Source organism: Paenibacillus sp. OAE614, from assembly GCF_040546645.1.
In the GTDB taxonomy this organism is placed as follows: Bacteria; Bacillota; Bacilli; order Paenibacillales; family Paenibacillaceae; genus Paenibacillus_AQ; species Paenibacillus_AQ favisporus.
This window is the reverse complement of record NZ_JBEPOD010000001.1, coordinates 3,126,750-3,184,420: the sequence shown is the minus strand read 5'-3', so window position 1 is coordinate 3,184,420 and position 57,671 is coordinate 3,126,750. Positions and strand designations below refer to the sequence as shown.

Sequence of the window (57,671 nt, the reverse complement as noted above, 5' to 3'; positions counted from 1 at the left end):
ACATGGTTCCGGCTTGAGCCAAATAGGACAGATACGTAATCAGCGGGGCAGGCGCAGCGTAGTTCCAGAGCGGGAACGCGATGACCACCTTGTCGGAGGCGAGAAATTGATCGATATGAACGCGTACCAAATCGGCGATATTCGTCTCCTCTGGCGTCAATTCCTGTCCCTGGCTGCGCTTGAAGAGAGCGGTAAGTGCCGTGTTCCCATAATTCGGCAGGTTCAAGGCGAACAAATCCAGCTCGGTAACCACGTCATCCGGATGGGTGTCCCGGTACGTTTTGACGAACGTTTCATACATTTGAACCGTAACCGATTGCTCTAACGGACGGTCATTCGCTTTTATCATTAACACATTGGACATGTTGTTGTGTGGCCTCCCATTAACAATATAGGTTTCAAAATAATTAAGCGCATGAGTTCGGAGATGAATACATTGCGGACTTGATTAGGTTTCCGCTTTTCGCAATTTTTTATGAATGGATTCACTCAAACACTACCTAAATCGTTGTTTTTTATTATTGAGGGGGAGGCTTAATTGGTTTATCGTTGTGTTAAACGATACTAATTATTACTAAATATTGATTTTTTATGTATTTTCTTGATTAAAAATCGACATCCATATTCCGATATAAGCTCGCCTGCCGAGTTTATATAACCAACATTCCGAAAGCTGACCGATCACAAGGTCGGCCCTGGCCAAGCAAGTTGAATGAATTTTCTTATAAGGGGGTGGGACGGCCAAAGCGGTATCTGCAGCCAGAATGACACATGTTGTGTTCATATTCGGATTAGAGGAGGAAATTTGGATGACTACGATTCGGTTACGACAGCATGGAGTGCTTAAATGGCTGTTCGCAGGCAGTTTAGCTTTGATCACGCTGCTGTGCACGTTGATGATCGTGGAGCGTGCTTCCGCGCATGGTTATGTCCAGTCCCCCGGCAGCCGCGCTTACTTATGCAAAACGGGTGCCAACACCAATTGCGGCCCGATTGTCTATGAGCCTCAAAGCTTGGAAGCTCCGAAGGGCTTTCCTGCCGCAGGCCCGGCAGACGGTAAAATCAGCAGCGCCAACGGAGCTTTTCCAACGCTGGATGAACAATCTCAGGCCCGCTGGAGCAAAGTTAACCTCTCTCCAGGCACAAATACCTTCAGCTGGACTCTGACGGCGAGACATGCCACGACCAGCTGGAAATATTACATCACGAAGCAGAACTGGAATCCCAATGCGCCGCTCACAAGAGATTCTTTTGACCTGACGCCATTCTGTTCGGAAAATTATAACGGTGTGCAGCCTGGAGCAACTTATACCAGCACCTGTAATGTCCCCAGCCGCACCGGATATCAGGTGATCCTCGCCGTTTGGGAAATCGCGGACACCGCCAACGCCTTCTACAATGTCATCGATGTGGACTTCGGCGGCGGCAGCGGCACTCCGGATACCACGGCACCCTCGGCGCCTTCCAGCTTGAAGGCATCTGCCATTACGTCAACAGGCGCAACGCTGACCTGGGGGGCTTCGAGCGATACTGTCGGCGTGACAAGCTACAAGGTCTACAACGGAGGCACGCTTGTTGCAACAACGGGAGGTTCTGTTCTCAGTTATCAGGTCACCGGACTTTTACCCAATACATCCTATACGTTTACGGTTCGGGCTGTAGACGCTGCGGGTAATACTTCGGATGCCAGCAGTGCCGTAACATTCACCACATCTGGCTCAAATCCACCGGACACCCAGGCACCTTCCGCTCCAACCGGTCTGCAGGTTGACGGTACACCAACTTCGGGAACGGTTAAATTGAAATGGGCGGCTTCGACAGATAACGTTGGCGTAACCGGCTACCGGGTCTACAATGGAAGTACGCTGGCAGGCACCGTATCCGGCACAACGCTGACCTACACCGCCAGCGGACTCGCGGCCGACACGTCTTATACATTTACCGTTCGCGCCGTGGATGCGGCGGGAAATGAATCGTCCGCCAGCAATGCGGTAACCGCTAAGACGGCTTCGTCCTCATCCGCAGCGGCATGGGCACCCAATGTTGCCTACACACCAGGCACGCTCGTTACCTATAACGGAGCGACCTATGAATGCCGGCAGGCCCATACCTCGCTGACAGGCTGGGAACCGCCGAACGTTCCGGCGCTCTGGCTGTTGAAATAACGAAAAAACGGCTTTCTCCCCGAAACTTGGCGGAAAGAAAGCCGTTTTATTTTGTGGCTGTTTTGGCCCGATTACCTTAGTCTACTGGTCTTTTACCAGGATCCATCCCGGAATCAGATACCGTCATCACAGGTTTGACCGTCAGGTCGTTATGTACCCGAATTTGGCAGGACAGACGGACATTCGGCTCGTGAATCCCTTTGGTGGTAAGAATGGCTGCTTCGGCTTCTCCGATAGGGCCAGCATCGCCTTCCAACACTTCCACCCGGCAAGTAGTGCATCTGGCATTTCCTCCGCAGCGGTGCAAAATATCCACCCCGTTGTCCTCCAGGGCCAGGACTAGCTTCTGCCCTTCCTCTGCTCTAATCGCTTCTCTGCCTTCCACTTGAATCGTTGGCATACGATCAACTCCTTTTATGATTTGGATCTAATTAACTGGCATTGCTAGATGACAGCTCCAGCCTTTTATTATTTCTTATTTTAAGTCCGAATACAATGAGAACTTTGTCCCGGGTGCATCCTTCACGTTTCATTACCCCAAGGAAGAACTACAGAAGCGTCGCATACCATTGCCGGACATCTTTTTCCAATCGCTGCGCAATCTCCGGGAACTCGTCCTTCAGATTGACCCGCTCGCCCGGGTCCGCCTCCAAATCCGACAAATGAACGTCGTCCGGCTGCGTGCGGTCAAAGTCGAGCTTGCCGCCAAGCACAAGCTTCCATTTGCCCTCCCGAACCGCAAGCTGACTGCCGTACTCCCAGCATATTTGCTGATGTGGAGTGCCTGCCCCTTGCGTCAGCATCGGCACAATGCTGCTTCCGTCGATCTCTTCCGCCGCGGGGACGGGGAGACCGGCGAGATCCAGCACGGTCGGCACGATATCGGCCATCATGCCGGCATCTTCCTTCGTCTGCCCTTGAGCGATTATGGATGGATATACGAGGATGGCCGGTTCCCGAATCCCGCCTTCGAACAGGCTGCCCTTATGCCCGCGGAAGATTCCGGCGCTTCCGCCATAGTACACATCCTCCGTTCCGTCCAGGTAATTGCGCGACTCCGAAGACGGCCCATTGTCGCTCGAGAAGAAAATAATGGTGTTTTCGTACGCCCCCAACCGTTTAAGTGCTGCCACAATATCGCCGACTCCGTCATCAACAGCCGAGATCATGGCGGCCATCAGCTGACGGTCCCTTGGGAGGTGACTGTAGCGCTTCATGTATTTTTCCGGCGCATGCATCGGGTAATGAGGCGCATTATAAGCGGCATATAGGAAAAACGGCTTGTCGGCAGCCCGGCTTGCCTCGATAAAATCGACGGATTTGTCGGTGATCAGATGCGTCAGATACTCGCCGTCCCGCCAGACCTCTTCGCCGTTGCTCCATAAATCGTGCACAGGATTCACACTCGGCATTCCCCAGTAAAAAATGTGGGAATAATAGTCCACGCAACCGGCCTGGAAGCCGAAATATTCATCAAATCCTTTGGCATTAGGCTTGGTGTCCGCTGCGGATCCAAGATGCCATTTCCCGAATAAAGCCGTTCGGTAGCCATGTTCTTTGAGGCGCTGTGCAAGGCTTTTGGTGTCGGCCTTTAATCCGCCCGTCCCCCTCTTTCCTCCTAAAATATGGCTGACACCTGTTTTTGCGGGATACTTTCCCGTCAGCAAGGCCGCCCGGGAAGGTGAACATACCGGCGAGTTCGAGTACCAGTTGGTGAAACGCGCTCCATCTTGTGCAAGCGCATCCAAGTGCGGTGTGCGAATCGCATCGGAGCCGTAGCAGCCCAAGTCACCGTATCCCAAATCGTCACAATAAATCACGATCACGTTCGGTTTCGTCAAAGTTGAGTCACACCTTTTATGTGGTTTTAGGTTCCATTTCGCTCCTTCTTACTCCTTCGCCACAGAATGTGAGATCCCTTGCCTAAGCATGATTTTTAAGCTTTTTTGGTGACAAATCTCACGTACAACTATATTTATAACGAAATCTATGAGTATCTATTTTCTTTACAGAAATGGGGACTTCGTATGAAGAGAAAAAAAGGACGCAGAACAAACACTGCGCCCTCTTGTTATACTAACCGACTGGATCATATCGATCTTGTTACCTTTGCGAGCTTTGGCGTCATCCTCCCCACTCCGTGAATCGGCCGTCGGGGGAATCATAAGCTTGTGCCCAGTAGTACCCGGGCGCCAGGATTCTGCGGGCGGCAAAGCCGGCTTTACCCGCGGCCGCATTGATCGCTTCGGATGAAGCGGTGTACGTACCTGTCGCTGTCGTGGCGCCACCGACATATTTTCCGCCCATAGAGGTAAACCGGCCGTAAACCGTTGCCTGAAGCCCGGCTCCCGTCTCTTTGTCGACGACCTGCAGGAATACGGTCGCCTTGGTCCCGTCGTAAGTGACCTGCATTTGCCCCACGATCATCGGCTTCAGATCGGTATGCCCCGTCGTTGCGGTGAACGGCTGGCTTGCAGGCCCTTCATTACCGGAGGAATCGACGGCCGTTACCTTATAGACATATGTCGTATCCGGCAGCAGCCCGACGTCGCGGAAGTTCAGTTTGTTAGATATACCGGCAAGGTGAGCTGGATCCGGTTCAAACTGCGCATCCGTTCCGCGATAAATGCGGTACTCTTTCACGGTGGCATTGTCGGACGCCGGCCCGTAGGTAATATCGACCCGCTGATAATCAAAGGCGGCTGCCTGCGGAGTGCCCGTAACAGCTGAAGGCGCTTCGCTGTCCTGCGGCGGCTGCCAGAACACGCCACCCGGTCCCCATGCAGACGGGAAAATTCTCAGGTTGCCGTAATGATGGAGCGCGATCCCTCCGAAGGCTGGATCTCCTTCAAAAGCGGCGTACACTTTGTTCAGTTCCGACTCCATGTACGTGCGGCCTTCCTCATAGAAGCTGATGGCCTCCGGATCGCCCCCGTCGGCGACATCGATCGTTTCTACGCCAATGACGACCGAATTCGGCTTGCCGATCTGATTGGCATAGTCGATTTCTCCGCGTGCTTGTTCAATGATCCCTGCACTGCCGTCCGCCTGATCCCGGTAGTCCATAATCGAAATGTAATCGAGAGTATCCTGAACGTGCTGGGACATCCATTTGACGGAGCCGTTCCACGAGATGCTGCTGGCGTCCACCGATGTGTCGAACCAGCGCGGGATGGCGGCCCCGACCTGCAGGTCCAGGCCGGAAGCCTGCTTGCGGTCCATCAATGCCTTGAGCATGTCAAGGTACTGTACCTGAACCGAAGGTTTGGCACTTTTAAAATCACCGAGGCTGTAAGGCTCCGTATCAATGTTTACACCGTCGAATCTCTCCCTTGGATCCGAGGATAAATTGTAATTCAGGATACCTTCGAACTCGGCCACCGCCTGGGTCCGGTAACGGGCATAGGCCCCGAAATAGGGCGGCGTCGTACCGCCGGCGATCAAAGCCTGCACCTGGTAGCCCTTATCATGAGCCCAGCCGACGAAATCCCTGACCTCCGGCCGTTTGTCCTCCAGCATTCGCATGCCGAAATAGGGTCCGACCGCCAGGTACAGCGTCCGGATCGGTCTCTGTCCGAACGTCGACGTGTCGGATGCCATAGCATCCAGCACATTACGGGAACCCGGGTTCATGATCAGGGGGTACGATTCATTTTCCCAGATCCACATGGCCCGATCCTGGCTGTACACCTGCTGGGTAACGGTCGTCGGACTGGATGTGGAACCAGAATCTGCTTTCATTTGCATCCCCTCATCCGGATTCACTTCATTAACTGTATCTTTCGAGGGAGGGGCCGTCATCTCATCTTGTGCCTTGGTGACATCTTGAGCTGTTGGGGCATCTTGTGCAGTTTCGTTATTTTGCAGCGCTTTGACATCTTGATCGATTTGAGCACTCTGGTCGTTCTGGACATTCAGTTCCGCTTCGGCATTCTGTTGGATATTTTGATCTGCTTGAACATCTTGATCATTTTGGGCATCCTGCTCTGTCCAGCCCTCTTGCTCCTGCTGATCCTCCTGCAGCATTGCTTGGCTGTATACGTTCGCGACTTTCACATATTTTGCGCTGCTGTATCCTGTATTTCCGTTTGAATCCACGGCTTTCGCTTCTAGACTATTAACCCGTCCGGCATAAGCCTCCGTCTTCCACTTGTATTGGTATCCTGAGCCTTTGGGTGGCGCATCCTTCCACTCTCCGCCGTTAATCCGTATTTGCACGTTGCTGACCGGGTTTTTACCCCCTGCTTGAATGAAGACATTGACACTCCCCTTCACGGGACTCGTTTCGCCTGGGCTTGTAATCTGCACTTGTGGGAGCGCGGCCCCCGGATTATCTACCTCCACCGACATATAGGGAGACCAGGCCACATAGCGGGTCACACTGTCTTTTCCCCTAGCCGCCAGTTCTACCGGACCGTCGTATTTGGAGAAGTCGACGTCGGCATACCAGTTTCCGCTGCCGTCCGCTTCCGGATCGTCCATATGGGCACTGACGAGCGAATCACCGCCTACGGCGAGCTCTACATCATACACACCTGAAAACGTTCCGGAAATCCGGGACACACCCGGCCCCAAGGGGCCTGAAGGCTGGTCTATCGCGATGAGAGGCGCAGCAAAGACAGGCAATGGAGGAATTCCAAACACCGAAAGAACGACCGTGAGGATCAGACAAATTCCGACGTGACGAACAGCTCGCGGGTTTTGGGCACGTCTTTGGGCATGCCCCTGCTTAATTGCCATAAGTCTCTTCACTTCCTTTACATAATGTGTGAATGACCTTGACATCGCAACGGGAAAAAGGGCTAGGAGGAAGGGTACAAGCTGAGGAATGTTAGTTTGAAGCGTTTACTTCTTCTTATTATGGCGAACGTGCGCTTAGAACCACATGTGACAAAAATGTGAACAATAAAAAGGGTTTCAGCAATTTTCCGCGGTTTTTCTACCCGAATTTTATCATCCCGCCGGGTACCGCGATGTCCCCTGTACCTGGATAAACCTTCAGTGAACAGCCGCACGTACGCCGATGGTAGATGAAACTTATAACATCGAATCAGTGCCCTTTCCCCACATAGCAAAGGCTGCTCTATACACCGCTTTCCCGTTCCGATATAGTGGAAGTTAAGCAGTATGAATTCTTTTCCAGCACATATTTTGGGAGGAATCGGAAATGGAACCTTTTGCGCAGAACTTGTTACAGGACAAAGTGGTGTTGATTACCGGGGGAGCAACGGGTCTGGGCCGGGCCATGGGTGAAAAGTTCGTGCGGCTTGGTGCCAAACTGGCGATCGCAGGGCGCCGGGAAGAAGTGCTGAAGCAGACAGCCGAACAATTTTTTGATAGCGGTTACAAAATATTCTATGCTCCTTGCGACGTTCGGGAACCGGCACAGATTGCGGAGTTGGCGGATGCCGTTGAACGGCATTTCGGCCGGATTGACATTCTCGTCAACAATGCCGCCGGCAATTTCATCAGTCCCACTGAAAGGTTGTCCCCTCGAGCCGTAGACGCGGTGCTGAACATCGTGCTGCACGGCACGTTCTATGCGACCCTGGAGATCGGCAAACGCTGGATCGACCGCGGCCAGGGAGGCACCATGCTCAATATTGTGACGACCTATGCTGCCACCGGATCGGCTTTTGTCGTTCCATCCGCTGCGGCCAAAGCCGGCGTGCTGGCACTGACCCGTTCCCTTGCGGTGGAATGGGCACGTTACGGGATCCGCCAGGTGGCGATCGCCCCCGGCCCCTTTCCAACTGAAGGCGCATGGTCCCGCCTCTCTCCCACGCCGGAGCTGGAGCAGCAGATGATCGATCGCGTCCCTTTGCGCCGGGTCGGGAACAAAGAAGAGCTGGCGAACTTGGCTGCCTACCTGGTTTCTGATTATGCGGGATATATTAATGGGGAAGTGGTCACCATTGACGGTGGAGAATGGCTGCAGGGGGCGGGCGAATTCAATGACCTTCGCTCCGTCACTGAGGAACAATGGGATGCTCTCGCTAAATTAACCCGTAGGGGGAAATAAGAAAAACGTCTATCGAAGCAATTCCTAAGAAGCCAGACCGCATTTAGCGGAAGTTTTTCTTGCGATATAAGGAAGCCCAATCTCCGAAGCTGAAGCTTTCTTATATCTAAAAGAAAGAAACGTCTATCGGCGCACCTTCTAAGAAGCCAGACCGCATTTAGCGGAAGTTTTTCTTGCGATATAAGGAAGCCCAATCTCCGAAGCTTATCCTTTCTTATATCTAAAATAACAGCACAAATAGGCTGCTCTGCATAAGGCAGCCTATATTTTTGCATTCATCGATGTCGTAAACCAGGTATTCAAACCTGATACTGCTTCAGAATTTCCTGAAGCTTCAGAGCCAGGCCAAGACGGCCGTCGATCCGGAGCGATCCGGTCATGTACGCCATCGTCGTGTTCAAGTCGTTCCGCAGTAGTTTTCGAAGATGGCTCTCTGACATCGTCAGCGTGCAATCGGCATCGCCCGAAGCGTCCTCAACAACACGCACGGTACCGTCATTGAAATACACCTGCAAATGTTTCCCCGTATCTTTTATATGAAAATGGTAGGAGGCGTGCAGCCCATCCAGCGCCCCCGGCTGTTCGTTCATTTTTCCGGCCATCGCTTCAAGTTCTTGTACCACGCTCATCCATCGTCCCCCTTTTATCGCTCTCTGTTTGCGCTTCAGGGACATGCCTTTCCAGCACCCGGAAGGTGCCGGTGCCGAAGGCAAGCAGATCCCCGTTCTCTTTGCGCGCATAGGCCTGCGCTGTTATCAGCTTGCGCGAGCTGTGGATAATTTCAGCCGTCACGATGACGCGCCCTTCACCCGTGGAAGCCACGTAGTTCATGTTCAAATTCACCGTCACCACATTGGCTTCCGGCCTGGCCAGCATAATGAGTATGCCCATGGCGGAGTCGATGGCTGAAGCATGCATGCCGCCGTGAACGATCCCGATAAGATTGAGATGATGGGGCAAAATATCAAAGGCTACCACGACCTGATCGCCTTTAAGCTCAACCAGTTCGCATCCGATAAAATCCCAAAAGGTATGCTTCGCGGCGTTTTCCAGCTGCTTCAGCTTCAGGTTCATACTCAGGCTGTCCGTCGTTTCCGGATTCATGTTCTTGCCCTCCTTCTCATTCGGCGTCGCCGTGTCATCTCTTAGAGGTCGACCTTCGATTGATTGACCAGCTTCTCATTCTCTTCTTCGATCAGTTTACGGCGAAGCACCTTGCCCACCAGCGTCTTGGGCAGCGACTCGCGAAACTCGTAGATCTTGGGCACTTTATACACAGCCAGCCGTTCCTTGCACCACTGCTTCAGCTCCTGCTCGGTAACAGACGAGCCTTTCCGGAGCACAATGTAAGCCTTTACATTTTCACCGCGGTAAGGGTCGTTCACACCGGCCACGACGGCTTCCTCCACATCCGGATGCTCGAACAGCACCTCCTCGATTTCCCGCGGGTAGATGTTATAACCGCCGGCTATAATCAGATCTTTGCGCCGGTCCAAAATGTAAAAAAAGCCCTCTTCATCCATCCTCGCCAGATCCCCGGTGTACAGCCAGCCATCCCGGAGCGTGCGCTCCGTATCTTCCGGCCGGTTCCAATACCCCTTCATGACCTGTGGGCCGCGAACGACCAGCTCGCCGATTTCGCCAAGCGGCAGCTCTTCACCCGTATCGGGATGCACAACACGGGCTTCGGTATCCGGTAAAGGAATGCCGATCGAGCCGTTTTTGCGTTTCTCCCATATGTTGTTGGCATGCGTAACCGGGGACGCTTCGGTCAATCCGTAACCTTCGATCAGCTTGCCGCGCGTGACCTCCTCGAACCGCTCCTGTACCTCCAGTGGCAGCGGAGCCGCTCCGCTGATACATATATTTATGGAAGAAAGGTCGTACTTGTGCACTTCAGGATGGTGAATCACCGCAATATACATGGTCGGCGCCCCGGGAAACACCGTCGGCTTCCGCCGGTCAATGATCTTCAGCACCTGATTGATTTCAAAACGTGGAACCAAGATGAGCGTTCCGGCATTATAAACTGCCTGATTAAGCAGCACCGTAAGCCCGAATACATGAAAAAAAGGCAGCGCAGCCAAGTATTTTTCCTGGCCGATCCGTGCCCGGTAAAACCACAGCTGCGATTGAATCGTATTGGCTACCAGGTTCATATGCGTCAACATGACGCCTTTGGCGAAACCGGTCGTTCCTCCGGTATACTGGATGAGCGCCAGGTCCTGTTCCACATCGATGTCTACCTTGACCGGGTCGCTGCTTGATTGTTTCATGAGGCGGGTAAAGGATACGATACGATCGTCATACGTGACGGAGACATTTGTTCCGTCTTTTTTGGCGGCAAGAGGGTATAGGATGTTTTTCGGAAAAGGCAAATAGTCTTTGACCGACGTGACGATCAGCTTGCTGAGCGGCCTGTGGGTCATCGCCTGTTCCACGCGCTGCACCAGCGCATCCAACGTCACGATGATACGGACGTCGGCGTCGGATAACTGATGCTGAATTTCCCGCGGCACGTACAGCGGGTTAGTCATGACTACCACGCCGCCCGCAAGGAGCGCACCGTAATACGCAATGACCTCCTGCGGGCAGTTTGGCAGCATGATGGCGACCCGGTCCCCTTTGCGGACACCCAGCCGGAGCAGGGCGTTCGCAAACCGGTTTACCGAAACCAGCAGGGATCGGAATGTCATTTTCTTCCCCATGAAATCCAGAGCAATATGCTCTGGATATCGGGAAGCCGAATCCACTAGAAATTGCGCAACGTTTTGCTTGGGATACTCGTAACTGTGCGGGACCTCACTAGGATACTGATTTAACCAAGGTTTACTCGACATCCAGGCCACCCCATCTCACGAATTGTTACAGCACGTATTTTTCCGCGGTAATGACCTTTTCAGCGATTTCACGCTTCAATCCCAGCGTATTGACAGGCGACTTTCTCGTCAGCTTTTTCAGAACGGACAGCTGCGTCCGGAGCGTGTCGCCCGATTCCATCGCAGCGAGCACTTCCTTCGCCCACGTTTCGATTTTATTGAATTCGTCATGAACGAATACGGTCGTCATCAGGATCGGCAGGCGAGCCTTGTCTTCGCCGGAGCGGTCGATGATTTTTTGCGTACGCAGCAGCGCACTTTCCATCGCATAGACGGAAATCATCATATCGGACAGATGGCTCAGAATCTCCTGTTCGTCCTCTAGCTTCAATTGATATTTCTGTACGGCCTGGGCGCCGGCCATCAGGAAAATTTTCTTTGCCATCTTGATCAGATGGGCTTCCTGGTCAAGCGTACCCTCGAAGGTTTGCGGAGGAATCGGCTCCAGAAGCTCGGCCTGCAGCGCCACGGCTTTTTGCATCAGCGGCAGTTGGCCCTTCATGGCCCGTTTCACCAAAGTGCCCGGAATGAGCAGACGGTTGATTTCGTTTGTGCCTTCGAATATGCGGTTGATCCGCGAATCCCGATAATTCCGCTCCACCCGGTACTCTTGAATAAAGCCGTATCCGCCATGGATTTGCACGCCTTCGTCGACGACGAAATCCAGCGTTTCGGAACCGAACACCTTGTTGATCGAGCATTCGAGCTGATATTCGGCAATGGCTTTGGCCGATTGATAGCCCACTTCTGGACTGCTGTGATCCACTTCGGCAAGGCCAACATCGAACAGACCTGCCGTGCGGTAAACCATGCTCTCGAGCGCGTACGTTTTCGTATTCATATCCGCCAGCTTTTTGCCGATCAGCGGGAAGGTGGAGATTTTCCGGCCAAACTGCGCACGCTCGTTCGCGTACTTGGCAGCCAGCTCAATCGTATCTTTGGAGGCGCCTACACAACCGGCGGCCAGCTTGAAGCGTCCGATGTTCAGGATGTTGAAGGCGATCAAATGCCCCTTGCCTACTTCCCATAACAGATTCTCTACAGGCACTTTCACATCCTCCAGGATGAGCGGACAAGTGGACGATCCTTTTATTCCCATTTTTTTCTCTTCCGGTCCAATGCTGACGCCTTCCATCGTGCGCTCCACGATAAAAGTGCTGAAGTCCTTGCCGTCCACTTTGGCGTACACGATGAATAGGTCGGCGAAACCGGCATTCGTGATAAACTGCTTGCTGCCGTTCAATACATAATATTCACCGTCCTCGGATAAGGTGGCTGTCGTTTTCGCCCCCAGCGCATCCGAACCGGAGGAAGGCTCCGTTAAGCAGTAGGCGGCGATCTTCTCGCCGGTTGCCAGAGCAGGCAGGTATTTTTGTTTTTGCTCCTCAGTGCCGAAATAGACGATCGGCAGCGTGCCGATGCCGACATGGGCCCCGATCGACAAAGCGAATGCGGATGCCTTGGTCAGCCGCTCGCTAATCAGCGTCGAACTGACCTTATCCAGACCAAGCCCGCCGTAGGCCTCCGGCACGTCGGCGCCCAGCAATCCCAGTTCACCGGCTTTGCGCATCTTCTCCACCGTAAGCTCATAATTCAGTTTTTCGATCGCTTCGTCATGGGGCACCACTTCACCGGATACAAAATCCTCCGTCGTCTCGGCGATCATCCGGTGTTCTTCCGTAAAATCTTCCGGGGTCACAATACTGTGAAAGTCCGTGTCTTCAATAATATAACTGCCGCCGATCACCTTATTCATCGTTGTGCTCATCGTTCCCGTCTCCTTTGCGATATGAATTTTTAATATAAAAACCAAATCACTGTAGAACGCTTTCTGCTTACGGATGAACCTCAAACACGCCCGCGGCGCCCATGCCGCCGCCGATGCACATGGACACCACGCCGTAACCGCCGCCGCGCCGCTTCAGCTCGCTGATCAGGGTCGTCGTCAGCTTCGTGCCCGTGCAGCCCAGCGGATGCCCAAGCGCAATCGCGCCGCCGTTGACGTTCACTTTCTCCTCATCGATGCCAAGCTCCCGGATAATGTGGACGCACTGGGAGGCGAACGCCTCGTTGATTTCGAACAAATCCACGTCCTCCAGCGTAATGCCGGCCATCTGCAGCGCCTTAGGAATCGCCTTGACCGGACCAACGCCCATAATTTCCGGCTCGACGCCGCTGAGCGCGAAGGAACGGAACGTGGCAAGCGGCTGCAGGCCAAGCGCCTCGGCTTTTTCCCGGCTCATGACAACGACCGCCGCAGCCCCGTCGCTGACCTGGGACGCATTCCCCGCCGTGACTGATCCGTTCAGCTTGAACGCCGGTTTCAGCTTGCCCAGCACCTCCACTGTCGTGTCGCTCCGCACGCCTTCGTCCATCCGGAATTCGAAGGTTTTCGTCTGCACTTTGCCTTTCTCATCCACGCTTTTCAGTTCGGCCTGAACCGGCACGATTTCGTCCTGGAACTTGCCTTCCGCAATCGCCTGCGCTGCCCTGGCGTGCGATCTCGCAGCGAACCGGTCCTGATCTTCCCGGCTGATGCCGAACCGCTCGGCCACCTCTTCCGCCGTATGTCCCATGGCGATGTAGACCTCCGGCATCTGCTCAACGATCTTCGGGTTCGGCGACATCTTGAAACCGGTCATCGGCACATGGCTCATGCTCTCCACGCCCCCGGCGATCAGGATGTCGGCATGCCCCAGCATGACTCGTTCCGCCGCGAAGGCGATTGACTGAAGGCCAGAGGAGCAGAACCGGTTGATCGTCAGCGCCGGCACCGTCACCGGGAATCCGGAGTAGAGCGACATGATCCGGGCGAAATTAAGTCCCTGCTCGCCTTCCGGCATGGCGCAGCCGATGATGATGTCTTCCACGTCTTCCTTTTTAAGGCCCGGCGCGCGTTCCACGACGGCCTCCAGCACCGTTTTCCCGAGATCGTCGGCCCGTGTCTGTGCCAGGCTGCCTTTCTTGGCACGGCCGACTGCGGTACGCGCCATCGATACAATGACTGCTTCTTTCATGGAATATCCCCTCCCGTGGATGTTAGTTGCGGAGCGCCTTGCCTTTGGTTAACATGTGGTGCATGCGCTGCTGCGTCTTCGGTTCCCCGCACAGGCTCAAGAAAGCCTCGCGCTCGAGGTCCAGCATATACTCCTCACAGACAAGGGTTCCTGCCGGGACATCACCGCCGGCGAGAACATGGGCCAGTTTTCGGGCGATCAGGTAATCATGGTCGCTGATATAACCGCTTTGCTTCATGCCAAGCGCACCAAGCTGAAGCACGGCCTTGCCTTCCGCCCCGACGACTCGGACCTTCTCCTGCGGGATCGGTTCATAGCCGCTTCGATCCAGACCGAGAACAGCCTGCTTCGCCTGATAAATCTGGACATCCTGACTCACCGCGACACGATCGCTTGGCCGCAAGTACCCGAGACGCTTGGCATCGTGGCCGCTCGTCGATACCGTCGCCGTTCCCACGGTTTGGAAAATGTGATTGATGTACGGCTGCAGATCCGCATCCGGAAGACCGGCCGTTTGGCTTGCCCGCAGCGCCAGTTCCTTGCACCCTCCACCGGCGGGAATCAGGCCGACGCCGACTTCGACAAGACCGTAATACGTCTCCGGCGCTGCGATGACCAGGTCGGCCGGCATGCAGGATTCGACACCGCCACCGAGGCACATGCGGTGCGGCGCGGCCACGACCGGCTTTTCAAACCGCTTCAGCGCGTACATCGTGTACTGGAATTTCCGGATGATTTCGTTGATTTCGTCCCATTCTTCGTCCTGAGCTTCCATGAGGAGCAGCATAATGTTGGCTCCCACACAGTAGTTGCGTGCCTGGTTCGCAATCACGAGTCCTCTGAAATTGCTGCGCACCTCGTCAATGCTCTGCGTAATCATGGAGAGAATGTCCTCGCCGATCGCATTGTTGGGCGAATGGAATTCCAGGCAGGCGACGCCGTCTCCAATGTCGATCAGGCTGGCGCCGCTGTTTCCTTTCACCACCTTGTTTTGCTCTTTCAGGCTGCGCAGATTGATGACTTCTTCCGGCTGTTCTACCTCACGGTATGCGCCCGACGCCACATGAATCGAGTACAGCCGGCCCTCCTCCTGCTTGTAAAAGGACTTGTGTCCCGCAGCGACCCACTCTTTAACCCAGGCAGGAACGGTCAAGCCTTCGGCTTCCATCCGCTCCACGGACCGGGCCAGGCCGATGGCGTCCCAGGTCTCAAACGGTCCGAGTTCCCAGGAGAAGCCCCATTTCATGGCATCGTCGATTTCCTTGACCGAATCGGCGATCTCGCCCACCTTTTCGGCCGAATAGACAAGCACCTGCTTCAGAATGTCCCAGGCCAGATCCGAGTAGCGGTCCTTCGCCCCGAGGAGCGCCTTTGTTTTCGCTCCGGCTCCCTTGGCCATTTTCGCGGCCTCCAACGATGCCGATTTAGGCTTCATCTGCGGCACATATTCCAGCGTTTTCAGGTCAAGGGATAAAATCTCGCTCCCGGCCGGCGTTTTCTTTTTCAAATAGAAACCCTGCCCGCTCTTCTCCCCGAGCCAGCCGCGTGCCACCATGCCCGTCAGCACGTCCGGCGAAGTGAAAACCGCTTGTTCGCGCTCATTCTCGACGTTCATCCGGACGTTATCCGCGACATGAACGAACGTGTCGAGCCCCACCAGATCCAGCGTGCGGAAGGTAGCGCTCTTCGGACGCCCCATCGCCGGTCCGGTCACCGCATCGACCTCTTCCACCGTGAAGCCCTTCTCCACCATTTCATGCAGAGTCACAAGCAGGCCGTAAGTACCGATCCGGTTCGCAATAAAGTTAGGCGTATCCTTTGCGATGACGACGCCCTTGCCGAGCACCCTTTCGCAAAAATCCTTCATACGCGCCACGAGCTCCGGCTCCGTGTCCCGTCCGGGAATAATTTCAAGCAGCTTCATATAACGGGGCGGATTAAAGAAATGTGTGCCTAGGAAGTGTTTTCTGAACGATTCGCCGCATTCGGCCGCCATCTCGTTGATCGAGATGCCCGACGTGTTCGAGCTGACCACCGTACCGGGTTTCCAATGCTCCTCTACGCGTTTCAGGAGCTGCTGCTTCACTTCCAGATTCTCAACCACCACCTCGATGACCCAGTCGACGCCTGCAATTTGCGGCAGATGATCTTCGAGGTTACCCGGCGTAATCCGGGAAGCAAACGCAGGATCATACAGCGGAGCCGGCTTGATCTTGCTGAGCTTCTCAATGGCTGAAGTTGCAAGACGACTGCGTACCGCCGGATGTTCCAGCGTCAACCCCTTCTTCGTCTCTTCCTCTGTCAGCTGAGTCGGAACGACGTCCAGCAGTAAGCACGGGATACCGACATTGGCCAGATGTGCAGCAATGCCGGAACCCATAATTCCTGAGCCGATGACGGCTGCCTTACGAATGGATTTGTTCATTGTGTGCTTGCCTCCATTTCAAATCCTTTATTGTGAGCAGCGGAATCCCCGAACACGGACAGCTCCAAAATTTCGGCGATATCCTTTGCTTTCACACGCTCTTCCACTTCCTTCATCTTCGTCCCGTCCTCCATCATGGTCAGGCAGTAAGGACAGGCGCTGCTGATGATGCTTGGATTCACTTCCAGCGCCTGCTCTGTGCGGGCAAGGTTCACCCGTTTGCCGGACGTCTCCTCCATCCACATCATGCCGCCCCCGGCGCCGCAGCACATCGCATTTTCCCGCGTGCGCTTCATTTCAACGAGCTCCACGCCAGGAATGGCCCGGAGGACGCTGCGCGGTTGGTCGTACACGTTGTTATAGCGTCCCAGATAACACGAGTCGTGATAAGTGACCCGCTCCTTCACTTCATACTGGGGTTTCAGCTTCCCTTCGCGGAGGAGCTGATCCAGCAGCTCGGAGTGATGAAGGATCTCCACCCCTTCGAGCCCGAATTCGGGGTATTCGTTTTTGAACGTGTTGAAGGTGTGCGGGCAGGCGGTCACGATTTTCTGAACACCGTATTTTTCGAAAATCTCGATGTTCTCCATGCACAGCTGCTGAAACAGCATCTCGTTGCCCATCCGGCGGGGCGTATCCCCCGAATTTTTCTCCTCGTTGCCGAGAATGGCGAAATTGGCGCCGGATTCGTTCAAAAGGCGGGCAAACGCCTTGGAGATTTTGCGGCTGCGCAAATCGTATGAGCCCATCGATCCGACAAAGAACAAATATTCAAACTGCGGATTGTCCTTGACGGTCGGCACCCGGATGCCTTCCACCTCGCCGGTCCAGTTGGCCCGGTCGTTGCGGTTCAATCCCCAGGGATTGCTTTGCCGTTCGATATTTTGCAGGGCTCGCTGCCCCTCTGCCGGCATGTTTCCTTCCATCAGCACGAGATGGCGGCGCAAATCGATGATTTTATCGACATGCTCGTTGCCGACCGGGCACTGATCCTCGCAGTTGCGGCAGGTGGTGCAGGACCAGATCTCCTCCTCGGTCATGACGTCGCCGATCAAGTTCATGTCCTGCGGACTTGTGTCCTGATGGGTCCAGGTGGCCTTCTGCCATGCCAACGTCGGGCGAATATCCGTCACGCCGTCCGCTGATGACCAATCGGGATGGGTTTCGGACACGGCTGCATCCAATGCATGCGCTCCACTCCCGGCAAAAGCATATTCGGGAACATACGGCGACTTACCGGTAACGGCTGTACCTTTTTCCGTTAAATGATCGCGGAGTTTGGTAATGAGATGCATCGGCGACAGTACCTTGCCGGTATTGGAAGCCGGACAGACGTTCGTGCAGCGCCCGCATTCCACACAAGCGTAGAAGTCGATCATCTGTTTTTGCGTAAAATCTTCGATCCTGCCGACGCCAAACGACTCGGCTTCTTCATCTTCAAGGTCAAGCTTGCTCAGCTTGCCGACAGGCTCGGAGCGGCCCAGCCAGATATTGACCGGTGCGGTAATGAGGTGAAAATGCTTCGATTGAGGAACATAGACGAGAAAAGATAGCAGAATAAGCAGATGGGCCCACCAAAAGATGTAGAACAATACGGATGCCGCCGTTCCGGACATGCCGGTGAAGATGGCCGCAATCGCTGAGGATATAGGTGCGTAAGCGGATGGCTCGAGGTCGAGCCGGATTCTTTCGAAGGTAAGCGACAGCAGCACAGACAGCATCAGGGAGAAGATAAAGAACACGACAATGCTTGGCTTCCACCCTTTCTTGAGGCGCGCAAGCTTCTCGCCATACCGGCGGTAAGCGGCATATCCCATCGCTACAAGGACCAGAAACACCGTGATCTCCTGAAGCAGACCGAATACGTCGTACGCGGGAAGCGGAAGGTGGCCGCCGTCTGTCAGTCCTTTGATAATGAGATCCAGCGCGCCGAACTGAAGGATGATGAAGCAGTAAAAGATCACCACGTGCATAATGCCGCTCTTCCGGTCCTTCAGCAGCTTTTTTTGGCCGAACACCTGTCCCAGGAACTCGCCCCATCTGCCTTCACGTTGCTTCCGGAAATCCACCGGCTTGCCGAGCTTCACGTACAGCAGTCTGTGATACACCGCTTGGCAGAACAAATAAATACCGTACCCAGTCACAGCGAGAAACAGCAGTAAATTGACGATTGGCCACACCATTTGTCATCCGTCCTTTCTTCGTATTCACCTAAATTTGGTGACGGGTTACATTTCGTAAGCGGTTACAAAGCTTGTTTAAAAATAAAATCTTACCTTGAAAACATTGACAACTGGCACTGTTTCCCATAAGATTAAGAAAAATGAATGAGTATTCATTCAGTTATTTGAATTCTAACACCGGGGTGGCCTGATGACAAGTAGAAAATTGGAAAAATATGAGTTGATTTTGGATGCAGCCTTAAAAGTAATCGCGGAGAACGGCTATCACGGCTCCCAGATTTCGAGGATAGCCAAGGAAGCAGGCGTCGCGGACGGTACGATTTATTTATATTTTAAAAACAAGGAAGATATCCTTATTTCTCTGTTTCAAGCCCGTCTCGGAAATCTGGTATCCATGTTCAACAGCAGCGTGAAGGAAACGAATACCGCCGATGAAGCCCTCCGCAAAGTTTGCGAAATTCACTTTACCGAGCTCGAAAACAACATCAATCTGGCCTATGTGACACAAATCGAGCTGCGTCAGAGTTCGTTGGAGCTGCGCAAAGCCATCGGGCTTGTCGTCAAGCCCTACATTCAGCTGATCGAGCATATCATTGAACAGGGGATTGCCGAGAAATCGTTCCGTGCAGACCTCGATGTCAAATTGACACGCCTGCTGATTTTTGGGGCGATGGATGAAGTGGTCACCTCCTGGCTTATCTCCGGCCGAAAGTATTCCCTTTCCGCTCAGGTGGATAAGACAGTTGAGTTTTTCTTAAAAGGTTTAAAATAACGCGTTTGAGAGAGGAGCTTGTCCGCATGAATATCTACGTTATGCTGAAGCAAACCTTCGACACGGAGGAACGAATCGTCATTTCGAATGGACAGATTTCCGACGACGGGGTCAAGTACGTCATCAATCCGTACGACGAATATGCGGTAGAAGAAGCGTTGTTGCAGCGGGATGCGCACGGCGGTACCGTAACCGTCGTCTCGGTAGGACCGGAGCGCACGGCCGAGGCGCTGAGAACGGCACTGGCCATGGGCGCCGATGAAGCCGTGCTTATTGACGGCGACAGCATTCCCGGCGACGAGTTCAGCATCGCCACAGCGCTGGCGGCCTATTTCGGCCAGCAGTCCGTAGACCTCATTCTCGGCGGCAACTTCTCTGTAGATTCCGGCGGGGGCCAGGTCGCTGTAAGGGTAGCCCATCTGCTGGGCCTGCCTCACGCTTCCTCGATCACAAAGCTGGACATTGCCGGCGGAAAAGCATTCGTGCAGCGGGACGCCGAAGGCGATACCGAATCGCTGGAGGTCGCACTTCCCGCGGTATTCACCGCGCAGCAGGGGCTTAACGAGCCGCGGTATCCGTCGCTGCCCGGCATTATGAAGGCGAAGAAGAAGCCGTTCCAACGTCTCGGGCTTGGCGATCTCGGCCTGAGTGAAGCGGATGTGGCCGCCAAGACGAACCGCCTCTCCCTCGCCCTGCCGCCTGAGCGCAAGGCCGGGCAAATACTAAAGGGAGACCTGGCCCAGCAGGCCGCAGATCTGGTCCAGCTGCTGCGTACCGAAGCCAAGCTGATTTGATGAAACCCATGCTTTTCTCAAAATGGAATGAACTAAAGTTCGATCCCCATAAAAGGAGGAATCCCGAATGAGTAAAACGTTTGTGGTCGTAGCTGAGGTACGGGGTGGCAGCCTGCGTCAGGTTTCGTTGGAAGCGCTTCAGGCTGCCTCCATTGCCAAAAATGAAGGTGACGCCGTCGCTGCGGTGCTGATCGGGTCGCAAATCACGCCCCTCGCTGCAGATCTGGCGGGCTATGTAGAAGGCCGGGTCTATGCCGTGGACCACCCTGAGCTGGAAATCTACAACGCTGAAGCTTATTTTGATGCCGTGCAAAGCGTGTTTGAGCATGTGGCGCCTGACGTGGTCATCCTTGGCCATACGGCACTGGGCCGGGATCTTGCGCCGAAAATCGCTGCCCATTTGGGTGCCGGACAAATTTCAGACGTGACGGCGATCGAGCAGAACGGCGGCGAAGCTGTCTACACCCGCCCGATCTACGCAGGCAAAGCGTTCGAGCAAAAGTCGTTCACCGGCGGCCCGCAGGTCGTGACGATCCGCCCGAACAATCTGTCCCCCGCACCAAGCGTATCTTCGCCTGGGGAGATCATCGAGATCGATTACGCCCCTTCTGGTTCCCTCCGCTCGATTGTAAAGGACATCGTGCGCAAGACGTCCGGCAAGGTCGACCTGACCGAGGCGAAAATTATCGTTTCGGGCGGCCGCGGCGTCAAGAGTGCCGAAGGGTTCAAGCCGCTCGAAGAGCTGGCGGAAGTGCTGCACGGCGCGGTGGGCGCTTCCCGGGCGGCCTGCGATGCAGGCTACTGCGACTATTCGATGCAGATTGGTCAAACCGGCAAGGTCGTGACGCCGGAAATTTATATCGCCTGCGGTATCAGCGGCGCGATCCAGCATTTGGCGGGGATGAGCCAGTCGCGGGTCATCATTGCGATCAATAAGGATCCCGAAGCTCCGATTTTTAAAGTGGCGGATTACGGTATTGTCGGGGACCTGTTCGAGGTCGTGCCGCTCCTCACCCGCGAGTTCCGCAAGGTGCTGGTTTAACGGCTCGTTGGTCGTGATGAAACCCCATATTTCAAAAAAACAAAAGCATTCATCAGCCGGTTCACCACCGGTCTGACGAATGCTTTTTCCTTGTCTTGTCGTGTATGAAGCGGTGTTCAAAGGGACAACGCGGCAGCTCAGACGTTTGCCGAAGCTAAAGCTTCTTTAATCTTCCGGTTCACCCATTCGCGCTTGGCGATCAGCCATTCCTCTTCCCGCGGGTAGCGGCTGAACGTGATCGGCTCGGGCAAATCTTGCTCCAACGCCTTCAGCACGTTATCCCTGCCGATTTTCGATTCGAGCAGCTGGAGCGCACGCAAATCCTGCAGCGCTTCGTTCATGACCTCAAGCCGGATCGATTCGACCGGCACGCCGCCCGGTCCCGGATATACGATAAACGGATCGCCTGACGGAAAAGCTTTGCCGGCATCGGTCGTTTCGTACGGATCGATTTCGCCTTTGGAGTATTGCGAATAATAGAAATTATAACCCCAATGCAAAAATCCGGCGGCGTCAAACTTGTACAGCTGGTAGCCCAGAATCCGATTGCGGGCCGAAGGGAAGCACATGAAGCGGTTAGCCACCTCTTTATATTGGGAACAGCAATAGTACGTCCAGAGCGGCTGGACGTTATGCTCCAGAAACGGCTCGATATGGTTGCTGGACGGAATAGGCGTTTTCACCAAACCATTCTCGAAGAAATCATAGTCCGACAGGGCGTCGATGATCGGGAATCCCTGCAGCAGACCGCCCAGCAACTTGCTCGCATAGCCATAAGACTCCAGGTGATCCGCCCCAGGCTCATCGGAGATGTGGAAATAGCTTCGTTCCGACAGGTTATGGTTATGAATCCATTCCGTTAGCGCCGGAACAAACTGCTCCAGGAACAGACGATACGTTTCACCGGTGGCATCGGTCTCCCATCCGAAAATCTTCTGTAGATTTCCGTCTACGGATGCCATAATCTTCGGTGCATGCTTCGCTCCCCACTGCGTAAACAAATGGGAAAATTCAAAATAGCGGATGCCCTTCTCGTCACACAGCTCAACCCATCTTGTGAGCCGGTCAAATCCGAACGCGTATTGATTTTCTCCTGTGACGGTTACATCCACAAGCTGAACCGTCGGCCGCTCCCCGCCGACCTCGGTATCGAGCGGCGGCGTAAAAACGGGCGTCAGAATCATGTTCATGCCATGCTTCACGGCCGTATCCATATATTGACCGATCACTTGCCAGTGCTCTTCGCTGAATACGTCCAGCTTGTAATAGGTCGCCAGGCAGTCTGTATGGACCCATTCGGTATGTATCAGCTTCTGGGGAGGCAGCTCCTCCGGAATCAGCTCCAGCTGAAAAGTCTCCTCTCCGGCAACTTCCCCATCCCCGGATGTAAAACGGACGGTGATCGGGTAGCTGCCCGCCGGCGTCTGACCATTCGGCTGAAGCGTGATCCACACACTTTGCCACTCTCCCGGTACGGCCGGAATGTCTTGTTCTTCATCCAGCGGATACAGCGGATCCGGAAATAATCCCGGCTCCGCACGCAGGACATGTTCATCGTGATCCGGATATACGGGAAGTCCGGACGGCACGAGGCCAACACGGCGTACCGTTACCGGCAGTGCGGCCGGAGCATCCACGATGACCCTGAGATCGTTCACCGGGCCTTCCGTCCGGTAAGCGGCTTGAAAAGCATACGTTTCGTTGCTGAGCATCGACCCGCCGGTCACGGGATGTTCGGTTCCCTGTCCATCCGGAAATACTTTGGATAACGAACTGAGAAGCCTGGTCTGAAATACTTGATTCTGATTCATTGAGCCAATGATCCCTCGCTTTCAAACGGTATGCTGTATCCTTCGCTGTCCGTCCCCGGCATCCTCTTTAAAAAATCCAAAAATAAATATTTTTTTAATCTGCAAACACTTCCCCATCTTCCGGAATGATTACCCTGCTGCTGTATCCCGCCTTTTCTATCGCATCTCTAAGGTCATCCCTTGTTACAAAGCAGTGATTGATCGCTTCCATGTGAACGGCAGCCACCCGGGTATCTGGTTGATGGCGCAGAAGAGCAAGCACGTCATTCTCATCCATTATGATCGGATCTCCCGTCACAAAGCGAGCGCCGCCGGCGTTAACGATCGTCAGATCCGGCTGGTAAGCATCAAGCGCCTCTTCAACATCACGGCACCATATCGTATCGCCTGCAATGTAGACCGTCGGCTCGCCTTCGGCTTGAAGGACAAAACCGCATACAGGCCCCATCTGTTTCCCGATTTCTCCTGTTCCGTGCTGACCTCCGGTGCGGGTCACAGTGATTCCCTGAAACGTAACGCTTCTTTTGACCGGCGTCGTGCGGGCAAATCCGGCTGCCCGGATCTCGCCTTCGTCCTCCGGCTGGCAGAATACCGCCGTCTCCTTGCTGATTTGCTTCTGGGCAGGCTCATCCCAGTGATCCGGATGCCGGTGGGTGACCAGCAGCGCATCCGGCTGCACGAGCTTATCCACCTCCACTGGCAGGGGTACCCGCGGGTTGCGCAGTTCGTTGGCGGTATTGATTACCGGCGGGTTGGCCTCCTTCTCGCTGAACATCGGATCGACGAGAAGAGTTGCACCGGCATATTCAATAAACAATGTGGCATTGCGGATCAATTGAATTTTCATTTCCATTCACTCCCGGTTTGGTTTATGATTCTGTTATTCACGATACCAGTATAAAACAGGAAAACGTGTTCTTTACATAGCCTGGCGAAACGATATTGGTAGCTATATTTTCACGGTGAAAGGAATGAAGGGCAAGATGAGCAAACAAGATATCGATGAGATCGACCTTAAAATATTGCAGCTGCTGGTGGAAAATTCTCTCCAGTCCAATAAGGAGATCGGAGAAAAGGTACATCTCACCGGTCAGGCGGTGGGTGCCCGCATCCGGAAGCTCCAGGATCTGGAAGTGATCGAGGGTTATACGCTGCGGTGCAACCCGGGCAAGCTTGGACTCCAGGTCAGTGCTTTTATTATCGTCTTTATGAAATCCGCGGATACGCATGCTTCGTTCCAGCATTACATCCAGCATACCCAGCCCATCGTGGAGGCACACCGGATCAGCGGTGAAGGCTGCTATCTCCTTCGAGTACAGGTGCCATCCCCTATGGACCTCAATGACCTTCTGGGCGAGATGGTTCAGTTCGGCAATTATAAGGTCAATTTGTCCATCGGCCAGCTAAAATAGCGAATCAAAAAAGAGCTCCCCATCCCTGTTCTAGATGGAATAAGAGCTCTTTTTTTTTGCAGAGTTTATAACCTTTTTTAATTTGCTTGTTACTGGACGACCGGAATCGTCATTTCGAGATCTTTATGATAAGTTTTAAGCGGTTCCCCCTTACTGTCGGAAACGATGGTCCAATCCTTTTTCACAGTCAATGTATAAGGCTTGATCGTAATGGAGGTCGGCATTTTGTCAAACGGCTTGTAAGCCTCATCTTCATGGTAATCGGTACCCGGTCTGCTGTTGAAGTATCCGATCAAGTTCTGCTGCACCGGATTTCCATCCTGGTCCACAAGGTCGTAGTACATTTTGCTCGGGCTTAAGTCTCCTGTTTGCTCTGATGTCACAGGAACGCTGCCTTTGCTGTCCAGTACGAGTCGTGTCGTTATCGGCGTCAGATCCACCTGCTTGACCGTATAGCTGAAACCGCCGCTGCTTTGCGTTTGGTCCGGATGAAGGACGACGGCTCCTTTCGCCAGGTTTTTGACAGGAATGACGAATTCAAACGGCTCATTAATCCCGGTTACACTCAATTTAACCTTCATGTCAAAAGATTCGGGGAGTTTCAGCTCCGTCAGGCCCTTCGTTACTTCATACATGGCCATATTGCGGATGTCTTGTCCTTTCTCCGTCTTGCCCACTGCATCGGTGAACATGCCGAAAAATTTGCTGTGACCTTGGATGCTGACTTCCGGCATATAGATATACCCTTTTTTCTGCTGTTCCAATGGAACGGTTTGGATCAGGTTCCCCTTCTCATCCTTCGCCCCTGCTGGTGGATAAGGGGAGAGCATCGTATCGTCGTCCACGCCTTGACGTTCAATGGCGAATGCAAGCCGGGTTCCATCAAACATCACCTCTTTAATGCTGAGCGTCACTCCGTCCTTAGTTACGCTGAGGTTCGGCGCAGTTGTCAGTCCGGTTGCGCTGGCCTGCTGCAAACTGCTGTCCATGTTGTATTGGAACACACTGCCGATCCACGGCACGTTTTTCAAGGCATCCGCCATGACAGGGGACACGAAGCCGCTTCCCATCACCACGCCTCCAAGCATGGCTGCAGCTGTGACGCTAATCGCCGCCTTTTTCTTCCAGGTTCCTCTTCCGATACGTTCGCTTCTGCTGGATCTACTCATCTCATTCAGCCTCTCCATAATTTGATTGGCGTAGCTTTCTTGCGGCATTTCCTTTTGCTTAACCGTTCTCCGCAAATGCGCCATCAGCTCTTCTTCAGTTAGATCTGACCATTCGTTCATGGGTTACCCCTCCTTTGATCTTCTTTTGCAGAATCAGTTTTTTCCGGACACGTTCGAACTTTTTGCGCAGGGTTGCCGGTTTGCAGTCCATAATCTGTCCAATCTCTTCGAAGCTGTACTGTTCCACTGCCCGCAGAAGCACGAGATGCCTTTCTTCAGGCTTCAAACCCATCAGCAGCTCTTCCACCTCTGGTACGCTGTCCTTTTGGTGCTGATTCTCCAACTGCCGAATCTCTTTTTGGAGAGATAACGTCTTCTTTTGCCGGCTCTTCTTTCTGGCCATATCCATGCAATGGTAGTAAGCAACTTTATACAACCATGAGGAGAAGGAAACCTGGTGCTCATATTTATGGATGGATTGATACACCTTGATGAAAATTTCCTGAAGCGCGTCCTCCGCTTCCTCACGGTTCTTCAAAATGTAATAACAATACGTATAAATCTGACGCTCAAACGTACGGATGATGTCGGCAAATGCCTGTTTATCTCCTTGTTTGACGCTTTCTACGACGCTCTCGATTGGTTGTGTCGACTCTTCCCCGGGGTTGAGGTCTTTCATGGCATCACCTCCCTTGTTGTCCCATCCTCACCCTGTATAACGTTTGGCATGCTGCCGAATGTGACATCGTTCCGTAAATAAAAACGCCCCTTTTCGGAAAACATGCTTTCCGGAAGGGACGCTATGAAGGATTTGGATCTTTGATGCATTCCTTTGAACATTCCCCCAATTAGATGCATCAGGAGCGAAAAAGGTTATGCAGCTTGAACATTTACCAATTACAGTAACTCAAAGTTAAGATCCGGTGAATGAGCAGCGGTTACCGGCTCTATTGGTTGTTCCAGATAACCCAATTCCAGAACGGCGACGATCCGCTCCTCTTGGTGAACACCATAACGATGGGCGGATGTTCGATCATAAATCCAGTCGTTCATTGTCGCTCGGACGTGGAGCTTGCTCTCCTGAGCAAGCAGATGGAAATTTTGCATAAGGCAGCATGCGGCCGCGAAATCTTCTTCCCTTTTATGAGGATCGCGCTCTTCTTTAATTACCAGGATCAAATAAGCCGGCGCCTTCTCTTGTAATCCGGCCATGATGTCTGTGCTGCCTGACCCGATAAATATAAAACGCCACGGCTCCCGCAGTCCGTCATTCGGAGCCCATACGGCCACATTTAACAGATCCAGGATATGACGTTCAGGAACGGGCCGATTACTGTAGTTTGATGTAAGACCTTTATTTGTGACACCAGTGATGTTCATGGGTTCGCCTCCTTATCCCGATATGATCGACCATTTCTTTTCTGCGCGTGTCCTGGCTCTGGCTTTCGGTATTTTGTCAAAATAGCCGAGGTGTAAAATTCCCACCAGTTTCTCGGTTGGTTTCATTTGGAAAAGGTGGAATAACTCCCGGCTCTGCATCATCGGCTCCGTGTCCCATAGGGTACCAAGCTGCTGCTGCCAGGCAAGCAGCTGGAAATTTTGCATGATCCCGCAAACTGCAGCATAATTCATGTCATTAGTCCTTCTGTCCTCGTTCGTGCTGGCGATAACAGCCAGATGACCGGGGATTTCCGTTACTCTCTTTCGGACAAAATCCCGAATTTTTTCCGGCAGCCATTTGACCAATTTGTTCTTCACCAGAGGTTCAAGCATGCAGACAGCAAGACGCTCCCTAGATTCCGCCGTTCCTGCATAAACGCACCGGTAACTTGCAGCCTCGCCGGAAGGAGAAGGATACAAGCCCTGCGCTTCGCGGAGCAGCTCCCGCACAAGTTCCTGATCCACCTCGGGAGAGGATTTAAACCTGCGGATGCTTCTGCGCTCTTGGATGATTTTCGCCCATTCCATGATTCGAACCCTCCTGTTCATTCAGACTTGAAAACCGCCTATGATGTGCTTCCTCCACTCCTGACCAACGCATTGCAGCCTCGAGAATCACTCGTCGGTTCCATGTACTGCATCCCGGTTCGCTGTTTTGAGTTGGTTAAAACCATTTGTTTCATTTGAAACAAAATATGTACGTGAAAGGAATGCTCATCGTGCTGCCTTAAACCTATTCATGGAATAATGTTCTTTTCAGAATCGATCAATCCTTTGAATGAGATGGATGTATCCTTTGAATAAATAAGAATATGGTTGTAACAGTTAAAACTATTCCGATCCTACCTATTATTTATTCAAATGAAACAATATAATTGTATAGATTTACCCGACCCCTGTCAATTCCGTTTCATCGCTTGTATCGGCCATCCAGCTTGGATACAACGACGTAAGTCGTTAAAAGGCTTCTGTTCGACGCGGTTCACACTTACCAGGATGTTAGTACCTGTACTAAAAGTGCGTACTTACAGCGTGGCGAGGTATTTTTTATACTCAATACGAAGTCATCATCGAACAAAGGAGGACCAATCCGATGAAAACCTTAGTGATCGTATCGCATCCAAGCATTGAAACGTCCGTCATTAATAAACGGTGGGTTCAAGAGCTCCATAAATACCCGGAAAAATACACGGTCCATGACTTGTACAAAGCTTATCCTGACCAATCCATTGATGTGGAAAAAGAGCAGCGTTTGGTGGAAACGCATGACCATTTGATGCTGCAGTTTCCAATCCAGTGGTTCAACTGTCCGCCTCTCCTGAAACAATGGCTGGACGAAGTGCTGGCATACGGCTGGGCTTATGGTTCAAGTGGTGGCGACAAGTTAAAGAACCGCAAGGTCGCTCTTGGCGTCTCTGCAGGGATCAAAAAAGCTGATTATAGCGAAACAGGCAGGTACCGGTATACACTTGAGCAAATATTGGTTCCGTTTGAAACGACCTTCCGTTACTGCAATGCGGATTATCGTTCGGTTTTTGCATTCTACGGTACGGAGAGCGAGCCTGGTGAAAATGTGCCGGGTGCAGAAGACGATCAGCCTGTGGACGAATTGGAACAAAGCGCGCAGGACTATTTAAAGTTTATCGACTCCCTCTAAACCAGCAAATGGTTATGGCCATTAAAAAAGAAGTATCTCCCTTTACGGGAAATACTTCTTCTAATGAGCCGTATTACGGGATGCCTATCGCTGAACAGCCTCAACGCCGGGAACCAAGTTTTTCTCCCCCCACTCGCACATCAGATTCAGGACAGGGATGAGGGAAAGACCCCGTTCGGACAACGAATATTCGACCTTCGGGGGAACCTGAGGAAATTCCTTGCGTAAGACCAGGCCGTCCGCCTCCATCTCTTTTAACATGACGCTAAGTGTTTTAAAGGAAATGGTTCCGATACTCCGCTGGAGTTCATTAAAACGCATCACTTGATGTTCGGACAACCAGTACATGATGATCATTTTGTATTTGCCGCCGATTAAGGACAGCGTATATCCAAATCCGGTGTCTTTGAGCTTAACGCCGCCCGGAACACAGGTTTCCCGCACAGGAGCACCTTCCTTTCGCCAAGACGATCTGTCTTCATTATATAGGCTAAGTTCTTCAGCGTAAAAGGATGTGCAGGGGATGACGGCGGCTTGCCCGGTAAACGATGCTTATCCATCAATGCTTGCCTATATATTTCTGCCGTATGCCTCAATCTGTGTCAGGGCCGGAAACGGCGTCTCATCGCCTTTGATCAAGCGCTTGAGCACCAGCCATTCGACCGTGCGGGGAGAGATGTCAAAGTATTGGATGCTGCGGATTTTTGCAGGATAGAGCCGCTCCTCTGACCCGTCGGAAAAAGCGACTGTTACTTCTTTCCACCAGCTGTCATGCGGAAAATCGCCGCGCAATACGAGGCCCAGCCGGTCAAGCTGCACCTTACGTCCGAAATCCAGTGTCAGCTCGGCATCCGGCTGCTGGTTAATTCCCCAGGATTGATACGGGTAAGAACCGTGACTGTAATTGGCATAGACGCCGTCGATGGCGTTGCGGGCAAAGAAGGTCGGGTCATTTCGGGTTTCGACATTCGCATGAGCATGCGGGAAAGCGCCAGAGTCGTGCTTCTGGTCATGAGGGTTTAAGGCCAGATTACGGTACTGGCTGATCTCATTCTCCGTCGCATACCGGGCAGTAACATAATGCTTCGATCCGGCAAAAGCGTTCTCGGGATACGCTCGTTTGTACGCCAGCGGAATCTCGTATTCCCATGTGGTTCCCTTGACATAAATGAAAGACGGATTGAGCGTCTCATCCATTTGAACCACGATATACGAATCCGGCTGTTCCATCGTGACTCTAAACTTGTCGCCTTCGGCGTACTCCACACGCTGGCAGGCCAGATGCGTAAACCCTTCTTCTTCCCGTTCCATCAAATGGACATGAGTCGTTTGCGAATCGCTGTACTCCTCCGTCCTCACTTCATCTTGACGATTCAATAACTCGAGCTTGATTGTCGGCATCATCGTTCTCTCCCCATTTCAGAGTATCAAATGAACTTGTTTGGATTGATATAAACTAATAAGAACATTATATAACGGTTCATATGAACGCTAAAGAGATTTTTTAAGATTATAGAATTTATAAATTTCAACGAAGCTGAACCATTCTATAATCGCAAGAAAAACTTCAGCTACACGCGGTCTGTCTTCTTTGAAGGTACGTCGATAGACATTTTTCTTAAGATTATAGAATTTATAAATTTCAGCGAAGCTGAACCATTCTATAATCGCAAGAAAAACTTCAGCTAAATGCGGTCTGTCTTCTTTGAAGGTACGTCGATAGACGTTTTTCTTAAGATTATAGAATTTATAAATTTCAGCGAAGCTGAACCATTCTATAATCGCAAGAAAAACTTCAGCTAAATGCGGTCTGTCTTCTTTGAAGGTACGTCGATAGACGTTTTTCTTATCATCACCTGGTGTTCCTTCAGCTTCATTGGCCAAGAAAATAGTTGTAAAGCGTACGACAGACTATTAATCGGCCTAAAATCCGGTCCCCCGTTTATTTGTGCCAAAAGCGCCCTAACTTAGAGTGTTTTTTGTTATACTAAAATTGCATTAAATCTATATTTAATGCAATTTATCTTTAAATCGATCAGGTGGGTGCCAAGCTGATGAAATATACGGAAGTTTTCGAGCAATATGAACGCGAAACGAAGCTGTTTGTTTCCTATATGAAGGATCGTGAATATTCACAAGAAACGCAGAATGCTTACTTTCATGATCTCAAGCATTTCTTGACGTCGCTGGACGGCAAAGCCGTCTCGGAAGTTTCAGAGATCGATGTGATGTATTTCCTGACTCGTGTCCGTGAAAGTGGCGCAGGCGCCCGGTACCGCAATCGGTGCCAGTCTGCTATCCGCCTCTTCTATAAAGTCATGATACGATTCAAGCTAACGGACCATAATCCGGCCATGAATATTGAAAAAGCAAAGGTCGAGAAGAAAAAACAACCTGTGTATCTTCAAAAGCAGTTTCTCGATGCATGCCTGGGACTGGTTGAAGGACGATATATGATTCGGGACGTTTCGATCGTCGCCATGATGGCCTATGCGGGACTTCGTGTCAGTGAGATCGTAAAGTTAAACATTTCGGACTTCGATCAGGAAGGCTCTACCATCGGTGTGCTCGGAAAAGGCGGGAAATGGCGCTACATCCCCCTCCCTGCCGAAATGACCAACTTGCTGCAAACATGTCTGCACGAGCGAATCCCTCCCCGGAATGCCAAGGAAACGGCTTTTTTTATTTCCCAATTCCGGCGCCGTATCAGCAAACGAATGGTTCAGAATATCGCGGAAAAGACCTTTCAAGCCCTGTTCGAAAAGTATCCGCATTTATCGGGAAGAACGCTGTCCGCCCATAAGCTGAGACACTCCTTCGCTACGGATTTGCTGCACAACGGAGCCGACCTGCGGACGGTTCAAGAACTGCTTGGCCATGAGGATATTTCCACGACCCAAATCTACACCCACGTATTGGATGAGGCCAAAGAGCGTGCGATGAATAATATCCGGCCGGCCATTCCAGGGGAGTTGTTGAATGGACAAGCTTAAACGGGGAATCAGAAATTATTTGGGGAACGCAAAAAGCTCCCGAATGACCGACCTGAGCCGTACAGGTCTTTTCATTGGGAGGATGGGAAAAAAGCTAACCTTTAAGCGATCCGGTCGTCCGCTGGCTATCGTTCAGCTTGGCGCCGCCCAGCAGCTGCCTCTGCATCCACTGGTTCGATACGAGCGCATCCCCGTCCGCCTTTAGCTGATGATACAGCCGAGAGCGAAGTTCTTGCAGGATGCCGGCATGCTCCGCTTCGCTGACGACATTATTCAGCTCGCCGGGATCAGATTGCAGCTGATACAATTCGTCGATATCCGTTGGATTCCAGATGTATTTCCACTGCCTGGTCCGGATCATACGCTGCGTATACAGTCCGAACTGCTGACCGTTGTATGTGGATACAACCGCGTCCCGCCACGGCTCAGTCAGTCCCTCGCCGGCAAGCAGCGGGAGCAGCGATTTCCCCTGCAGATGGCCGGGGTTACATAACTCAAGTCCCAGGATGGACAGTAACGTCGTAGGCAAATCCAGAAAATTATACACGAAATCATCGCAGGTTTGCCCGGGATGCCGAACGCCGGACCAACGAATGATGAGCGGCACCCGAACGACGTCGTCATATAAAATATAGTGCTTATCCATCATGCCATGCGAGCCGCACATGTCACCGTGGTCAGCGGTAAAGATGACTATCGTATTCTCTGCAGCCCCCGTGCGTTCCAGCACATCCAGTACCTTGCCGATGGCATCGTCAAGCTGACTGATCAATCCGTAGTACCGGGCAACAATGGGCGCCCAGTCATCCCATGTAAAATGCTCCACGCCCCAGCTGAGCTGCTGCTGCCGCTGGATGTACGGCTTTCCCGCCAGTGTATCCCTGAATCCTTCCCATTCCGGCATGTCAGCGGGATCGTACATGTCATCATACGGCGCGGACGGCCTGCACGGCAGGTGCGGTTCGGAGAAATGCAGCGCCATGTGCCAAGGCTTCCCGCTGGATTGAAGGCGTTCCAGTTCCGCGGCTGCACGGTCTGCAAACCAATGCGTCTTTGCGTCTTCCAGCGGAATGGGATTACTCTCGCCGAAGTATCCGTTTGTAAAATGCACGTCCGGGTACTTCTTCTTGGCATATTCGTCGTACTCCGCTTCGCCGAGATAAGAATGATATCCGTAGGCCGTCGCATCGTAATCGGGATTCACACCCCATTTCCCCAAGTAGGCACAGGAATACCCGTTCTCTGCAAGCGTCCTCGCCCAGGTATAGGCGTCAGGAGGCAGCGCCGCAACAGGAAGCGCCCCGCTGTAGTTCCACAAGGCGCCAAACGTTTCCGGCCGGCTGCCATGAAGCAGGGACTGCCGCGCCGGGCAGCAGACCGGCAGCACGGAGTATGCATGCGAGAACGCCTCGCCGCCTGCAGCGAGCCGGTCCAAATTCGGCGTGCGGACCGGATGCTTACCACTGTAGCCCACGCAGTCGTAGCGAAGCTGGTCCGCGGTGATCAGCAGCACATTGGGACGCTGATTACGCATGTGCACCGCTCCTGAACTCGCTCGGTGAGCAGCCGGCATGCCGCACGAAGAGCCTGCTGAAGAACGACGGATCGTCATAGCCAACGCTGGCGGCCACGGCAATCACCTTCTCGTCCGATTCGGCCAGCATCCGCTTGGCCCGTTCAATCCGGATCTCATGGAGGACGTCGAATACGCTCTTGTGGAATTCTTCCCTCATGATGCGGTTAAGCTGGCGGGTACTGACGTTAAATAAACCGGAAAGGGATTGGAGCGTAATTTTTTTATCGAAGCTGCGCTCTAAATAACCGTAGATCCGGCGGGCTGTCATCACCCGATCCAGCTGGCGCGGCGAAGCATAGCTTTTACGGCTGTGCATTAGCGCGTAATATCGAGAGAGGAGCACGAGCAGCTCCACCAGTTGAAGCTTGATCACCGTCGTATGCCCGAGGACGCGCGCTCCGATTTCCCGGATCATGCTGTCAAGCAGCGTAAGGACGGAAGCCGCTTCTTGCCCGAGCAGGTTTAAATGATGATTGAAACGGACGTCATGCTTCAGGAAAGGATGCACATAGAAGTAATCCATCGAAGTGGTAATCTCCAGCTCCCTAAGCAGGGCGTCCGAAATGAAGGACGGCATGAACAGACAGTTGATGATTTCCATCTTCTCGCCTTGCTCCACGTCATAAGCATGCGTCTCGCCCGGGTTGATAATGAACACGTCCCCTGCCCGGATGTCATAACGCGTTCCTTGAAAGATATGACTCCCTTTTCCCTTCACGACATAGACGAGCTCTACGAATTCATGCCCATGCTCGGCAAGCGATCCCTGCTCGGTCCGTGTGATCCAGAACGGAAATTCTTCCTTCATGAAGCCCCGGCTATTGAGAATTTCCTGCACACAGCAGCACCTCCTTCTGACCGTTAGCCATTAATGGCAGGACGAAGCTGCCTGATCAAACCGCTCCCGCCGTGGATCCCGCTGCCATTCGTCCCAGCTCATGCCAGAAGCGGACAGAATTTGCTCGATCCGTCTCCGGAACGGCAGCCCCGCCTCGGCGAGCTGCCGCATCATCGGGTCCTCGCGGCCGCTGAGCTTGCTGCTGACCCATTCGCCGATTTCCTGTTCGAATTGATCGGCGAGCTCCGGAAGCTGATCCGCCAGATTGTCGTTCTCCCCGGGGTCGGCGATCAGATCATACAGTTCCCTTGGCGGACGGGTGAACGGCCCCGCATCGTACGTACGGATGAATTTGTACCTCGGTGTCCGAATGGCTCTGGCAGCCTGCCAGGCGCATTCGCTCAAAAATACTTTCTCCGCCGTCCCCTCGGCTTCTCCTCGAATCGCCGGCCATAAACTTTTGCCGTCCAACCCAATAGGATCAGTTAGCGGAGCAAGGTTAATATGTGAAGGGTGCTCTTGACAGATGGACTCCAGGACGGTCGGCAGCAGGTCTACCTGCTGAACCAGCCCATGCACTCTCTTTCCGGATGGAATTCTGCCCGGCCAACGCATGATGAGTGGAACGTGGACGGTCGGTTCATATAGTCCGCAGTGGTCCCAATATATGTCGTGCTCCGTCAGGCTTTCACCATGATCTCCGAAAAGAATCAGCAGAGTATCCTCGGCAATTCCCAGTTTTGCCAGATGGTCGTCCAGCTCCTTCAACCGGTCGTCCAAATACCGGATTTCGGCGTCATAGAGCGCATCATAATAAGCACTGTCCGTTACGGGGCCGACCAGATCGTAGTGGTGGTGTTTAAAAAACGGATATGCCGGGTGATTATACGCCCGCTCCATGCTGCGGTTGGCCGGATCATAGGGATCACGGCCGCTGTCGTAAAAGTCGGGAACATAGTCTGCCGGCGGCAAATAAGGCGTGTGGGCATCCCAGTAATGGAGGAACAGAAAAAAATGGTCCTCCCGATGCGCCTCAATCCACGGGAATGCCAGCTCGTTGACGGTCACGCCGTCAATCCAGCGGTTGCCGCCGACGCTGTTCGTATAATAGCGGTAACCTCTGGCGAACCATTCCTTCAATTGATACAAATTGTCGACCGCCGAGGTCGTGAATCCGGCGCTTCTCAGCATCGTTGGCAGCCATGGCACCGACTTCGGCAGGTGAGCCAGCTCGGAGCCATGCGATACAACGCCTGTTGTGAGTCCGATTTTGCCCGTGAAAATCCCGGTATGCGCCACTTCCGTCGGAATATCCGCGGCGTACGCCCGTTCGAAGAGAACGCCCTGGGCGGCGATCCGGTCCATATGCGGACTTGTCGGCTTGGCGTAACCATACCCGCTTAACCGGGAAGCGCGAAGCGTATCCAGTGAAATCATAATGATTTTCATCCGTCTTAGTCCTCCTAAGGAGCTGCCTTTTTTAGCGGTGTTCTGCGATTCAGCCAGGATAGAATCTGATCGCTGTTATGCTGAAGCGAATGGGATGATGTGCAAATCGTGATGTCGGGATCGGAAGGGATGTCGTAAGGGTCGGATATTCCGGTGAAATGCTTCACCTCTCCCCGCCTTGCTTTGGCATACAGTCCCTTCACGTCACGCCGCTCGCATTCCTCCAGAGGACATTTAACATACACTTCGACGAAACCCGAAATTTCTTGCCTTGCGTAGTCTCTCATTTCAGCATATGGCGTGATGGCGGATACGAGCACATGGACCCCGTTACGGGCAAGGAGCTTAGAGACGTAGGCGATTCTTTTAATGTTCTCAAACCGCTCCTCACGGCTGAACCCGAGGCCTTTGCAAATCGTTTCCCGCAGCTCGTCGCCGTCCAGCAGCTCTGCGCGGACTCCCCGCTGCAGCAGCTCATTCGCCACATAACGGGCCGTCGTCGTTTTGCCGGCGCCCGAAAGGCCGGTAAACCATAATACCGTTCCTTTCTCTTCCTGCCTTATATTCATCCTTAAGTACCTCCTGCTTATGGGCTGGTCGGCACCTCTACGGGTATTCCGCCGGACTGATGCGATCGGATAGCCGCTTCGATGACTTCCTGTGCGGCGAGTGCATCCGAGCCGGAAGCCTCGATGTCTTCCGGGGTAGCTCCTCCCTTGATCTGTTCGATAAAACGGTTGATCCTGTGCTTGAACGTATCGTCAAATCCCTGCATCCCGCCGAACAATGGATTGCGCAGCACCGTAAGTTCATCCGATTGATGCGGATAGTACGTCATGCTCTCATACACGTTGTCGATGACGATCCGGCCTGTGGTGCCGGCAGCTTCACAGAACTCGATCGGGTGGCGCATGGAGGCGTCGTAACTGCCGGTTAGATGACCGACCGCTCCTGAAACGAACTCCATGTTGACCGAAACGGTCGACCATGAATTCCGCCCCGGCGCTTTCGTCATGAATGCCTGCACCCGCTTCATGTCGCCGGCGAAGTAGCGCATGACGTCGATGGAATGCGGATGCAGCGCACGCATGTGCAGCCACTCCGTATCCTCCTGCCGGTTCGAAATGGTAAGCCGCATGTTCATATACAGCATGGAACCGAGCTTCCCTTGTTCGATAAGGTCTTTGGCCTTGTACGCTGCAGGCGTAAAGCGGTGATTCAGGTTGCAGGCGAGTCTTACGCCTTTTTCCCGGGCCAGGGCGACCATGCTGCGGGCCTCTTCGATCCGGTTCGATATTGGTTTCTCGACGAGCACGTCTTTTCCTGCTTCGATCGCGATAACGGCAGGCTCGAAATGATGGCTCCCTTTCTCAACCCCTGCCGTCGCCACGGCCACCATATCCACAGACTCTGCGGCGAGAAGTTCACGCAGATCCGTGTAGAAAGGAACGCCATGCTCGAGTCCCGCCGCTTCAGCGCGGTCCGGCATAAGGTCGCATACGGCGACAAGCTCCGTATCCGGGTGCTGCTTGTAAGCGCGGCAGTGAATTTTGCCAATATTATTCACACCGACGACAGCGACCCTGATCATCGGGATTCCGCCTTTTCCTTCGCCTGCAGCGAACGCGCCTTTTTGATGGACCCGATGTGAAGGGAATCATACACTTCCTGGGACGAGGTGAATTTCTTGCCCGTTCCATGCCAATTCAAATTGGTATAGATCGGGTTGACTCTTTGGGTTTCCTGCTCTCTCTTGGTGATGTGATCCTCCATCCGTTTCGTAAGCAGCGCTACGACATCCGGCTCCTGCTCCGCGACATTATGATTTTCTTCTGGATCAAGAATGAGATTATACAGCTCCACCTCAGGCTTGAAATGGAAGTCCGGTTCGAGCGCCCGAATCAGCTTCCATTCCGGTGTTCGCCAGCCATGCTTGCGCATCCATGTGCACTCGGTGATATAAAATTCGCTGATCCGATTCCGCTCCTCGCCTGCGATCGTCTTTCGCAGACTGCGCCCGTCGAACTTCGTCTCCACCGGAATTTCCAGGAGATCCAGGACCGTCGGCATCACGTCGGAAATGACCGTGACGTCGGATACCCGCTTACCGGCCGGCACGCGGCCTGGAAACTTGATGATGAGCGGGACGACCAACGTGCAGTCGTACATTCCATGATGGTCGAAATAACAGTCGTGCTCATATAGCGTCTCGCCGTGATCGGCGGTGATGATCACAAGTGTGTCATCCTCCAGGCCCATCGCGCTGAGCTTGGCAAAAATGGTTTGAATGCAGGCATCCATATAGGCGACGGCCCCGTCATACTGCGCAGTAACATATTCCTGGTCAGTGACGCCTTCCGGAATCCATGATTTCAAAAAATCGGCAAACGGTTTGAAAGCGTAGACCGGTTCCATGGAGCGGTTGCCGGGATCTTTTTCGTCACTGCCGTAAAACATCCGTTCATACGGCGCGGGCGGCAAATAAGGCGAATGCGGATCCATATGCCGCAAAAAGAGGAAAAACGGTTTGTTGTCCGCTGCCAGACGTTCCAGCTCCGGTACGGCCACTTCGTTCAAATTTTGCGCTTTCGGCGTTCGTCCCGTTTCATCGGGCTGCCAAGCCTCGTAATCCAGATACGTACCGAATCCGCGCGAGGACGGATTGCCGGTAAAACCGATACAAGTCGTGTTATAACCATGATCGCCCAGCGTTTCGGCCAGAGTCTGCACATGATCGCCTAATGGTCCTTCATGGCGGAGTGCCACGACGTCCGTTCCGAACACGTCCATGCCGGTCAGCATAGACGCGTAGGCCGGGGTGGTTGGAATGCTGGGACTGAAATGCTTCTCGAACAGGACGCCATCCTTCGCCACGCGGTCGATATATGGGGTCGTCAGCTTATCGTAACCATAGGAACTCATATGATCGCGCCGAAGGCTGTCGATGCCGAAAATAATGACGTTTGGCTTACGCTTAGGCTCATTCTTACGCTTACGGTTGCTCATGTCGATTGAGTTCACTCCTTACCAAATATGGATTTACCGCGTACCCAAGTTCTTGAGGATCGCGTTCAAGTAGCCGTACGATTCAGCCGCAACGATGGATACCTGCGCCAGCGAATGCTCCGGTGAAGCGCCGATGACCTCTAACACGACCGGGCCGTCATACCCGCCGTCGACCATAGCTTTGCAGTAACCGTACAAATCGATGTCTCCTCTTCCGCACGCCTGCAGCTCGATTGGACCAGGGCCTTGTTCCTTCCCCAGGCAGTCACGGATATGGATGTGTTTTACTCGATTTAACACGGCAGGAAGCGCCTCCTCGGCTTGCTCGCCGGCACGGTGAATATGGCTCGGGTCCATGTCTATGCCGAACGCCGGGGATGGAATAGCCTCCATGGCCCGCAGTGTTGTCGGCGTATTGTGGATCGCGTTGCCTACATGGGCTTTGACACACAGCGTTACGCCAAATGACGCCGCCTTCTCAGACATGTTGGCCAGCTTATCGATTGATGCGGCGAGGTCCTCCTCGACATTCATCTTGCCCCCTGGACCGACGTTCACGATCGGGATCTTCATCTCGGCGGCCGCTTCGAACGCGGTAAGCAGCCGCTGCTCATCGAGCGATGCCACTTCCGTCGAAAGAAGGGACAGGCCGTTCTCTTGTACGATTTCGAGCAGCTCGTTCTTCTGCTCCTTCCAGCGACTAAGGTCCAGATGTTCGCACATCCCCTGGATGGCGGCAATCTCGACTCCGTCGTAACCGCAGAGCGCGATTTGCTTTGCCGCTTGCGCAAAGCCGAAATGCTTGAATAATACGGAATTGACCCCTAACTTGATCATCTCGGGTTTTCCTCCTTGTTCTTCGAATATTCGAATAATGGATATAATCCAGATTTCTTACTTCAAGTACAGCGGATCACCGTGCAGCGGCGGCAGCGGATGCGGCCGAACGACTTCACCGCCGAGTTCATAGGACTCCTCAACCGCATGAACGTATTCCAATACGGCCAGCGCATCGCGGCCGCTGGCGCGCAGCTGGTCCTGAGACACCTTGTTCTCTACATCCTCCAGGAAGGCGTGCAGCCGGTTGTTGAACGTCCGGTTAAAATCGTTTGTGCCAAAATCGGTGACGACCGGTTCCGGTTGAACGCTGATCGCAGCGATGCCCTTCTCCGCTTTCCAGAACGAAACCTTCTCGACGCAATTTTCAATGCAGAAGGTCCCCTTGGATCCAGCCACCTCCAGGCTCCACCAGCCGCCGAGCCCATACACCGCATCGCCCCGCTGGCTAAGCAGGTACCCCACGCCGCCATTCGCAAACTTGACATGAATGCTGTTGATGGACACCATCACGTCACCGGCGCTGCGGCGGAACCCCGGCCGGTCCGAGAACGTTTGGATGTGGGTGATATCTCCGCAGAAATGCCGCATCACACTGAACGGATGCGTTAGAAACGCCCGCATGTGAAAATAAGGATGTCCGCTTATTTTCGCTGAGCCGGCGGGCGCATAATTCGCTTCGCCGCCGTTGAAGCCCATTTTGGCGAGACAATACACAAGCTCGCCGATTTCTCCGCCGTCCATGTAAGCCTTCGCCTTCTCGGCAGGAGCGGTGAAATAATGATTCAGGTTGCATCCGAGATACACCTTCTGCTTCTCAGCGAAGGCCACCAGTTCGCGGCCTTCGCGGACATCATTGCACAGCGGCTTTTCGACGAGCACATGCTTGCCGTAACCGATCGCTTCCATCGCCGGTTCGAAATGCCAGCTTCCGTTATCGATCCCTCCGGTCGTAATGTCCACGACCTGCAAATCCGGCTCGTTCTCGATCATGTCCTTCAAGCTGTAATAGGCTTTGACACCGTGCCTTTCCGCAGCGGCATCCGCCCGATCCCGAACGACGTCGCATACCGCAACGACGTCCGCCAATTCGTCATCCTTATAACAATTGGCGTGGTTATTTCCGATTCCATTCATGCCGACGATTCCGATTTTGACCGCCATTTCCTCATCCCTTTCACCGGTTAATCATTCGTTGCTCCACAATTAAAAGATCTGTAACCGTTTTCTAATAACATCATAATCCCCGTGATTTTCTGATTCATGGTCGATCGGGACAGAAACCGTACCGATCCGGACGATTTGTTATGCACATTTATCCGGGTCATTCTTCTAGCCTTTGACCGCCCCTGCCGTCATCCCCGCCACGATTTTCTTGTTAAAGAAAATAAAGAGAATGAGCGGCGGGATCGAGATTAGCACGATGTCCGCAAACAGCAAGTTCCACGATGTCGTGAACCGGCTCATGAAATTGTACAGCGTCAGCTGGATCGTGGCGTTGTCCGCGCCGGGGAAAAAGTAAAGCGGATTGACAAAGTCGTTAAACACATTGATGGACGTCAAGACGATCACGGTCGAGGTTACCGGCTTCAGAAGCGGAAAAATGATGCTTAAAAACAACCGGCCGCCTCCGCATCCGTCGATCAAGGCGCTCTCATCGACTTCACGGGGGAGCGTCGCCACAAACGCTTTGTACAGAATCGCCGCAAACGGAAAATGAAGAGCGACTTCGATAAGCGTGATTCCCGACAGCGTCTTGAACAAGCCGATGGAATCGAGCACCCAGATCGTCGGCACGATAGCCGGCGGGATCATGAGCCCGGCGAGCACAAGAAAATTAATGAAGGAGGACGTCCTCCCTCCTTCTCTGCGCTGCAGCACGAAGCCGGCCATCGCCGCCACAATAACGAGGATGCTGATAGACAGGACGGTGAGCAGCGTGCTGTTGATGAATGCGCGGATCAGCATATAATCCGAAGCAGTCAGGACGGCTTTATAATTGTCCAGGAAATGAAAGCTGGTCGGCCAAGCCATGCTCATATCAGCAGATTCCGCCTGATTCTTAAGCGAATTGATGATGACAAAATAAAAGGGAATCCAAAAGATCAAGGTGCTCAGAAGGAGTGCCAAGATACCAATTGTGATTTTCCTCGCCCGTTTGGATAGCCTGCCGTCAGCGCGCTCGCTCCTGCTTCCGCGGATGCCCTCGATCATGTGATGGCTGCTTATACCCTTGCTCATAAGTTCACCTCGCTTTTCGTCAGGAACTTATAGAGCGGAAACGCCAGCACCGATACGGCGATGAACAAGATCACGTTACCGGCCGTAGCGAGCCCATAAAAACCGGCCTGGTACTGCTTGTAAATAATCGAGGCGATCAGGTCGGTCGTAAAACCGGGTCCCCCCTTCGTCATCGCCCAAATCAAATCGAAGGAGCGCAGACCGCCGATGAATGCAAGGATAATGACGGAGTTCATGGCCGGCCGGCTCAGCGGCAGCGTGATGTTCCAAAAAGCGGAATTGCTGTTCCCTCCGTCGATCTTCAAGGCCTCGTAATATTCCTGGGGAATCGCCGATATTCCCGCGATATAGATGACCGTCGCGACGCCGACGCCCTTCCAGACATCGACCATCGCAACGGACAATAACGCGATTTTTGTATTGCCCAGCCAATCCGGACCGATGATGCCCAGAGAGGCCAGGACGGTGTTGAACATCCCGTGTGAAGGGTGCATCATCGTGGAGAATGCGATCCCCACCGCGATCGTACTTAGCAAGGTCGGAAAGAAAATAACCGAACGCAAGTAGTTTTTGAACAGAACCCTTGACGTAAGGAAGGCACCGAGCAGAAGGCCAAGCACGACTTTTAACCCGCAGGTCACGACGGCGTACACAAGCGTGTTCCGGAAACCGATGCTCAGCGACGTTTCGGAGAAAAACGTGGCATAGTTCTCAAAACCGATATACGTCCATTTCGTTAAGGTCCATCTCGTCATGCTGAAGAAAAACGACAGGATGGTAGGGAGCAAATAAAAGACGAAGTAAATGATGCCGGCTGGCAGTAAAAAGAAATACGAATACGTTCTCATCTTGGTTTTGGTCATGAAGTTCTCCTTTCTCGGCGGTTACCAGCCAGGAAGGTTCAGCTGCTGCGCCTGTTTCTCCACGTCCTTGTCGTAGTCTTCGGCCCCTTTCTTGCCTGTGCTGATGCCGCTGCCGACAGCGACCGTAATGTTTTCGAGGTTCGGCCCTTTGACCGGGGAGACGAATTCAAGCGCTGGAGCAGTGTGCCCCTCGTCGAAATAATGCTGCATGTCTTTTACGGCACCGTATGAATCGTCCGGCAGTGTGGCGCCTTTGATCACGTATGGTCCCGCCGCTTTCACCTTGGAAGCGAATACGGCCTGACCTTCCGGAGAGACAAAATAGTCCACCCATTTCTTTGCCGCGTCGGCGTTTTTAGTGTCTTTGTTGATATACAGGCCGCTCGGCATCCATATGGTCAGCCCGTTTACGTCCGCGCTGTCGCTCGGCTGGGCGAAAAATCCGATGTCGTTGATCTGGTCCGGCGTATTGGCCATGATCGTGTCGAGCCCGCTGGACAGCATCGGGTAATGCACGCCTTCGCCGGTGGCCAGCATTTTCAGTGCCACATCATAGGTCGTTGCCAGAAAATCCTTATTCATATAGCCCTTCTTGTACACTTCTTCGATCTTTTCGAAGCCGCGGAGCGCCGCAGGCGTGGTTGCATACTTGACCTTGTTGGCCGTGTAATCCGTCGCGAAATTCGGAACCTGCGCCTGAACGTTATAAAAGTCGGCTAGCACGAACAACTGTGAAGTCCAAGTATCCTTGTAGGAAGCGAGCACGGCGGTCTTTCCGGCTGCTTTGATCTTTTCGTTGTTGGCCATGAACTCATCCCATGTTTTCGGTACGGATAAGCCAAGGTCGTCGTAAACCTTTTTGTTGTAGAGAATGCCCCCTGCATTGGTGGATCCCACAGGAGCACCGTATACTTTACCGTTGGATGTGACGACCGTCTTGAAGGAATCGAGCACATTCGCCATGAAAGGTTCGCTCGTTACGTCCATAAAATGCTCCTCCGGATTCAGTGCCAGAAAAAGCGATCCCGTGTTATATACGAGCAGATCATCCATATCGCCGGTGGCCAGGCGCGTCTTGACCAGATTGTCGCCTTCCCCGCCATCCGGTTTAATATCGAATTCGATGGCGATATTCAGCTTTTTCTCAGCCTCCGCCGCTACGGCTTTCAGTGCCTCTAGGGTTGTACCTGTGTTGCCTACCATCAACGTCAGCGTCGTCTTTTCCGAAGTTGAACCGGCGGTTCCGGTATCGCCTTCGGCGGCATTGCCCCCTCCCCCGCAGCCTGCAAGCAGCGTCATCATCAACACGATACTGGTAACGAATGCAAGCGGTTTGCTCTTCGTCATCTTCATGTTTACACAACCTCCCTAACTGATTCCTTCATTTGATCCTGCGGATTGCTCAAAGGTTGAATGCGTTTTCGATGGGAGAAACGATGCAGCATCAAGGGCCCGGGTTCCCTCGTATGTTAAGATTAGATGGATTACGGATGGGTGAACACCTGTGCTTTTGCCCATTTTTAGGGGGTGAATTTTCTTTTTTGCATTTGAGCGTATGTTTTAGGGGGGGCGCCGACGATTCGTTTGAATACTTGGCTGAAATGCTTTGGATCCTCATAACCGACAAGTCTGCTGACATCCGTGATGCGGGCTCCCTCACTCAGCAGCGTTTTGGCTGCTTCGATCCGGTGCCTGATCAAATAGTCTGAGAAGGTGTACCCAGTCTGGGTTTTAAACAGGCGTGACAAATAACCGAGGCTTACGTGATGTTCCGCGGCAAACTGCTGAAGTGAAAGATCATGCTCATAATTCGAATGGATATGATTTAACAGAATGGGGACAAGTTCCTTGGGTTTCTGATCTAAAGGTGTCTGCCCGCCGAACAGCCCGAGCACTTTACAGGTGAGCCAGCCGGACAGTTCGTCATACGTAGTGAATTCGTGAAGTATATGCATGTCGTCATGGAGCGCGGCGATTCGGGTGTCCCGGTTAGAAGAAGCATGAAGGTTATATTTGAGCGAATAGAAAAGATCACTAATGAACAGCGTCAGCTGCTTCAAAGTCAGTTGATGATGCTTCAATTCATGAACTATGCTCTGAATCGTATCTTTCCCCTTTTGAATTTCTCCCTGTGCGATAAAATTTTGGAGCAGCCTGGCACGATCCCATATTTCGCCGATTTCAGCCTCTACAGCGTATGTGTCCGGCGTTACGTATGTGGACATCCCGAACTTCCGCTGTTCCCCGATCATTTTGTTCAATGCCGTATAGCTGGAGTGCAGGGACTCCCCCTTCTTCTTGATGACGTAACCTATGTGCACTTGAATTCCGGAATGGATTAATTGTTGATAGAGCATTTGAAGGCAGGACGTACAATATGCAACAAGCTGTTCATCCTCTAAGGCTGCCAACAGGACCTTCCGCTTCGCGCCAACGTCGATGCAGTAGAGGTCTTGTTCCCGCAGCCGCTTGAGAAATACCGATCGTACGCTGCCGAGCGCCGTATCCTTCCCGCCCTCTTCCGAAGCATGGCCATTTATTTGCAGTAATGCTGCAAAATATAGGCTCCCGGTAACAGATGCCGTATACTCATTCTCCGGGGTCTCTGAAGACAAGAGCATCTGTGTGACGGCTGCATGCATACGTTCGGTTTTTCTTTTCGTATCGTTTGTAATTTGAAGAAGCGTTTGATCGATGGCCGCGTATAAAACCTCCTTGCGCACAGGCTTCAGCAAATAGTCGATGACTCCCATTTTCATTCCCTGCTGGGCATAGGTAAACTGGTCATGCACGCTCAGCACGATCGCTTTGAGGTCTGGGTGGACGCCGATTAACGCTTTGATCAATTCCAGCCCGTCCATCCCCGGCATCGTGATGTCGGTCACTACCAGGTCGGGCGTGTTCTCATAGGCCGCGGCCAACGCTTCATCTCCGCTGCCAAATGCAAAAATGCGGTGCTGCGCCTCATAGATCCGGAACAATTCGACGAGCTCCGCAAGCGCCCAATGCTCATCCTCCACCAGAAATATATTCATCCGAAGCCTCCTCCTTATTCCAACTGTCGTGATCCCTAAACGGTAACGTAATCCGGACGATCGTCCCTCCACCCTGGCTGCTCTCCAGCTCCATCCCGTATTCAGCCCCATAGAACAACCGAATCCGTTCACGGATATTGCTGAGTCCGATGCCATACGGCTGGTCTTGAATGCGGCGGCTCGAATGTGCAGCATGCTGGAGTGCGCTCCGCAGCCCTTCCAGCTTCTCCTTGTCCATGCCTTTGCCGTTATCGGACACCTCGATGACGAACGAGCTGCCGTTTTGCATCGCCCGAAGGTCAATCCTTCCGCCGGACTTCATGTTACCCAGTCCATGGATAATGGCGTTTTCGATCAGAGGCTGTATCGTTAATTTCAATACCGATGCATGGAGCAGATGCTCAGGGACGGACACGTGAAGCTCGAACCTGCTGCCGAAACGGTGATGCTGGATGTTCATGTAGTTTTCGATATGGTTCAGTTCCTCTTGAAGGGGGACCGGGTGCTGCAAATTTTTCATGCTGTACTGGAACAGCTCTGCGAGCGATTCCGACATTTCGGCAACCTCCTCGATGCCCCGGACACGGCTGATTGACTTCATGATGTTCAGGGTGTTGTACAAAAAATGAGGATTGATCTGCGCCTGCAGCGCCGATAACTGGGCATTTTTCTCCGCCAATTTGGATTCGTATACTTCGTTGATCAAGCGGGAAATGCTGTCCAGCATGTTGTTGTAAATCCGGCTCAGCCTGCTGATTTCGTGATTTCCTGTTACGGACATGTACTGGCTGAAATCGCCCTGCTCGACCCGCGTCATTTTCTTCATCAAGTTACGCAGCGGAATCGTGATCTGGTGAGACAAAACATAAGACACGAAGGCGATCAGGACTGTGGCGAGCAGCCCGGCAAGAGCGAGAATATACTGCGACTTCTTCTGCTTGGACAGTAAAAAATCTTTCGGCGTAAGAATGACCGTATTCCATTTGGTATAATCCGAATGCTCGATCGTGTACAGGTAACGCTGCCCCATCCACGTCAGTTCCCCCGAATGAGGCGATTTCTGAAATGCGGACTTGCCCAGTCCCGAATGGGTGTTTCCGGTCAGTTCGTCCTTGTCGTCGTAAACGATTTCTCCCTGGTCCGTCACAATGAGAACCCTCATGCTCCGTTCAAATTCGTTGGCATCGGACATGACGAGCATGTCGTTAATCACGTTCACATTGATGTTGATCTTCATATACGCGAGGGTGTCCCGATAAGGGATGCGGTTGATGTTCCGCACGAAAGAGATGACCTTCTCCCGGCGGTCTCCTCCGGTATTTTCCTCAGAGACAGGCAGTAAAATGAACTTGTTTGTCATGATTTCGGCTGTCCGGGGATACCAGATTTCATCTTCCAGATGAAAACTGACTTTAGGTCCGCTGGCTTTCGATACAAAATAAGCATTATGGTCCAAAGTAAACAGGTAAATACTCTGCAATTGGGATCTCGACTGTAGATGCGTGAACAGCCGATTGTTGATCGTGAGTTCGATTTCGTTCTGTTCCACAGGATCGTCGGAATGGTAATGATCGATCAGGCTGTTCTGGATGATGGAATCCCCGATGATCGACACGGATAATTTTTCAATGTCCTGAACATACAGCTCGAACGTCCTGCTGAACTGCCTCGTAATCGTATCCGATAGTGCGAACGTTTGGCTTTTGATATCGCTTACATTTTTGTAGTCAAACATCAGGCAGGTCAACGTCACGATAAACAGGGATACCGCCGAGAATGCGATAAACATTTTTGTTTTCAGCAAATAATCATTCCACCGTTTGATAGGGCTCTCCTCCCTTTATCCATGCCATGTTCTTGAGGAAATCCTTGTGTAAATCCTCCGGTTCAGATCGTTCTGATCAGATCACCACCTTCCTCCAAATACTTCCGGTTGTCTTTCTTTGGATGCCTATGCGCCGGATGATTGTCCTGTATTCGCTAACCGCCGTCTGGAACCCTTGTCACGCAAAAAAACGAATGCCAGGTGGCATCCGTTCCTTATGGAAGCTGTGTGAATGGCAGCAAAAATGAAATGCATCTGCCTCTGAATGTGAAGAGATGATCGTTATGATGCGCTTTTTTTATGGGTAAGGAATAGACCCGGGATGCAGATTACCGCAAGGACAACGGCGGATACTAAAAATCCTGTATGATAACCCTTTAATCCGTTCGCTATCGTTGACTGCATTCCTTGGAGAGCCGCTGCGACGACAGTTGCGATAATCGCAGAGCCAAAGCTTGAACCCAGGTTTTCAATCATATTGATCCCGACACCTGCTTGCGGAAGTTGTTTGCTGTCCAGTCCTGTATAAGCGTCACTTGTAAGCGGAAGCATAATTCCTCCAAAACTGGTACCCCGGATAAACAATACGATGGAAATCCAGATCATGCTTGTATGATCGGTGATAAAGATCAGCGGAATGGAACCAATAAGCGATATGACAAGGCTGACCAGAACTACGTATTTCGCGCCGATCCGATCAATCATTTTTCCGATCAGCGGCCGGGTAATGAGCATCCCGACCCCTTGGGGAATTAACGCAAGCGCTGCCTCAATGGCGGTAAAATGCCGGAAGTTTTGGAAGAACAACGGCAGGATGATCATCGGACCCATGACGGCAATATTCGCCAAAAACAAGCCGATACTCGCAGCCGTGAAGCTCTTGTGTGCAAATAAATTCATTGGAAGCACGGTTTGATTTTTTTGGATCCGATTGTATACGAAGTAAAAGACGGCTAAGGCAAGACCCATGCCCACCCACAGGATAGTTTCACGATTGTTAAAGGATGCATGGTCCGCTGCTTTCGTAATGCCGTAAATCAGGGCCGCACTCATGAAGGACAAATCAATAATTCCAAAAACATCAAGTTTACTGTCTTTGTCAAATGGTTCAAAGTCGGGAATCTTTTTCATCATCAGAGGCGCAGCAATCAGAACAATAAACACGTTAATAAAGAATATCCAATGCCAAGAGGCGCCTTGAACGATAAAGCCCCCGATGACTGGCCCTAGAATTGGTCCAAAAATCATAGGCGTACTGACGATGGCCATCACTTTCCCCACATTTTCAGGACCTGCTGTTTGAACCAACAGGGTGGACATGAGCGTCGTTATGATCCCCGCGCTGAATCCTTGAAGCAGACGAAAAAAGATGAAACTGGAAATATCCCAGCTTACGCCTACTAACACCGAAATGACACCAAAAGCGATGACTGCTCCGATAAAGATTTTCTTTCCGTTACATGTATTCATAAGCCATCCGGATACCGGAACCGCAATCGCAAGGGCTAAAACATACCCTGTAATGGACCACTGAACGATATCCAGCGTCGTATTGAAATCCTTAGTTAGCTGGTCGATGGCGATGTTCACCATCGTTGAGTCCAGCATTGGGGCAATGGCTCCGAGAGCAATCGCCCAGGCGGCAATAAGCATTTCTTTGGGCAATCCTGGTTCCTTGGCTTTGAATTTTGCCATGTTCATCACCTCACAGAAGGTTGTTGTTTGTTTCCTTGTCAACAATAACGCAATTTTGTTTCCCTGTCAACAATATAATCATAACAAAAAAGCAGCCATGCTCCATAGAGCCCGACTGCCTGCGGTTTTCTTATTCATTATTCGAATGGGTCCATCTTAATGAATACTAATACCCTGTTTCATAATTTCGGCATCCAAATGCCTGCTGTACGCTTGGATGAAGCGAAGCATAGCGTCAAATTGCTCCTCGGTTACCTGCTCAAACACGGCTTGATCCCGTTCTTGAAACTCTTTGTGCAGTTTCTCATGGATGTTATAAATGAACTTCCCCTGTTCCGTAAGCCTAAAATAGATTTCTTTTTTGTTATCCGGCTTCTGGTAGCTTTCGATCAGGCCTTTTTCCATGAGCTTCTTCGTTAACTTACTTAGGGCACCTCTCGTCATATAAAGGGATTCCGCAAGTTTGGTTACGTTGGGATCCGCGTTTTTTCCAATGGCTTCGATGCAATGGACTTCAGAAGGCTTATACCCCTTAAGACTGTCTTCCATCTTGGATTTATTAAGCCAAGCCATCTTGTTAAATAAGTCCCTGAAATCCATCATGACCTGTTCTTGTTTATTCATGGTCTGCCCTCCCGCCCGTTGGTGCATGACCCTATTATATGGAGATTTTGTTTCTATTTCAACAATATCGGCGGCTATGCAAGCATTTGACTAACTATTTGATCAGGGAGGCTCTCAATTGAACACCATATTCCAAATACCCTTTTAAACAAGTCAACATATAGACCCATCCTTCTTTATTATCCACTAATTGACGTATCCAGTCCTGCTCGTTTTCGTTAAACCCTTCTTCCGTCACCTCGACGATACTTTCTGAAATCCCCGATTCAGCAATGGTAATGGTAACTTCATGCCCTTCTCCATCGGCGCCCCATTGAAACACGATTTTTTGGTTTTCTTTGATTTCCATGATCTTGATATCGCCCCGAGCATCGTATTCGTCGTATCTTAATGTAATCGTTTTGCCTTGTTCCCATCTTTCAGAGCTAGAAGTAAACCAGAAATTCCCTATTTTAGCTGGATCAACGAAAGCTTCAAACACTTCACTGACCGGTTTGCCGATCTTCATTTTGGTAACGTTGTTCATGCGACCCATTTCCTTTCATTTTGGAGTTTGTCCACATCATTATAGCCTGATTTCTCATTTCATTCATGATACTCGGGATGTTGATGGCGCTCGCATCCGAACAAATAACAGCCGGACCGCAAGGAAGTATCGTATTTCATGGGAGGAATATAGCCTGCCGAAATACGCTGGAGCAGCCCCTCATACGCCTTCTGTTCCTCAGCCAGTTTCTGAATATACTCGGCCTTTTCATCCTCCGTCCAATCGTCGTCAAACGCCTCTTTGTCCGCGTCGCGGATTTCCTCAGCTTTTTGCTGAATGACTTCATTAAGGATTTCATATGCGCGCCTTGCTTCATTGATTTTCAATAAAGCGTACACAAAGCGGCCAACCCAGTCCGGTGTCTTCCAGTATAACTTCCATCCTTTTTCAAACCATTCAACAGCCTGCTCAAAACAGCCCAGTTCAACATACAATTCCGCCATTTCGACCTGGCCGACAAATTCTTCGTCTTCTTCGGAAAAGGCGTCCAGTTTCGCTTTAGCTTCCTCCGTTCTTCCCAGTTCAATCAAGCACTTAATGTGGCTGTACATCGCATAGTCAGAGGGCTGAGCACTACGCTGAAAATAGTTGGCAGCACTCTGAATATCTCCCAAATGATATTTCGCGATCGCCAGGTTATTGTACACTTCCTCCGAAGGCTGAATCGCCAATGATCGGGCCAGTATATCCGATGCTTCCGGCCACTTTTCCATGACGATATAAACCTCACCCAACAAATTATATGGAAAATATGATGCCGGTTTCAAAGCAATGGCCTCTTGGAGCAATGCCAAGGCTGTCTCGTAATCTTCCTCTTCATGCACATAGATCCACGCAAGATTGGTCAAAGACTGAACGTCCCGTGATTCTTCTACGGCTTGTTTGAAAAGCGCTAGCGCTTCGTCGTATTTATTTTGTTCAAGGCACGTGATGGCCCTTTGATTCGTGTTCAATTGGTATTTCTCCTTTGGTCTTAGGTGATAGTCATCATGCAGCAAATCGGTCGCTACACAAAAATGTTATGCTCTATACTCCTTTGTGACAAGCTAAAAAATGATTATAGCCAAACAAGGAAAAAAGCTCCCGCAGCCGGAAGCTTTAATCGTTAGGTCTCTCCGCTAGCGCGGATGACTCGTCATTATTCAGTTGAAACCGCCGTTAACGCGAATCGTCTGTCCCGTAATCCACCGTGCTTTGTCACTGACCAGCAGCTCGACCGCATTCGCAATGTCCTCCACTTCTCCAAGTCGACCGAAGGCGTTCATACGGCGGAAGGATTCGATCAGTTCCTCGGATTTTCCGTTCAAGAACAGATCAGTTGCTACTTGTCCCGGGGCAATGGTGTTAATCGTGATTCCTTTAGGGCCGAATTCTTTGGCCAATTGACGGGTGATCTGCTCTACTGCACCCTTGGTTGCCGCGTAAATACTGTAACCCGGGAGCATGGCTCCTGCAACCGAAGTTGAAAAATTGATGATCGTCCCGCCTTGCGCCATATGCAAGTTCGCTTGCTGGCAAGCAAAGTACGTTCCTTTCACGTTGATATCGAAATGCTGGTCGTACATGTCTTCCGTCACTTCAGCGATCGGTGCTACCCCCATGATCCCGGCATTGTTGACCAGAATGTCCAGGCGTCCAAACCGCTCCAGCGTCTCCGTGAACAGCGCTTCGACTTCATTCAAACGGCCTACATTGGCGCGAATGGCAGCCGCTTCGCTGCCGGCCTGCTCAATCGCCTGTACCACCTCAACCGCTTTTGCCTCATTTGAGGAGTAATTCACGACGACCTTCGCGCCGGCATCTGCCAATTGTAACGCAATTTGTCTCCCGATCCCTCTCGATGCTCCAGTAACGATGGCAACTTTTCCATTCAAACTCATATCCGTTTCTCTCCTTTAGAATGTATTGGCCGTGCCATGTCTCCCGTGCCCGACCTTATGTACTCATTATAGGAAAAGGTGGTTGGGCATCGTTAGAACATACCTATTCAATTCTTGCCTATTTCTCTTCGTAGATGGAATGGAGCTCAATGTATCTCATCATTTCGGATATGCCGTTCATTTGGAGTTTCAATTGCTCATTCAGCTTTTGCAGTGCCACTTTGAAAGAGCGTTCAATCGCAGCGAGATCAGATGTCTCTAAAGCGGCAAGCAGCTGCTTCATATTTTCAATAAAATAGACGGTTTTCCTTAGACTGCTCAGTACGATGATCTTTTTTAATTCCCCTGACGTAAAGACCCGATACCCGTTTTCCGGGTTCCTTTTGGAGCGAATAAGCCCCTCCTTTTCCCAATGGCGGATGGCGGAGGGGTTTACACCAGCAATCGCGGCCACTTCCCCGATTTTCATTTCTTCCGTTACATGTACATTTCTGTACTTGGTGAAATCGGTTTTCTGGATCAGGCCCATGATTTCTTCCACGCGTTGTTTCTCTACTTGAATATGGTATTGATGGAGATTGATTGTCCATAGTGCCTGTTCGACGTGCCCTTTTTTTAGCAAACTCATGACATCGTAACTGACAGGTATTTCGAATCCTTTGATTAAGGCGCGTAAAGCGATGAAAGCTTGTACATGCAGCGGTGTGTAATACCGTCTATTGCTGGATGTTCGAGGTACATCCGGCACCAAATTCAGTTCTTCATATCTCCGCAAGGTAGTGGTGCTGACATGAAGTCTCGTGGCCATCTGCTTCGGCGTGTAGTTTTTGTCCATGGACGGTCCCTTCTTTAAAGTAAAACCTTAAACTTATGTAACATATTATAATAATTATGGGTCTGACCTACAAGGAATGTTGGGATATCAGCATGCATACGGTATCTGTCGCAACTTGTTTCAAACCTGCAGTGCAGAACCATATATTTTACCCCGATGTACGATATAATTAGGGATATGTCTATAAGAGGTGAACCTACATGAGCAAGAACGACTCAACATTGCCAAAGTACCAGTTAGTGAAGGATTATGTGCTTTTGCAAATAGAAAATAAAGAGCTTGGCTCCCATGACCGAATTCCGAGCGAATCCGAGTTCTCCAAACTGCTTGACGTCAGCTCGATCACGGTGCGAAAGGCGCTGGCGGAGCTGGTCAATGAAGGAGTCATTTACCGCATTCGGGGAAAAGGGAGCTTTGTCGCCGATCCGGCCGTTTCTGTACATAAAACATCCAGTTACGTCACTTTTATGATTTCCGGCAACGAAATGTATGACGCTTCGTATATGCAGATCATTAAAGGGATTCAGTCGTTCGTAAACCAGCAGGACTGCAGGCTCATCATTGAATTTGTGGAAAACGACGTGGATCAGGAGCGTGAGGTCATTCAAAAGCTGATCCAATCCGAGAACCGGGGACTGCTTATTTATTCCGCGCATCCGGAGATGGCCAAAGGATATCTGAACGAGATTCGCCGACAGTCGATTCCCTTTGTCATGCTCGATCGTATTCCTGCAGGTTATCCCGTCAATTGCATTACGTGCAACAACCACGACGGCGCCTACGAAGCCGTGGAGTATTTGATTGCCCAAGGTCATCGGAAAATCGGATTTGCTGCTTATGATTTCCATTTGAGTACCGAGGTCGACAGGTTTAGCGGGTACCGGAATGCCATGACACATGCCTCCCTTGCCCCGGCTGACGAACTGTTATATCTGGAACGGGATTTGGACTATACGAAGCTATGCAGGCAAATTCAACAAGGCGAGCTGACCGCAATCTTTTGCGTAAACGACCGGCGGGCGCTCGAAATGATCGGGCAGCTAACCCAGCGGGGAATCAAAATTCCCGAGCAAGTATCCATCATGGGATTCGACGACATCGAAAGCGCCAAATACGCCAAAGTATCGCTGAGCACCGTCAAGCAGAATTTTGAGGAACTCGGCTACGAGGGGGCAAAGCTTCTGTTCGAAAACAGCAGCAGTGAAACGCTCAACAGTTACAAAAAGATATTGCTGTCCACTCAGCTTGTCATACGCGAATCGGTCAAAAAGCTATAGCCTTGCCGCGGCCGACTCCTAAAAAAACCAACAACCCGAATGCGCTAAAAGCAAGGGTTGTTGGTTTTTTGTTCATATAGGATGTACCTCATCAATTTAATCCGCTTGGTCGATGTGCCTGCCGCGTTTGTGAAAATTAGCTGAAGAACGCACGATTGGAACTCGGCCTGAAAAGGAACCTGCGGATTTTCTGCCTATTCATTATATATGTTCCGTTTTGTACTGTAATCCAACGACTCCGTTGGAATAGGTTTTGGTTTGCGTCAACTGCAGCGATTGCCGCTTTCCAGCCAAAGCGAATAATTGCTCGCCTTGTGAGGCAACGACCGGATGAACCAGCAGCCATAATTTGTCGTAAAGCCCGTGCTCGATAAAGGTTTGCCACGTCTTCACGCCGCTTTCCACTGAAATTCGCTGTACGGCTTTCTTACGGGCTTGGAGTTCTTCAGCAAGGGAGTGCTCGTCTTTCACCCGCAATAATTCCGAGTTTCTCCAGGTTAGTTCCACATCGGAGTGCGATACCACCAGTTTAGGAATGTCGTTCATCTTTTTGGCAATGGCCTGCTCCAATGCATCGGATGAATTCTCCGCCTGCTGCCAGTATTCGGCTAATGAGGCGTATGAGTTTCGGCCGACGATGATCGTGTCGATCGTCTGATAATAGTCAAGATAATCTTTGAGAATTTCCTCGCTCAGCGTCATCCATAGATGCTCGTCCGACACAATACCATCCAGCGAGACCTGCATGGTAAGAATGATTTCACCCATATCAATAACAACCTCCCATAAAAGCGTTGTAATTAAATGCATTATATCAGTGATCCCGGGAGCACGTTTCTCACCGATTGCTCATTCTCCTATTTGGTAAATTTATGGGGGTCCGGATGTTGGTTAACAGAATCGTTGCCTAGCGGCTCTCTGCTTTATTACTTCCAAAAAACTGTTTTTCGAGATCGTCAAACCGGGGAGTAGGCACGCCCGCATTACGCTTCCAATCACCGAACGCTTCGAAAAAGGCGGCGATTTCCTCGAAAGATCCGTCCACCAATCGGGCTACCGGCAGGCTGTGGTAAATTTTCAGCGCCAAGCTGGCCGTCCGTTTATGATTGCGAAAAAATGCCGCTTGACCGGTAGGCGTAATCGTATATCCCAAGGCTTCAAGCACATCGAAACCTTCATCAATCGCCGCAATGATCTGCGTACGTGTTTCTTTATCCTTGGCTATTTCTTGCAGCCTTCCGCCTTTGGCAAACAAGGCAGCATTCATCGCCAAAATTGGAACGATGTGGCTCTTTAGCCAAGCGTCCATATCCTCGTGAAACACCAGCTTGTATTTTGTGCTTGCGAATGCTTTTTCCAGCAATGGTCGAAAAGAAACTGACCCGTCAATCCCGCCCAGTACCATTTGCCCGCCTGCGCGGATGCAGACGATGCGTCCGTTTTCCCTCCGGCCCGCGCTAATCTGAAAACCAAAGGCGACCTGTTTATCGGTCCGGCTCATTTGCTGCAGTTCTTGCTGCATCTTGCTGGAATCCGCATTATTTCCTACCAGAACGATATGACGGCTCTGATTCGCAGCCAGAATAGGCAGCACGGATGGAAAATCCGGATAGGTCATGACGACAAAGATGAGATCGAAGCTTTCCTCAGCGTCCAATGTACGAATAACCCGGATCCGGTCGACCGTCGTTTTGCGCTGAATATAGTGGCGGATAACGAGGCTGCTCTGCTCCAGTTCCTCCGCCCGCTTGCCTCTGGCCAATACAGTCACATCATGGCCTCCGCGCACCAGTACGTGCGCCAAGTAGCTGCCTAAGACGCCTGCCCCATACACCAATATGTTCATGAATACTCCTCCGCTTCAGCATTTTAACAAATATTGATTTATCAACAAATGTTGATTAGACTTAGCATATCAATGCGATAAGACAGCATCAATCGCTAATGTTCTTGCTTTTGTCGATAAATCAACAAACACATATCGAGTGTTCAAAAAAAGGAGAAACGATGGATAGACGGATTGCAAAAACGCGGGAAGCGATACTCAAAGCCTTCGTCGAGTTATTGGAGGAGAAAAAAATCGAGCATATTACGATCAACGAAATTGCGGATCGGGCCAATGTGAACCGGGGGACCATTTATTTGCATTATGCCGACAAATACGACTTGCTGGATCAGTGTATCGACAGCTACTTAAAGCAATTGTACGAGACCTGCATGCCTGGAAAAGACACAACCTTGTTTGCGTCCGATGGCCCGCTGCTTGAAACGTTTGAATATTTGGAACGGCATGCGCACATCTACGAAACGTTGTTGACAAGAAAAGGAACCCACGCGTTCAGAGGCCAAATGATGGCTTTTATCATTAGGGGTGTCGAGGAGCAGGTCCAAACTTATGGCCTTCCGCAAGGAGCGAATCGGGAGATCACGGTACAATTCGTGGCGGCTGCAATCACGGGTCTGGTGGAATGGTGGATCGTAAATTCGATGCCGTATCCGCCAGAAGAGATGGTTAAGCAATTGGTGATGCTGCTGGAACAGCATCTGCCGACGGTTTCCTGATGCAAACCAGACACGCACCATACAAGCAGCAAAAAAGCCGCCTGACTGGCGGCTCTTCGTGTGTACCTCCTATAAGGACGCTGTCTGATTTTTTCCACTCCATCATTACACAGCCATGGAATCCAGTATCAATTTGGAGAATGCAACGAACGCTTTGCTGGAATAACGATCTTTGCGGCGGATAAGGCAGGTCTGTGTATACCTGTACTGTTCCGGAATCGGGAATGATCCGAATGCTGAATAGTCCACTGCTAAGACGGAAGCCGGCAGCAGCGTGGCAGCAAGTCCTGAGCGTACGCACCCGATCAGTGTCTCCAGCGAGCTGAATTCGATGATGTTATCGAAAGAAACTCCCTCGCTTCGCAGCCAGGCCTCCAATGCCCTCCTGAATGGACAGCCTGCCGGTGATACGGCCCATCTCGTCTGTGACAAATCCGGGAAGCCGCGCATATGTGGCGGGGTTACCAAAGTTAACTCTTCTCGCTGGATAAGTTCAGAAACAAGGTACGGAGAGTCAAATTCGCCGATCACGAACGCTCCATCCAATTGATGGTCCAGCACTTTAGTCAGAAGATCCGATGATGTCCCGGACCAAATAGACAGCGAAACATCGGGATACCTACGTTGAAATTCTGCCAGGGTATCCATGAAATCCAGACAAGTTACACTGTCCACCACACCGATCGCAAGCGGTCCGCTAGGAAATTCCGTTTCTTTAACGACTTGCACCGCTTCTTCCGACAAATTCAGAATGTTCTTCGCGTATTCACTGAAGGTCACTCCTTTATCGGTCAACGTTA

At 51.9% G+C, this 57,671-nt stretch carries 52 protein-coding genes (2 of these 52 cut by a window edge); 10 read left to right on the top strand and 42 right to left on the bottom strand.

The window, feature by feature from the left end:
• Positions 1–364 carry the 5' portion of an FMN-dependent NADH-azoreductase gene (locus ABIE48_RS14645; protein ID WP_192714104.1) on the bottom strand. Its footprint begins 260 nt before the window's first position, so the window shows 364 of its 624 coding nt (coding positions 1–364); it begins with the start codon at positions 362–364; its stop codon lies beyond the left edge, outside the window.
• A gap of 445 nt (positions 365–809) precedes the next feature.
• Between ABIE48_RS14645 and ABIE48_RS14640 the strand changes: the two genes are divergently transcribed.
• Positions 810–2,165 (top strand): lytic polysaccharide monooxygenase, encoded by a 1,356-nt coding sequence (locus ABIE48_RS14640; protein WP_192714105.1) that lies wholly within the window; start codon positions 810–812, stop codon positions 2,163–2,165.
• Positions 2,166–2,241: 76 nt separating this feature from the next.
• On the opposite strand, the gene ABIE48_RS14635 is transcribed toward ABIE48_RS14640, so the two are convergent.
• The 3 genes from ABIE48_RS14635 to ABIE48_RS14625 all read right to left on the bottom strand — a co-directional run bounded on the left by ABIE48_RS14635 (position 2,242) and on the right by ABIE48_RS14625 (position 6,905).
• The gene (locus tag ABIE48_RS14635; protein ID WP_145019360.1) at positions 2,242–2,565 is read right to left on the bottom strand and encodes a 2Fe-2S iron-sulfur cluster-binding protein; all 324 of its coding nucleotides are present in this window, start codon (positions 2,563–2,565) and stop codon (positions 2,242–2,244) included.
• 148 nt (positions 2,566–2,713) lie between these two features.
• Positions 2,714–4,006: a sulfatase-like hydrolase/transferase gene (locus tag ABIE48_RS14630; RefSeq protein ID WP_192714106.1), complete on the bottom strand. Its 1,293-nt coding sequence runs from the start codon at positions 4,004–4,006 to the stop codon at positions 2,714–2,716.
• A gap of 283 nt (positions 4,007–4,289) precedes the next feature.
• Positions 4,290–6,905: an Ig-like domain-containing protein gene (locus ABIE48_RS14625; protein ID WP_192714107.1), complete on the bottom strand. Its 2,616-nt coding sequence runs from the start codon at positions 6,903–6,905 to the stop codon at positions 4,290–4,292.
• Between the two features lie 427 nt (positions 6,906–7,332).
• Here ABIE48_RS14625 and ABIE48_RS14620 point away from each other — a divergent pair, with 427 nt between their 5' ends.
• Positions 7,333–8,187 (top strand): SDR family oxidoreductase, encoded by an 855-nt coding sequence (locus ABIE48_RS14620; protein ID WP_192714108.1) that lies wholly within the window; start codon positions 7,333–7,335, stop codon positions 8,185–8,187.
• A gap of 299 nt (positions 8,188–8,486) precedes the next feature.
• Here the strand turns inward: ABIE48_RS14620 and ABIE48_RS14615 are convergent, their stop codons facing one another.
• From ABIE48_RS14615 to ABIE48_RS14585, 7 genes are all read right to left on the bottom strand, one after another.
• Complete coding sequence (locus tag ABIE48_RS14615) at positions 8,487–8,816, bottom strand: SCP2 sterol-binding domain-containing protein (protein WP_145019372.1); 330 nt, start codon at positions 8,814–8,816, stop codon at positions 8,487–8,489.
• Positions 8,794–9,291: a PaaI family thioesterase gene (locus ABIE48_RS14610; protein ID WP_192714109.1), complete on the bottom strand. Its 498-nt coding sequence runs from the start codon at positions 9,289–9,291 to the stop codon at positions 8,794–8,796. Before ABIE48_RS14610 ends, ABIE48_RS14615 begins: the two co-directional genes overlap by 23 nt.
• A gap of 41 nt (positions 9,292–9,332) precedes the next feature.
• Positions 9,333–11,027 (bottom strand): long-chain-fatty-acid--CoA ligase, encoded by a 1,695-nt coding sequence (locus tag ABIE48_RS14605; protein ID WP_192714110.1) that lies wholly within the window; start codon positions 11,025–11,027, stop codon positions 9,333–9,335.
• Between the two features lie 25 nt (positions 11,028–11,052).
• Positions 11,053–12,834 (bottom strand): acyl-CoA dehydrogenase family protein, encoded by a 1,782-nt coding sequence (locus ABIE48_RS14600; RefSeq protein ID WP_192714111.1) that lies wholly within the window; start codon positions 12,832–12,834, stop codon positions 11,053–11,055.
• A 67-nt stretch (positions 12,835–12,901) separates the two neighbouring features.
• Entirely contained in the window at positions 12,902–14,083 is a 1,182-nt protein-coding gene (locus ABIE48_RS14595; protein ID WP_192714112.1) for an acetyl-CoA C-acetyltransferase, read from the bottom strand.
• 22 nt (positions 14,084–14,105) lie between these two features.
• Positions 14,106–16,508: a 3-hydroxyacyl-CoA dehydrogenase/enoyl-CoA hydratase family protein gene (locus ABIE48_RS14590; RefSeq protein WP_192714113.1), complete on the bottom strand. Its 2,403-nt coding sequence runs from the start codon at positions 16,506–16,508 to the stop codon at positions 14,106–14,108.
• On the bottom strand, positions 16,505–18,691 hold the full coding sequence (locus ABIE48_RS14585) for a (Fe-S)-binding protein (RefSeq protein WP_192714114.1): 2,187 nt from the start codon (positions 18,689–18,691) through the stop codon (positions 16,505–16,507). The genes ABIE48_RS14590 and ABIE48_RS14585 overlap by 4 nt, the downstream gene beginning before the upstream one ends.
• Before the next feature lie 190 nt (positions 18,692–18,881).
• On the opposite strand from ABIE48_RS14585, the gene ABIE48_RS14580 reads away from it, so the two are divergent.
• From ABIE48_RS14580 to ABIE48_RS14570, 3 genes are all read left to right on the top strand, one after another.
• Complete coding sequence (locus tag ABIE48_RS14580) at positions 18,882–19,463, top strand: fatty acid metabolism transcriptional regulator FadR (protein ID WP_076165412.1); 582 nt, start codon at positions 18,882–18,884, stop codon at positions 19,461–19,463.
• A gap of 26 nt (positions 19,464–19,489) precedes the next feature.
• Positions 19,490–20,257, top strand: coding sequence for an electron transfer flavoprotein subunit beta/FixA family protein (locus tag ABIE48_RS14575; RefSeq protein WP_192714115.1), 768 nt, complete (start codon positions 19,490–19,492; stop codon positions 20,255–20,257).
• Positions 20,258–20,324: 67 nt separating this feature from the next.
• Positions 20,325–21,299 (top strand): electron transfer flavoprotein subunit alpha/FixB family protein, encoded by a 975-nt coding sequence (locus ABIE48_RS14570; protein ID WP_192714116.1) that lies wholly within the window; start codon positions 20,325–20,327, stop codon positions 21,297–21,299.
• Between the two features lie 137 nt (positions 21,300–21,436).
• Here the strand turns inward: ABIE48_RS14570 and ABIE48_RS14565 are convergent, their stop codons facing one another.
• Both ABIE48_RS14565 and ABIE48_RS14560 read right to left on the bottom strand, forming a co-directional pair.
• Positions 21,437–23,110: a glycoside hydrolase domain-containing protein gene (locus tag ABIE48_RS14565; RefSeq protein ID WP_192714117.1), complete on the bottom strand. Its 1,674-nt coding sequence runs from the start codon at positions 23,108–23,110 to the stop codon at positions 21,437–21,439.
• A 94-nt stretch (positions 23,111–23,204) separates the two neighbouring features.
• Positions 23,205–23,957, bottom strand: coding sequence for an MBL fold metallo-hydrolase (locus tag ABIE48_RS14560; RefSeq protein ID WP_192714118.1), 753 nt, complete (start codon positions 23,955–23,957; stop codon positions 23,205–23,207).
• A 136-nt stretch (positions 23,958–24,093) separates the two neighbouring features.
• On the opposite strand from ABIE48_RS14560, the gene ABIE48_RS14555 reads away from it, so the two are divergent.
• Complete coding sequence (locus tag ABIE48_RS14555) at positions 24,094–24,522, top strand: Lrp/AsnC family transcriptional regulator (RefSeq protein ID WP_192714119.1); 429 nt, start codon at positions 24,094–24,096, stop codon at positions 24,520–24,522.
• 89 nt (positions 24,523–24,611) lie between these two features.
• On the opposite strand, the gene ABIE48_RS14550 is transcribed toward ABIE48_RS14555, so the two are convergent.
• From ABIE48_RS14550 to ABIE48_RS14535, 4 genes are all read right to left on the bottom strand, one after another.
• Positions 24,612–25,811: a DUF4179 domain-containing protein gene (locus tag ABIE48_RS14550; protein ID WP_354519139.1), complete on the bottom strand. Its 1,200-nt coding sequence runs from the start codon at positions 25,809–25,811 to the stop codon at positions 24,612–24,614.
• Complete coding sequence (locus tag ABIE48_RS14545) at positions 25,786–26,370, bottom strand: RNA polymerase sigma factor (RefSeq protein ID WP_192714120.1); 585 nt, start codon at positions 26,368–26,370, stop codon at positions 25,786–25,788. The genes ABIE48_RS14550 and ABIE48_RS14545 overlap by 26 nt, the downstream gene beginning before the upstream one ends.
• Before the next feature lie 218 nt (positions 26,371–26,588).
• Complete coding sequence (locus ABIE48_RS14540) at positions 26,589–27,071, bottom strand: nitroreductase family protein (RefSeq protein ID WP_192714121.1); 483 nt, start codon at positions 27,069–27,071, stop codon at positions 26,589–26,591.
• Positions 27,072–27,083: 12 nt separating this feature from the next.
• On the bottom strand, positions 27,084–27,659 hold the full coding sequence (locus ABIE48_RS14535) for a nitroreductase family protein (RefSeq protein WP_145019415.1): 576 nt from the start codon (positions 27,657–27,659) through the stop codon (positions 27,084–27,086).
• Positions 27,660–28,224: 565 nt separating this feature from the next.
• On the opposite strand from ABIE48_RS14535, the gene ABIE48_RS14530 reads away from it, so the two are divergent.
• The gene (locus tag ABIE48_RS14530) at positions 28,225–28,788 is read left to right on the top strand and encodes an NAD(P)H-dependent oxidoreductase (RefSeq protein ID WP_192714122.1); all 564 of its coding nucleotides are present in this window, start codon (positions 28,225–28,227) and stop codon (positions 28,786–28,788) included.
• Positions 28,789–28,872: 84 nt separating this feature from the next.
• Here ABIE48_RS14530 and ABIE48_RS14525 read toward each other — a convergent pair whose 3' ends face one another.
• From ABIE48_RS14525 to ABIE48_RS14515, 3 genes are all read right to left on the bottom strand, one after another.
• On the bottom strand, positions 28,873–29,232 hold the full coding sequence (locus tag ABIE48_RS14525; protein ID WP_145133484.1) for a winged helix-turn-helix transcriptional regulator: 360 nt from the start codon (positions 29,230–29,232) through the stop codon (positions 28,873–28,875).
• A 126-nt stretch (positions 29,233–29,358) separates the two neighbouring features.
• The gene (locus tag ABIE48_RS14520) at positions 29,359–30,189 is read right to left on the bottom strand and encodes a hypothetical protein (protein WP_192714123.1); all 831 of its coding nucleotides are present in this window, start codon (positions 30,187–30,189) and stop codon (positions 29,359–29,361) included.
• A gap of 90 nt (positions 30,190–30,279) precedes the next feature.
• The gene (locus ABIE48_RS14515; RefSeq protein ID WP_354519136.1) at positions 30,280–30,672 is read right to left on the bottom strand and encodes a hypothetical protein; all 393 of its coding nucleotides are present in this window, start codon (positions 30,670–30,672) and stop codon (positions 30,280–30,282) included.
• A 170-nt stretch (positions 30,673–30,842) separates the two neighbouring features.
• Between ABIE48_RS14515 and ABIE48_RS14510 the strand changes: the two genes are divergently transcribed.
• A complete protein-coding gene (locus ABIE48_RS14510; RefSeq protein WP_192714124.1) occupies positions 30,843–31,781 on the top strand; it encodes a tyrosine-type recombinase/integrase in 939 nt (312 codons plus the stop codon).
• A 94-nt stretch (positions 31,782–31,875) separates the two neighbouring features.
• Here ABIE48_RS14510 and ABIE48_RS14505 read toward each other — a convergent pair whose 3' ends face one another.
• The 19 genes from ABIE48_RS14505 to ABIE48_RS14415 all read right to left on the bottom strand — a co-directional run bounded on the left by ABIE48_RS14505 (position 31,876) and on the right by ABIE48_RS14415 (position 53,032).
• Positions 31,876–33,315 (bottom strand): sulfatase family protein, encoded by a 1,440-nt coding sequence (locus ABIE48_RS14505; protein ID WP_192714125.1) that lies wholly within the window; start codon positions 33,313–33,315, stop codon positions 31,876–31,878.
• The gene (locus tag ABIE48_RS14500; RefSeq protein WP_145019436.1) at positions 33,308–34,195 is read right to left on the bottom strand and encodes an AraC family transcriptional regulator; all 888 of its coding nucleotides are present in this window, start codon (positions 34,193–34,195) and stop codon (positions 33,308–33,310) included. Before ABIE48_RS14500 ends, ABIE48_RS14505 begins: the two co-directional genes overlap by 8 nt.
• A 30-nt stretch (positions 34,196–34,225) precedes the next feature.
• Positions 34,226–35,644, bottom strand: coding sequence for a sulfatase family protein (locus tag ABIE48_RS14495; protein ID WP_192714126.1), 1,419 nt, complete (start codon positions 35,642–35,644; stop codon positions 34,226–34,228).
• Between the two features lie 14 nt (positions 35,645–35,658).
• Entirely contained in the window at positions 35,659–36,213 is a 555-nt protein-coding gene (gene cysC / locus ABIE48_RS14490; protein WP_192714127.1) for an adenylyl-sulfate kinase, read from the bottom strand.
• A gap of 17 nt (positions 36,214–36,230) precedes the next feature.
• Positions 36,231–37,235, bottom strand: coding sequence for a Gfo/Idh/MocA family protein (locus ABIE48_RS14485; protein WP_192714128.1), 1,005 nt, complete (start codon positions 37,233–37,235; stop codon positions 36,231–36,233).
• Positions 37,232–38,650, bottom strand: a complete 1,419-nt coding sequence (locus tag ABIE48_RS14480) for a sulfatase family protein (protein ID WP_192714129.1) — start codon at positions 38,648–38,650, stop codon at positions 37,232–37,234. The genes ABIE48_RS14485 and ABIE48_RS14480 overlap by 4 nt, the downstream gene beginning before the upstream one ends.
• Positions 38,651–38,683: 33 nt before the next feature.
• Positions 38,684–39,487 (bottom strand): sugar phosphate isomerase/epimerase family protein, encoded by an 804-nt coding sequence (locus ABIE48_RS14475; protein WP_192714130.1) that lies wholly within the window; start codon positions 39,485–39,487, stop codon positions 38,684–38,686.
• A gap of 57 nt (positions 39,488–39,544) precedes the next feature.
• Entirely contained in the window at positions 39,545–40,651 is a 1,107-nt protein-coding gene (locus tag ABIE48_RS14470; protein ID WP_192714131.1) for a Gfo/Idh/MocA family protein, read from the bottom strand.
• A gap of 168 nt (positions 40,652–40,819) precedes the next feature.
• The gene (locus ABIE48_RS14465) at positions 40,820–41,701 is read right to left on the bottom strand and encodes a carbohydrate ABC transporter permease (protein ID WP_192715278.1); all 882 of its coding nucleotides are present in this window, start codon (positions 41,699–41,701) and stop codon (positions 40,820–40,822) included.
• Between the two features lie 23 nt (positions 41,702–41,724).
• The gene (locus ABIE48_RS14460) at positions 41,725–42,591 is read right to left on the bottom strand and encodes a carbohydrate ABC transporter permease (protein ID WP_192714132.1); all 867 of its coding nucleotides are present in this window, start codon (positions 42,589–42,591) and stop codon (positions 41,725–41,727) included.
• 21 nt (positions 42,592–42,612) lie between these two features.
• Complete coding sequence (locus tag ABIE48_RS14455; RefSeq protein ID WP_192714133.1) at positions 42,613–43,944, bottom strand: ABC transporter substrate-binding protein; 1,332 nt, start codon at positions 43,942–43,944, stop codon at positions 42,613–42,615.
• A gap of 167 nt (positions 43,945–44,111) precedes the next feature.
• Positions 44,112–45,626, bottom strand: a complete 1,515-nt coding sequence (locus tag ABIE48_RS14450) for a response regulator transcription factor (RefSeq protein WP_192714134.1) — start codon at positions 45,624–45,626, stop codon at positions 44,112–44,114.
• Positions 45,601–47,430, bottom strand: a complete 1,830-nt coding sequence (locus tag ABIE48_RS14445) for a sensor histidine kinase (protein ID WP_192714135.1) — start codon at positions 47,428–47,430, stop codon at positions 45,601–45,603. The genes ABIE48_RS14450 and ABIE48_RS14445 overlap by 26 nt, the downstream gene beginning before the upstream one ends.
• A gap of 303 nt (positions 47,431–47,733) precedes the next feature.
• Positions 47,734–49,146, bottom strand: coding sequence for an MDR family MFS transporter (locus ABIE48_RS14440; protein ID WP_192714136.1), 1,413 nt, complete (start codon positions 49,144–49,146; stop codon positions 47,734–47,736).
• Positions 49,147–49,302: 156 nt separating this feature from the next.
• Positions 49,303–49,770 carry a MarR family transcriptional regulator gene (locus ABIE48_RS14435; protein ID WP_192714137.1) on the bottom strand — a complete coding sequence of 156 codons (468 nt, stop codon included), beginning with the start codon at positions 49,768–49,770 and terminating at the stop codon, positions 49,303–49,305.
• Between the two features lie 94 nt (positions 49,771–49,864).
• Positions 49,865–50,296 carry an SRPBCC family protein gene (locus tag ABIE48_RS14430; protein ID WP_145165178.1) on the bottom strand — a complete coding sequence of 144 codons (432 nt, stop codon included), beginning with the start codon at positions 50,294–50,296 and terminating at the stop codon, positions 49,865–49,867.
• Positions 50,297–50,355: 59 nt separating this feature from the next.
• Positions 50,356–51,270, bottom strand: a complete 915-nt coding sequence (locus ABIE48_RS14425; protein WP_192714138.1) for a tetratricopeptide repeat protein — start codon at positions 51,268–51,270, stop codon at positions 50,356–50,358.
• Between the two features lie 189 nt (positions 51,271–51,459).
• A complete protein-coding gene (locus ABIE48_RS14420) occupies positions 51,460–52,197 on the bottom strand; it encodes an SDR family oxidoreductase (protein WP_192714139.1) in 738 nt (245 codons plus the stop codon).
• Between the two features lie 118 nt (positions 52,198–52,315).
• Positions 52,316–53,032, bottom strand: a complete 717-nt coding sequence (locus ABIE48_RS14415; protein WP_192714140.1) for a MerR family DNA-binding transcriptional regulator — start codon at positions 53,030–53,032, stop codon at positions 52,316–52,318.
• A gap of 200 nt (positions 53,033–53,232) precedes the next feature.
• Here ABIE48_RS14415 and ABIE48_RS14410 point away from each other — a divergent pair, with 200 nt between their 5' ends.
• A complete protein-coding gene (locus ABIE48_RS14410) occupies positions 53,233–54,309 on the top strand; it encodes a GntR family transcriptional regulator (RefSeq protein WP_192714141.1) in 1,077 nt (358 codons plus the stop codon).
• Positions 54,310–54,510: 201 nt separating this feature from the next.
• Here the strand turns inward: ABIE48_RS14410 and ABIE48_RS14405 are convergent, their stop codons facing one another.
• The gene (locus ABIE48_RS14405; protein WP_192714142.1) at positions 54,511–55,077 is read right to left on the bottom strand and encodes a dihydrofolate reductase family protein; all 567 of its coding nucleotides are present in this window, start codon (positions 55,075–55,077) and stop codon (positions 54,511–54,513) included.
• A 139-nt stretch (positions 55,078–55,216) separates the two neighbouring features.
• Positions 55,217–56,155 carry a ketopantoate reductase family protein gene (locus tag ABIE48_RS14400; protein ID WP_145019493.1) on the bottom strand — a complete coding sequence of 313 codons (939 nt, stop codon included), beginning with the start codon at positions 56,153–56,155 and terminating at the stop codon, positions 55,217–55,219.
• Between the two features lie 161 nt (positions 56,156–56,316).
• Between ABIE48_RS14400 and ABIE48_RS14395 the strand changes: the two genes are divergently transcribed.
• Positions 56,317–56,871, top strand: coding sequence for a TetR/AcrR family transcriptional regulator (locus tag ABIE48_RS14395; RefSeq protein WP_145019496.1), 555 nt, complete (start codon positions 56,317–56,319; stop codon positions 56,869–56,871).
• Between the two features lie 105 nt (positions 56,872–56,976).
• On the opposite strand, the gene ABIE48_RS14390 is transcribed toward ABIE48_RS14395, so the two are convergent.
• Positions 56,977–57,671: the 3' portion of a LysR family transcriptional regulator gene (locus ABIE48_RS14390; protein WP_192714143.1), read on the bottom strand. The gene runs 163 nt beyond the window's last position; the window shows 695 of its 858 coding nt (coding positions 164–858); its start codon lies beyond the right edge, outside the window; it ends in the stop codon at positions 56,977–56,979.

Coding starts and splice junctions, on each gene's coding strand:
- ABIE48_RS14395 (WP_145019496.1), top strand. CDS start 56,317: ATGGATAGACGGATTGCAAAAACGCGGGAAGCGATACTCAAAGCCTTC.
- ABIE48_RS14585 (WP_192714114.1), bottom strand. CDS start 18,691: ATGGTGTGGCCAATCGTCAATTTACTGCTGTTTCTCGCTGTGACTGGG.
- ABIE48_RS14605 (WP_192714110.1), bottom strand. CDS start 11,027: ATGTCGAGTAAACCTTGGTTAAATCAGTATCCTAGTGAGGTCCCGCAC.
- ABIE48_RS14565 (WP_192714117.1), bottom strand. CDS start 23,110: ATGAATCAGAATCAAGTATTTCAGACCAGGCTTCTCAGTTCGTTATCC.
- ABIE48_RS14415 (WP_192714140.1), bottom strand. CDS start 53,032: ATGGACAAAAACTACACGCCGAAGCAGATGGCCACGAGACTTCATGTC.
- ABIE48_RS14600 (WP_192714111.1), bottom strand. CDS start 12,834: ATGAGCACAACGATGAATAAGGTGATCGGCGGCAGTTATATTATTGAA.
- ABIE48_RS14465 (WP_192715278.1), bottom strand. CDS start 41,701: ATGATCGAGGGCATCCGCGGAAGCAGGAGCGAGCGCGCTGACGGCAGG.
- ABIE48_RS14595 (WP_192714112.1), bottom strand. CDS start 14,083: ATGAAAGAAGCAGTCATTGTATCGATGGCGCGTACCGCAGTCGGCCGT.
- ABIE48_RS14470 (WP_192714131.1), bottom strand. CDS start 40,651: ATGGCGGTCAAAATCGGAATCGTCGGCATGAATGGAATCGGAAATAAC.
- ABIE48_RS14540 (WP_192714121.1), bottom strand. CDS start 27,071: ATGAACATCACTGGTGTCACAAATAAAGGTCTTACATCAAACTACAGT.
- ABIE48_RS14570 (WP_192714116.1), top strand. CDS start 20,325: ATGAGTAAAACGTTTGTGGTCGTAGCTGAGGTACGGGGTGGCAGCCTG.
- ABIE48_RS14520 (WP_192714123.1), bottom strand. CDS start 30,189: ATGCCGACAATCAAGCTCGAGTTATTGAATCGTCAAGATGAAGTGAGG.
- cysC (WP_192714127.1), bottom strand. CDS start 36,213: ATGAATATAAGGCAGGAAGAGAAAGGAACGGTATTATGGTTTACCGGC.
- ABIE48_RS14620 (WP_192714108.1), top strand. CDS start 7,333: ATGGAACCTTTTGCGCAGAACTTGTTACAGGACAAAGTGGTGTTGATT.
- ABIE48_RS14495 (WP_192714126.1), bottom strand. CDS start 35,644: ATGAAAATCATTATGATTTCACTGGATACGCTTCGCGCTTCCCGGTTA.
- ABIE48_RS14575 (WP_192714115.1), top strand. CDS start 19,490: ATGAATATCTACGTTATGCTGAAGCAAACCTTCGACACGGAGGAACGA.
- ABIE48_RS14420 (WP_192714139.1), bottom strand. CDS start 52,197: ATGAGTTTGAATGGAAAAGTTGCCATCGTTACTGGAGCATCGAGAGGG.
- ABIE48_RS14435 (WP_192714137.1), bottom strand. CDS start 49,770: ATGAATAAACAAGAACAGGTCATGATGGATTTCAGGGACTTATTTAAC.
- ABIE48_RS14640 (WP_192714105.1), top strand. CDS start 810: ATGACTACGATTCGGTTACGACAGCATGGAGTGCTTAAATGGCTGTTC.
- ABIE48_RS14590 (WP_192714113.1), bottom strand. CDS start 16,508: ATGAACAAATCCATTCGTAAGGCAGCCGTCATCGGCTCAGGAATTATG.
- ABIE48_RS14625 (WP_192714107.1), bottom strand. CDS start 6,905: ATGGCAATTAAGCAGGGGCATGCCCAAAGACGTGCCCAAAACCCGCGA.
- ABIE48_RS14410 (WP_192714141.1), top strand. CDS start 53,233: ATGAGCAAGAACGACTCAACATTGCCAAAGTACCAGTTAGTGAAGGAT.
- ABIE48_RS14440 (WP_192714136.1), bottom strand. CDS start 49,146: ATGGCAAAATTCAAAGCCAAGGAACCAGGATTGCCCAAAGAAATGCTT.
- ABIE48_RS14545 (WP_192714120.1), bottom strand. CDS start 26,370: ATGAAAGACCTCAACCCCGGGGAAGAGTCGACACAACCAATCGAGAGC.
- ABIE48_RS14530 (WP_192714122.1), top strand. CDS start 28,225: ATGAAAACCTTAGTGATCGTATCGCATCCAAGCATTGAAACGTCCGTC.
- ABIE48_RS14560 (WP_192714118.1), bottom strand. CDS start 23,957: ATGAAAATTCAATTGATCCGCAATGCCACATTGTTTATTGAATATGCC.
- ABIE48_RS14400 (WP_145019493.1), bottom strand. CDS start 56,155: ATGAACATATTGGTGTATGGGGCAGGCGTCTTAGGCAGCTACTTGGCG.
- ABIE48_RS14580 (WP_076165412.1), top strand. CDS start 18,882: ATGACAAGTAGAAAATTGGAAAAATATGAGTTGATTTTGGATGCAGCC.
- ABIE48_RS14475 (WP_192714130.1), bottom strand. CDS start 39,487: ATGATCAAGTTAGGGGTCAATTCCGTATTATTCAAGCATTTCGGCTTT.
- ABIE48_RS14635 (WP_145019360.1), bottom strand. CDS start 2,565: ATGCCAACGATTCAAGTGGAAGGCAGAGAAGCGATTAGAGCAGAGGAA.
- ABIE48_RS14405 (WP_192714142.1), bottom strand. CDS start 55,077: ATGGGTGAAATCATTCTTACCATGCAGGTCTCGCTGGATGGTATTGTG.
- ABIE48_RS14455 (WP_192714133.1), bottom strand. CDS start 43,944: ATGAAGATGACGAAGAGCAAACCGCTTGCATTCGTTACCAGTATCGTG.
- ABIE48_RS14555 (WP_192714119.1), top strand. CDS start 24,094: ATGAGCAAACAAGATATCGATGAGATCGACCTTAAAATATTGCAGCTG.
- ABIE48_RS14510 (WP_192714124.1), top strand. CDS start 30,843: ATGAAATATACGGAAGTTTTCGAGCAATATGAACGCGAAACGAAGCTG.
- ABIE48_RS14460 (WP_192714132.1), bottom strand. CDS start 42,591: ATGACCAAAACCAAGATGAGAACGTATTCGTATTTCTTTTTACTGCCA.
- ABIE48_RS14450 (WP_192714134.1), bottom strand. CDS start 45,626: ATGAATATATTTCTGGTGGAGGATGAGCATTGGGCGCTTGCGGAGCTC.
- ABIE48_RS14610 (WP_192714109.1), bottom strand. CDS start 9,291: ATGAATCCGGAAACGACGGACAGCCTGAGTATGAACCTGAAGCTGAAG.
- ABIE48_RS14550 (WP_354519139.1), bottom strand. CDS start 25,811: ATGAACGAATGGTCAGATCTAACTGAAGAAGAGCTGATGGCGCATTTG.
- ABIE48_RS14615 (WP_145019372.1), bottom strand. CDS start 8,816: ATGAGCGTGGTACAAGAACTTGAAGCGATGGCCGGAAAAATGAACGAA.
- ABIE48_RS14485 (WP_192714128.1), bottom strand. CDS start 37,235: ATGATCAGGGTCGCTGTCGTCGGTGTGAATAATATTGGCAAAATTCAC.
- ABIE48_RS14430 (WP_145165178.1), bottom strand. CDS start 50,296: ATGAACAACGTTACCAAAATGAAGATCGGCAAACCGGTCAGTGAAGTG.
- ABIE48_RS14535 (WP_145019415.1), bottom strand. CDS start 27,659: ATGGAATGGGCGAAAATCATCCAAGAGCGCAGAAGCATCCGCAGGTTT.
- ABIE48_RS14480 (WP_192714129.1), bottom strand. CDS start 38,650: ATGAGCAACCGTAAGCGTAAGAATGAGCCTAAGCGTAAGCCAAACGTC.
- ABIE48_RS14505 (WP_192714125.1), bottom strand. CDS start 33,315: ATGCGTAATCAGCGTCCCAATGTGCTGCTGATCACCGCGGACCAGCTT.